Genomic DNA, 49,533 nt, shown 5'->3' with positions numbered 1-49,533 from the left:
TGTGCCGTCAGCGGCATCTCCGCCCCCGAGACCTGCTTCGTCGGCGATGAAGACGACATCACCATCACCGGCAACTGCCTGGATGGTCTCTCCATCAACATCCCCGGCTGCACAACAGTTTCCTCGACCGAGGAAAAGAACGCCGCAGGCCACATCGTGGCCATCAGGCTTCGCGTCAAATGGACCACCCCCGGCGAACACACCCTCTCCGCCACCTGCGGCGAATCCTCCGCCAGCACCACGGTCAAAGTCTACAAAGTCCAGATCTTCGCTAACAACCAAGATGTCACGGGTGGTTCGGTCGCGACAGTCGTCGGCAGACCCATCGCACTGGAATGCCGCGTGACCCCCAAAATGGAATTCACGAACGAGTGGGTAATTCCAGGTATTTACGTCAAAAAATATAGTATATTATACAAGCCAACTGGTGAACAAGATCGGTTTGGCAGGCTCTACACATCCGTGAATACAAGCGGTGTTGTCGAGACGTTTCAGGAAAAAAATGAGACCTGTTTGCCAGCGATCCGACTGTATTGGATCAAGCCGCTATTTCGAGGTGAAATCAGCGTAATGGTAACTATTGCTGGTCGGAGTAAATCGGCGAGTGCCAAACCGGAAGTCAGCGCTCCGATTGTTAACATCGTCCCGCAAACGACTACTGACGTACCTCCAGTTTTTGTTGACGAAAATGTTCTGAAGTTTGGTAAAATCTCCAAAGGTATCACCGTTTCGGCATTATGTGCAACGGGTTCTGACGGAGCCGGCGAATTTCGATTTCTGCAAAGAGTTACGTTTGATCGAACTGTGACACGTCGGCAAGAGTTTGCAACTCAAATCAGAGATTCGACAGAGAGGACGCGAACGACCGAGTGGGTGTTGGATCGGAAAGATGAAATCCAGGATGCCTGGCATTTCCAGAATCGATCCTTGCATCTCAACAACATCGATGCAGGAGGGATCACCATGACCGATTCACCCGAGATCACGACATTAAGAACCGCTATTTCAGCATCCGTTGCGGATGAAACATTCGATCTTCGTCTAATGTATCGCCCCGATGGCGAGGATAGCATTTGGGTCTCACTAAAGACCGTCACGTGGGGCTGGTCGGCAATGGCCTCAGGAGTTCCCGCATTTTCACTCGCCATCATCGGAAATCCCGTTATCAAACCGATCAATGTCGAAGATTCAGTGGACTTACCAATTTGGTCACTGCGAGCATTGGACGTACCGTTGGAACGAAGCACTGTCACAACATCGAGATGAAGATGTCCTGCCAAACCAGAACTCGACAAAGAAGATTTCTCCGCAAAACATCACTTTTCGCGACCCTTGCCACCATCTTTTTGCTTGGGAGTATCGTTACTGGCTATTTCATCTGGCAAACTTTGGAGCCTTCATTTGTGGCGGCTAGGGCCGATCAATTCCTGAGCGACTCCCATCAACTCGAATCCCATCTGATTGGTGGTCGATATGGTTCGCAATTGCAGACGACGACAACGCCATTCCATCTGAGGTTGCTCGAACGTATGGGTTTGCGGGCCAGTCGAGAAGATTTTTCAAATCATTGTGTTCAAGAACTTGTGCTCAACTATGATCCCACATTGATCCTACCAGGACCGTGCCCAGCGTTGGTCAGATTGCCAGGTTACGATACCGTTAGCCGAATCGTCGGGGGTTATCCTGCCAGATCAAGGGTCAAGACAGTCCATATGGAATTCATGGCCTGCCACCCCCCTTATCGGGATATGGCAGAGTTGTTGACATGGCCTGGACTTGAGAATTTCGAATTGCATGCGCCTTCAATCCCAAGGATTAAACTATCGGAAGCCGACTTCTTGGAATTGAGGAATCTCTTACTGACTTTGATTGACGAATCGGACTCAACCAAGTCAGAGCAAGCTCGTTCGGAACTTCGCATATTTCTTGCAAAGCATTCGGCTCTCGAAGGAGAAAAATAATCAATGAATAAGTCGGCTGTGTACTCTTAAATAGGAGGAGGCGAAGCCGTGTTGAAATCCACTCATTAAATAATCGAATGCCACATCGTGGCCATCAAGCTCCCCGTCCAATGGACCATCCCTGGCGAACACACCCTCTCCGCCACCTGCGGTGAATCCTCCGTCGAAAAGAAAATCAAAGTCTACAAAGTCCAGATCTTCGCCAACTACGAAGATGTCACAGGTGGTTCCTTCTCGACCGTCGTAGGCAAACGCGTCAAGCTGGAATGCCGTGTGACCCCAGAAGTTGAGTTCACCAATGAATGGGCCTTGCCGGGTAAATTCGTCAAGAACTACATCATCACCTACATCCCTACTGATCGCGATGTGCCAGGAACATCTTACAAGGCTGTCGACACCCGCGGCGAGATGGTTTTCTTTACAGACAGTGAGTTGTCCCAGACAATCGTCCAACCCTACTGGATTTTAGCCAAATCTTCACAGGCTTTGGATGTCACTGTCAGGGTAAACTCACGCAACAAAACCGCGACCACTGATTTTTCAGCGAACGCTCCCGTAGTCCACACCACGGCGACAACCACCGATGCAACTCCAGCCATTCTATTCAGACGCACGCAATTGGGCTTGGGTCGATTTTCACCTTCAGACAACCTGAAGCCCGGATTCAGCATGGATGTTAGTGTAACAACTGGATCAGATCAGGCGGGATGCTTTCGAATCCTGCAGTTGATCGACACCAAGAGGTTTTACACGATCATAAGATCTAGTGTGGGAACGACATTGCGGGTGGAAATAGCCATTGACTCCGATGGATTCGTTTTGGATCGCAAAAACGAAGTCTTGGGTCAATGGAACTACCAGAATGCCGAATTGTGCGTTGGTTCCCACAGGACAGTCTCGTTTCCGGAGCCAATCACAGACTCTCCTACCTACTTATTCGCTGGCAATGCCATCTCGGGCTTCGTCGCAAATGAGCAATTCCGAACTTATGTAATGTATCAACCGGCTGGGGATGCCACCATCTGGGTTCCGGTGAAACTGGTGACTTGGCAATGGGACGCGTCCATCAATCGCGCTTCGGCATCGGCCGAATGGCCCTCCCTGCCAAATGGATCGGTCTCTTCCGCGATGTCCCTGACGCCCGATGTGCCCGAGTGGTCGGGACGAATTCTTGATATTGTGGAAACGGAAGAAATCATTCCGTAATGGATTCTTTACTTTCAAAAAGGCAGGTGTGCGATGTCACGAAATCGGAAACGATGGATAGGGATCACTCTGGCATCGCTTGCCTGTCTACTGCTGATGTCGTTCAGCTATTCCGTCATTGATTCCTACGGCCGCTACCGAATGACCAGAGAGTATCTCAAGCAATGGTCGTTCAGCTCGATCAATGGTGATGTGGACTGGCCATTAATCGACAGCAAGGCCTGGCGGAGTCCCATTCAACAACTGTCAGGGTCTCGCATCGAAAGACTAACTCTATACTATAATCCAACGGGAGATGGTTCGAAGCCGGGTTGCCTTGAGCCCAGCCAACTGATCCAGAATTTCCCCAACAAGGACAGAGTGCTGCGAGTCTATATGCTTTCTGACTCCTGTAGCTACATCCCCTATGCGGATCTTCTCGAAGTAATGACATGGCCCGCCGTCGAATGGGTCAGCTTTGAATCATCGGCATATCATAGACATCGAACGCTTCTTGAGGGCATGCTTCGAGAGAGGTTTCCGGAGGTGAGGGAGCAAATCCTGATTCTCCAGAAGACGGAGGGTGATAAGGCGGAAAGCGCCCAACTCGCCCGAAAAAATGCCTGGAGGGAACTGGAAAAGCTGTTTCGATTCAAGGTTGCCCTGCGCGTGTCACGGTCACCCACCTCGCTTATACCTGGCGAAACGACGTATGAGCTGGTGGGCGATGATCGAAATGAACTGGTGAGCGATGATTCGGGAGGCTTCGAAAGATAAGCCGTAGCGTCCAACACAAAAGCAACACTCTCTCTGCGTGACAGTCTTGAGGTACGCTTTAAACCCAAGGATACAAACCTTGAAATCCGCGATGACTTTGAAGTCTTTCTAATGTACCAACCGACCGGAGGCATCTGGGTCACACTTCGCAAATGCCAGTGGTTCTGGGATGTCGACGCACGTCGCTCCAATTCGGGAGAAGCTTGGAACTACACCTCCCGCCAGTGGCCAACCTCCCAGAACACGCTTATTTCCGATTCCACACAATTGCCGACCTGGGATTCGCGGGTGCAGGATCGTTACGCCGAGTATGTTGGACGTCAAAATCAGGAGTAGTCTCGAATGAGCAGGTTCGCCGGAAGCCGGGGGGATTGGCGGGCTGTGGTGCGTGTGGTCGCCTTCCTGCTGTTCGTCACTGGGTCAGGTTTCGTGCTGCACCATGTTTACCAGCGCTACGTGCTGCTGCGGTACATCGACCAGGCCCGTCTGCATTTTTTGCATGTGCAGCCCCTGGATGATCGCCCGCTGCTCCCCCGCACTCTCCACCAGCAGCTTCCCCCCGCATTCGCCCCCTGGTTTCTGGCCACACCCCGTGAGATTCATTTTTCCGCAGAGTCAATCCACGGACATGCTTTCTGGAAATGCCTGGAGTGGATTGATGAGTACCCACTCAAATCAACAGTGCGGCGCAGCACGTTGGGACCTAACTGGGATCGAAAACAAGTCCCTTCTACACTCCGGTCACTTTCCCGGTGGCCACGCGTCGAGCAAGTAGGATTTGATGGCTCAAGCATCCTAAAAAATTTCCCACGTCACAATTTTGCCGAACTGGACGTGGTTCTCACCGAGCTGGACGAACTCGGATACCCACAGTTACCCATGAATCCGGAAGACAAGTTACGAAGGGAGAAACTGTACGCGCAGCTGGCGGCCTTGCAAGAACCCTATCCCTAACGTCCCCCCTCACACTCGAACAGCACGTGACTCCCCAACACACTCCACTCAACAAAAGCTGCTGGGTAACAAAACCGGGCAGAGCCTTTCCGCCGGTGATCGAACGAGATAAAATTCATCCATGCGAGATCGGGGCGGTAGCTCAGTTGGGAGAGCGCAGCGTTCGCAATGCTGAGGTCGGGGGTTCGACTCCCCTCCGCTCCATTCAAATTGTTCCTGCAAATTGCGGCCGGCTCATGCCCGGCCTGCGGCTTCATCTGGCTTGAATTTCCAAAAGAATTTCTCCATTGATTGTCAGCATCTGCTGCGAACCCAAAGCGCGAGTCGTTTGTCATTCGGTGGCCACCATCTGTGGCCATCTCTCAGAGTCTGAAGTTCTGAGATGTTTCCGAGGCGGTAACACCTAGTTGCCAAATCATGCTTGCCCAGAGCTGCTGTCTATGACACACAACTTTCTATTCATACGGATTTTGGGGTGTGGCTGGAGACCGCGTGGCTGGGGTCAAACGTCCTCGTTTGCCCCCAGGTCATTGGACGTTGATTATCCCTGGCGAACTTTTTCAACTGCCATGAAGCATGTTTTCAGATGTATTCGTGCTGGTGAACTCGATTGACGAAAGGGCGGAGGAAAACATCCCACGACTGCCACCCGGCAGTATGAAAACGTGAGATTGAAAAGCGTAAAGACCACGCAAAAGCGAGCGAAGCGTGTTGGCAGGGGACACGCATGGCGCGGCAACCCGGCCACAAGTTGGCCGGGCCACCCTAAGGTGGCAAAAGATGTGTTAAAGACAGCCCAGAGCTGCGAGCAGGGCACATTGATGTTTTTCAAAGTCTGAAACTCGTCAGGCCAGTTTTCTGTTAACGACCGGTCGGTAAGTTCTGGCCAGCGCGTGGCGCTCGGGAGCAGATCTGTTACGATGCCGGTTGAATCAGATACTACCGGTCGAGAGTGCTGAACCGGACTTGAGATCGAACTAGAATGTTTCGCCAATGTCGCGATGTTCGCCAGAAGTGCGCCGCAGCGGCTCTGGCAAGGAATTGGGGTTATGGGGTTTTTCGATAAGCTAAAAGCCGGGCTGAAAAAGACATCTCAGTTACTGCGGACAGATATTCGCGATCTCTTCAAATCGGGAGAGATTCTGTCAGAGAAACATCTTGAGCAGTTTGAAGCTCGACTGATTCAGACTGATATGGGGGTGGCTGCCACTACGCGGATTGTGAGTGATCTGAGGCAGGAGCATCTGGGCCGCACGATGAAAGTCGATGAACTGTGGGCCACAGTGCGGGCGACCGTCAAATCGATACTCAAGGGGACTTCTACAACAACTTACGATCCGGAACAGCCACTTTCGCCGCTGAATTTTTCAGAAAGCCGACCAACGGTCATTCTTGTAGCCGGTGTGAATGGAACCGGGAAAACAACCACCATTGCCAAACTGGCCCGGCTGCTAACTTCACAAGGGAAAACCGTTCTACTGGCCGCAGGAGACACTTTTCGAGCGGCGGCCGTCGAGCAGTTGACACTCTGGAGCCAGAGGCTGGGCTGTGACATTGTCACCAAACCAGCCGGAACAGATCCAGCGGCTGTGGCCTTTGCCGGTTGTGAAGCCGCCGTCAAAGCGGGTGTCGATGTCCTGATTATCGATACAGCAGGACGACTGCACAATCAGCAGAACCTGATGCAGGAACTGGAGAAGATTCGCCGGGTGATTGCCAAACAGATTCCTGATGCGCCACATGAATCCCTCCTGGTGATCGATGCGACGACAGGTCAAAATGGACTCAATCAGGCCCAGGCCTTCTCGAAAGCTGTCAGCACGACGGGCCTCATTCTCAGCAAACTCGACGGGACAGCCCGTGGTGGTGTGGCTGTCGCCATTCGACAGCAGATGGGTATTCCCGTTAAATATGTGGGAGTCGGTGAAGCAATTGATGATCTGGAAGTTTTTGATCCCGATCAGTTCGCGGAAGCGTTGTTTGCAGAATAGGTGCCAGGTTTTTGCAAAGGTTCAATACGTTTTCACCCCAGAACACTCTGAAGTGAAGACGTTGGTGCTGGCGAGTATTGAAGCCAGGTCAGGTTAAGTCAGATGGCTGCAAAATCAAAACCAGAAGACGATAAGCCGAACAATATCTCGGTCTGCCGGAATCGCCGTGCGCGGCATGAATACGAACTGATGGATCAGTTGGATTGCGGCATCGTGCTGATGGGAAGTGAAGTTAAAAGTATTCGTGCCGGGAAGGTATCGATTGAAGAAGCCTGGGTGCGCGTCCAGGACGGCGAGTTGTATCTGGTCGGCTGCGATATCAACGAATACCCTCAGGCTTCATGGCTGAATCATGAAACGAAGCGAACGCGAAAGCTGCTGGCACACCGGCGGGAACTGAAGAAGTTTTGCGGCAGAACCAGCGAACGATCCATTACGATTGTGCCGCTGGAAATGTATCTGCAAAGAGGGTTCGTCAAAATCAAAATTGCACTCGCCAAAGGGCGCAAGCTGCACGACAAGCGGGAGAAGCTTAAGGCACAGGACGCTCGTCGAGAGATCCGGCAGGTGACTCGGCGGGGCTGAGATTCTGTGATGAGACAGGCGGCGAGATCGCCTTCCCTGCCTCGAAATCCATCGAGCCTGTGATGTCGTCTGCTCCCAGGGCTGCGGGTGCCATCGCTTCGGGATTCACAACGACTTCATAGGTTGTGCGTCCACCAAATGAGACTAGATCACCGACTTCAAGTAAGGCGGCGTGACGCAGCTCTCCATTCACACTCACTGGGGCCAGATGATTGAGGGAGACAATTCCCAATGCCGACGCATCGCGAATGATCAGGGCTTGCCATGGACTCAGAAAATGAGCCATAGGCGTGGTGCGGGCAGAGTCAGCGAGCTGCCAGTCGCACTGTGGGTCACTCCCGACAATCGTCAGGTGTTTGTTGATAACAAACGTGTCGGCACGCGATGCTGATGAGTTGTCGTGTTGAGAACCGGGGCTGGTTGAACTTGCGCGATTCATGCGGGAGTTGCCAGGCACAAAAGCGAGTCTGGGGCCACTTTCGAGAAACGAAGGATCCCCAGAGGATTTTGTGACCTTAATGTCAGGAGAGTGAATGGCGGGAACCGGCGCGGATCTTTTCAGGCAAGGGACGAGTAACTCCAGGCAGCCACACCGGTGGCTGACCCGGGATTGCCACCAGCGGGGTGACACCCAATGCTGTGTCAGCGTGGGAGTGCGTTGATCAAGACCTTTTGCAGCAAGACCTTTTGCAGACTGTGGGCGAAATTCGAAAAGTGCCACACCTGCGGATGTCCAGACAATCAGGTTCTCAAAGGGAGCCTGAGCCTCATCGACGAGTCGAATGTCCGATTGAACGGAAGTACCGATCCAGGCAAAAGGTCTTTCGATCATGACATCAATCGAGGCATCGCAGGCGAAAGCATCTCGACCACGAATGGTGAGATTGACCGAACCTGGCCAGTTGCGATGCCAGTAAGCGCCCGAAGTTCGTTTCCCAGAAGAAATCTGATGAGGTTTTTCAACAGACGACCTGAAGTTCTTGAGCAGGCGGGATGAACGAACCTGAAGCCTGTTTTCAATTTGCAGGCGATGCCAACCCCTCAACAGAAAATGACGGCGGCGATTCCTCCGCTCCGTAACCATCTTCAATTCCCGCCCGTCCCGAAGTTTATCCCTGCTCAACCCATCGTCGGTCAACCAGTCGTCAGCGCAATCTCGCCTTGCCGGTATTCCGGAAAACGATCTTCCACCACGGGACAAGCCGAAGTCAAACAGGAATTCGCTGATCAACAGAGAACTTTTGTCTCTGAACAGGGATTAAGCCGCTTTGCGAGTGGGCTGGCTGATGTGCTCGGAAGATGTGCCCTCATCAATAGCCACGAACTCAGCCGTGATCTCACGCAAAGTCGCAGCGGCAGCTTCCCGGGAAAGTTCCACGGCTGACTGCAGACGAGCGAGAGCTTCTTTCACCAGACGAGGCGAAATTGGTGCCCGGTGGGCCATGAAAATCTTTTCGTGGATCTTCTCGGCGGAGACTTCGGATTCGTAGAAAAGTTCTTCGTAAAGCTTCTCGCCTGGCCTGAGCCCGGTAAAGACAATGTCGATATCGTCCGGGTACTTGAGCCCGGAAAGATAGATCATATCGCGGGCCAGATCGAGAATCTTGACCGGATCGCCCATATCCAGAATCATGACGCCGCCGGTTTGTCCGATGGCACCCGCCTGCAGCACCAGTTGAACGGCTTCAGGAATCGTCATGAAGAACCGCACCATCTCGGGATGCGTCACCGTGATCGGGCCACCTTCGAGAATCTGCCGGCGGAATGTCGGTACCACACTGCCAGCCGAGTTGAGCACATTCCCGAAGCGAACCGTCATGAATTCGGTTTTGGATTTCTGGGCAGTCGCCTGCAGATATTTCTCGGCAAAGAGTTTTGTGGAACCCATGATATTGGTGGGACGCACCGCTTTATCAGTCGAGATCAACACAAAGCGATCCACACCAAATTGATCGGCAGCGTCGACCAGTGCCTTTGTGCCAAAGATGTTGTTACGGATCGCTTCCTGCGGATTGGCTTCCATGAGAGGAACATGCTTGTAAGCCGCTGCATGGAAGACCAGTTGAGGCTTGTAGATAGCGAAAATCTGTTCGAGCGTGGGTCGATCCCGCATATCGGCAATCTCGTAAACCAGTCGAGTACCGCCGGTTGTGCGTGTCTGGAACTCCTGTTCCATGGCAAAAATACCAGGCTCGGATTGATCAAGCAGAATCAGACTTTCCGGATTTAGAGCCAGAATCTGTCGGCACAGCTCTGAACCAATACTTCCGGCAGCCCCCGTGACCAGCACCCGGCGACGAGAGATATAACTCCGCATACTTTCCAGATCCAGCTTTGTCGGTTCGCGGCGTAACAGGTCGGAGATAGTCACTTCCCGCGTGGCCAGTCGAATGCGTCCATTGACGATTTCATCGACACCCGGGATCACATGGGCCAGGAGATGCTGGTCATCACATTGCACGAGTAACTCGCGCACGATTCGGCCGGGCGTCGATGCCGGTATGAGCAGCATTTCGGCCCGGACCTTTTTGGCGATCCTGGCGAGATCAATCTGGCCACTGAAGACTTCGGCTTCGCCAATAATACTCGACTGAGAGAAACCTTCGGGATCGATAAAGCCGCAGATGCGATACTCTTCGTTGCCGCTTTTGAGTGCGCGAAAAATAGCAACAGCGCTGGCATCGGCACCGTAGATCAAAGCCCGGCGTGGCGTCAGTTGCGACATACCACCCAGCCTGCGGTGGAGCCTGGGTTGAATGACTTCACAGTAGCTGCGAATCATTGATCGCAGGCCGGCAATTGCCAGGACGGTGAGCATCAGGTCGATCAGCACAATCGATCGCGGAATCACGATTGCCGAGGGCAGAAAGGCATTAATGGCCAATAGTAACGTCGCTGCAAAAAAGGCATCTCCGGTGACATAGATGACATCAACCAGTGACGTGTAGCGGTGCTTCCTGCGCCATTGGCGAGTCAAAAGATTCACCAGCGACTTGGTGGCAATCACCAGTGGAAAAGTGGCGAGAAATCGCCCCCAGACCTCACTGGGAACTTCGAAATCGAAGCGCAGAGAGTAGGCCAGAAGGTATGTGAATCCGTAGAGGATGATGTAGACCGGCGGAATGATCAGTTGTCGAAATGGCATGCGAACGGTTCCTCACGATGTCCGTCGCCAGATGGCTTCAGACAGCATCCATGCTCTGTTCGTGGGGTGAAATCTGGACATTTCTGCCGCAAGTTCATCATGAACCCGGCTTGACGAGCGGAAGTGTTAGTTGATTGTGAACAGCCTGTCGAGACTGTTTCGTTACACGAGGCAACGATCCTGTGCTCAAGTGAATAGATCGGCTCAGGAATTGGCGTTAAGCCATTAGAAAACTGCGCAATTCACACAAAGCAGAGCATGGTCGTGAAACAATCGCTCGAGTCGATTTTCAGGCAGATTCGGGGAGCGTGGCAATGAGATCATTCCCCAGACGAACAATCTGCTCGATCCCGAGTTCCAGTGGTTGTCGCGAACGGGTTTGGCCCGGAACTGCCTCGTATCGACCGAGAATAAAGCGCCCCTGGCCGAGCGTAGTCAGACGAATCTCGTAATATCGCTTGGCAGACGTGAGCGAACTGGGTGGGATCGATCGAATGAGGACTTCCTGACCATCCTGGTCGAATTCCAGAGGCCCCAGGCTTTCGAGCAGATAGGTCACTTTCTGGCAGAGAGCATTGGCCCATTTCTTCAACACATCCATCGAGGCATTGGTGAGATGGCGAGCCTGAAGTTCGATCTCTTCCAGCGCGCAGCCAAAAGGTTGAGAGGCAATCACCTGGGCTGTGATGGAAACATCACGGGGTGGTGATGCCGGGGTGGGATGATTCAAAACATCCGGAATTGTCCAGGAAATCGAGATCGGTATTGCCGGAGAATAGGGCCCACCCTGCTGCAGCAACAGTTCCTGTTTCAGCAATTCTCCCGGAGATGTGGTGGAGGAACTGCTTGTCGGAGGTGTTGCCGAACTTGGGGGTAAAGCTCCGGAAGACATTTGTGACCGATCCTTCGTCAACAGCCTGTGTTCCCCCCGGCAAAGTCGGGGCGAGCGATCAGAAACGAGGATGGCAGGCTCACTGCCAGAAAAGTCTGCGTTTCTGGTGACAGTGGAATTTTAGTCGTCTTGAGCGGTTTGCGTCATGACGAGTTTTGTCGCCAGGAAGAAGTTCTGCGGAATTGTCGCAGAAAATCTGACGGGTACAAAGCGGTGGAGGATGCGCTTCAGCCCGATAACGCGTGGATCTGGAAGGCAGCCCCGCTGCTACTTGTGCAGAATCAGCTTTCCGTTGCGTGTGATTCGGAGGCGGTAAATTTCGCCCAGATGATTGATGAGGAGCTCTTTTTGGCCCTTCATCAGACTGGATGAGTCGACAGCAGGAGCCGCACCAGCAGTCGAGTTGGTGCGAGTTTCGAAACTCTCACCCGCTGCATTCTGGTGGCTAAGCTGCGAGGATGGGTTTGGCTCAGACATTTCCCAACTCAATGATTCCGTGAAATACGTCTCTGCAGACATATTGCTGACATTGAGACTCAGTGTCAATTGCGAGAAGTGATTTCCTGCCATTCTGTCGAACAATCAATCGCAATAAACTCTATAAAGGACTACTGCGGAAGAAGTTCGGGATTTCTCTGCAATACAGACCGCAACACCTGATCCAGCGACATATCGGTCGAAATCGGGAAGAAATCGATTTTCATTTCATGGCAGGCCGAGTTCAACTGCTGCTGGAATGACCGGTACTCCGCCAGATAGCCTTCACGAATCGACGCCGCATTGGTCGTGTGATCAGGCCACTCTTCCAACCCGATAAACTGCGTCCAACCCGTCATCGGAAAGGTTCTCTCCCAGCGATCCATCACTTGCAACAGGAGGACATCGTGCCGGCCATAGCGCAATTGGCGCAGTCCGGAGATCAATTCCTGAAGATCACTCAGCCCATCGGTCACAATCACCATGACGGCTCGACGTCGATTCTGATTCCCCAGATTCTGATTGACCAGCGAAGTGAGGAATTGACCAGGGTTCCCCTTCCCCTCGGGTTTCATCTGTTCAATTTCGGCCAGCATCTGGCGATACGCGGGCCAACTCCCCGCAAAGCCGCTGGCACGTGCGGCAGACTCAGCCAGCACATGGAGTTTGACCTGATCCTGCTGCTGGAGAACCACCAATCCCAGCGAAGCACCCAACAGGCGTGCATATTCAAACTTGCTGTAAGGAACTGCTGGAGAACGAAAAGCCATCGATTCACTGGAATCGATCAGAATCTGACAGCCAAAGCTGGTTTCATCATCAAATTGTTTGACATACAGCCGGTCGGACTTGCCAAAGACTTTCCAATCGACATACCGCAGATCATCGCCGGGCGTATATTCGCGATACTGGGCGAACTCGATGGAAAATCCGCGCGAGGAACTCGCATGTCTCCCCTGAGCCAGACTGTCAACCACAGCCCGTACCTGCAGTTCGAGTGTACCAAGCCGTTCAACGACCGAGAGATCGAGCACGCACTGAACTCCTTCTGCCAAACCGGGAAATCGCCTTCACTTCAGCCTGACAATACCGCTTTCGTTCGGCAATGCTTAAACTGGGCTTTGACACATCAGCAGGTGATTGTCGCCTGCCGGAACACCTGGTCTCAACCGGGATTTTCTCCCGAGTTGAAGCAGGTGATCTGCCAAGTTCAACGACACCCGTTCACGAGGCTGTTTTCAGCCGAACGGGAAAAGAATCTGTTACGGAGCATCGGCAATGCCCAGTTGTGTGCTGGCTTATTCGGGTGGATTAGATACATCGGTCATCCTCGGCTGGTTGCAGGATGAAGGCTACGACGTACATTGCGTCTATGTCGATGTGGGGCAACCTTGCGAAGACCGCGAAGCCATTCTGAAGAAGGCTCACGACTGCGGCGCCAAGTCGGCTCGGATTGTCGATGCCCAGGAAGAGATGTGCCGCGACTTCGCCTTCCCCGTCCTCCAGTGGCAGGCCAAATACGAAAACATCTATCTGCTGGGAACCTCCATCGCCCGGCCGCTGATCAGCAAGGTCTGCCTCCAGGTTTGCCGCGAAGTCGGTGCCGATGCCTACGCTCACGGCGCGACAGGCAAGGGGAACGATCAGTGCCGGTTCCAATTGGCTGCGGAAGCACTCAACCCGGATATCAAGATCATCGCTCCCTGGCGAATCGAAAAGTTCCGCAAGGCATTCCCTGGACGTACCGAGCTGATTGCTTACTGCGAACAAAAGGGGATTCCCGTCAAAGCTTCTGCTGCCAAGCCTTACAGCTCTGACGAGAACTGTCTGCACATCAGTTACGAAGCGGGCAAGCTGGAAGACCCCAATGTTTGCGGCGTCGATATCGTCGATTTCGGCATGACCGTCTCACCGCAAGCCGCCCCCGATGCTGTGGAATCGGTTTCGATTCAGTTCGAGAAGGGGATTCCCGTCGGTGTGAACGGCAAGAAGCTCTCGCCACTGCAGATTGTGCTGGAACTCAACAAGATCGCCGGCCGCAATGGTGTGGGCCGGATTGATATTGTCGAGAACCGTTTTGTCGGCATGAAGAGCCGGGGCGTATACGAAGCACCGGCCATGACTGTGCTGTACCACGCTCATCAAACGCTGGAACAACTGACCCTCGACCGCGATCTGGTCAACTTGCGCGATCGGCTCTCGCCGGAAGTTGCTCAGATGGTCTATTACGGCTTCTGGTATGTCTCCAAAATGGATGCCTTGCTCGCCTTTATCAAGGAAGCTCAGCAGCCAGTGACAGGTGAAGTGGTGCTGGGCCTCTATAAGGGGAACATCATCAATCAGGGCCGCACCAGCCCGAACAGCCTCTACGATGAAGCGATTGCCAGTATGGAAGGCGGCGGCTCGTACAACCAGACTGATGCGGAAGGCTTCCTGCGAATCATGGGTCTCCCCAGCCGCGTCCAGGCCCGCGCTCGCGCCAGAAAGTATTAAAGTAGGGCAGGCTCCCGCCTGCCAATTATTTATGTAGGGTGCATGCCAATGCACCAAAACTGCGAACGCATCGCCATAGATATTCAATGAAGGACACGCCCCGTAGGGCAGGCTCCTGCCTGCCAACTCAGCGAACCGATCGCGACAATGATCAAAATGAAGGACACGCCAAGTCATGGAAGTGTCCTTCATTTTTACCTTATATAGATCATACTGGTGCATTCCGAGGACTCCATGCACCCTACCTGAATCACGCACCCCATCCAACAACTGTGCGATAAAGCTGGCTCCGTATGCATACTTTGCACTTCATCACCAGGTTGATTGTCGGCGGTGCGCAGGAGAATACCGTTTCGAATGTCGAGGATCAGGTGCAGCTTTTCGGCGACGAGGTCACACTTGTCACTGGGCCGGGCCTGGGGCCGGAAGGTTCCCTCGAAGAGCGGGCAGCGAAATCGGGTGCCCGCTTGATTGTCATGCCCGAACTGCATCGTGCCATTCGCCCCTGGCAGGATTGGCGGGCGTACCAGGAACTCAGGCAGCTCATTCGCACCTTGAAGCCCGATGTCATTCATACCCATGCCTCGAAGGCCGGTATCATGGGGAGGCAGGCGGGATTTGTGGAAAGTGTCCCCGTTGTGCATACCATTCATGGCGCTTCATTTCATTACGGGCAGTCCGCTCTCGCTTACCGTCTCTATCGCTTTCTCGAACAAAGAGCGGGCCGGCAGACGGCTCACTTTATCAGCGTTTCCGATGCGATGACCGAGCAATACGTGGCCGCTCGAGTGGCCCCGCGAGAGAAGTTTACCACCATCCGCAGCGGCTTCGATGTGGAACCCTATTTGTCACCAGTCAAGACTCGATCCGAGATCCGTGCTCAACTCGGGCTCAGCGAGAACGATCTGGTCGTCGGCAAGATCGCCCGGCTGTTCCACCTCAAAGGGCACCAGTACCTCATCGCCGCCGCTCCCGAGATCGTCCGCCAGCAACCCCGGGCCAAGTTTTTGCTGGTGGGCGATGGGATTCTCCGCGAGCAGTATCAGGTGGAGATTGCGAGGCTCGGCCTGACGGATCACTTCGTCTTCACCGGCCTCGTGCCACCCAGCCAGATCCCGGAACTCATCCATGCGATGGATGTCGTGGTCCATTGCAGCGAATGGGAAGGGTTAGCCCGCGTGTTGCCGCAGGGCTTGCTGGCAGGGAAGCCAGTCATCAGCTACGACATTGACGGCGCCAGCGAAATCGTCCGCCCGGGTGAAACCGGCTATCTGTTGCCGCGAGGCGAAATCGCGGGCCTCGCGAAAGCCACCGTGGAACTCCTCGCCAATCCTGCACTCAGAGATCAATACGGCCAGCGCGGTCGAGAGCTCTTTAGTGAAGTCTTTAGCCATGAGTATATGACAGCGGAAATTCGGAAGATCTATGAACGGGTGATCGCCCCCGGTGAATCGCTCTAACGCATAGCACGCGATCATCTATAGAATTCATCGAGAAAGTGATCTGAATCGTATGACGTGTGGCCCCAGCCACTCCGTATTAAGCCACGCAGTCTCCATCCAAACTTGAATGAAAAGCTATGGGGAAAAGAGAGCCCATCGGAATGAGGGGACCATGAATCAAGCCAGGTACGGCGTCAAGCGGGCGACGGCATCGGAAGAACCAAGCTCGTCTTTGCCAAAGCCATAGGCGGCACCAATCGCAACGGCTTCCTGCTGATACTCAGGATAGTTCGTAATCAGCATGACGGGGATCTTCTGAAACCGCTCGTCGGATTTCATCTGGCGAATAATATCCATGCCATCCGTGTAGTCGGCATCGAGCTTGCGGTTGATCAGCACCAGGTCATAGCTCGACTTCCCCAGAAGATCGATAGTCTCCGGTGCTGTGGCTGATGGGATGATTTCCACATCGAAGCTCGACTTCAGAAAATTGGTAATCTTGATCGTATCCGGCACACACTGGCCCACATTCAATACGCGGCGAGTCATAGGTCAACTCTTTGAAAATGAAAGGATGGATCTGGCAATTTCGATAATCGTCGGCGGTTCTCAGCCAACTCAGGATTGATAAGGATCGTAGGGAGCACCGGCGGAACCTTCATCAGAACGCGGGTCGATCGAACCCGGAGGTCGCGGGCCAATGTACTGATAATACTGGCACTGAATCCGGCCATTATAGAGCTTCCGACGACGATCCGCCCGGCGGCGGAAAAAGCGTTCAAAGCCCACATCGGCAGTTAACACATAGATCGACCAGGTCTTGAGCGGTGCAAAGGCATCGGCCATATCATCGTAGATGGCTTCTGCCGATTCTCGATCACCTAACCGCTCGCCATAAGGAGGGTTCGTGACAATCACGCCGTAATCCCGGGAGTCTTTCAGTTCGAGCACATCCATTTGTGTGACATGCAGCATGCCCGCCACACCGGCGGCCCGGGCATGATCTTCGGTCAACTGGACAGCCTGGGGACTGATATCCGAAGCAAACAGGGGGTAGGTCGTCGGTTTGGAAATCTGGAGATCGCGCGCTTCCTCACGGGCTTTGAGCCAGTTTTCGACAGGCAGGCGTTCCCAGCGTTCGGCCTGAAAATTCCGATCCAATCCCGGGGCCCGGTTTTTGGCAATCAGTGCTGCCTCGATAGGAATCGTTCCACTGCCACAAAAAGGATCGAGAAAAGGGCGTTCGCGATTCCAGAAACTGAGCTGTACCAGTGCAGCCGCCAGAGTTTCCTTGAGAGGGGCAGCGCCCCCTTGCTTGCGGTAGCCACGCTTATGCAGACCAGGGCCCGAAGTATCGATGGTCAGCGTGACGACATCGCGCAGGATCGAGACATCGATGGGATATTCAAAACCGGTTTCCTGAAACCAGTGCCGCTGACTGTTTCGCTTGCGGCTTTCCACTATCGCCTTTTTGACGAGACTTTGAACCGCTGGAGGATTATGCAACAGCGATCGAACACAACTCCCTGTGACAGGAAAGGCGGCATCTTCCGGAAGCCACTCATGCCAGGGTAAAGCTTTGGTCTGATCGAAGAGTTCGTCAAAATCCTTGGCGACAAACTTCCCCATTTGCAGCAGCACGCGATCGGCAGAGCGCAGCCAGAGGTTCGTTCGGGCCACAGCGAGCGCATCACCTTTGAAGGTAATTTTTCCATCTTCAATTTGCTGATCCTGGTATCCCAGGGCAGCCAGTTCTCGCGAGACAACAGCTTCGAGACCGAAAGCCGTTGTGGCGATTAAATCCAGCGAATTCATAAAACTCTCAAAGAACATGTGTCAAAAAGCCGGGGGCCATGATCGACCCAAACAGCCAGTGTAGCAGATGAACTCGGAGATGGGAATTTTGGGGAGAGTGGGATTTGGGGGTTGGGGAGTTGGAGAGTTGGGAGTTGGGTTAAAACTGCTGGTGAAAGGCCATTCTTCCTCAAATACCAAACACCAAATGCCCAACACCTACTCCACCTCCTGCTCAATCACCACTTCATACTCCCCTGAATTATTGGCGAGATCGTAGAAATGGTCGTTAATACGCAGAAAGAGGACTGCATCGCGAGGGGCGGTCAGTCGGGCGATTTGACCTGCGGGAATGACTTCGGTGAATTCCGCACCGTGGGCCGTGAGTGGCAGGTCAGGAATCCCCCACCAGGCGAGGAGCCGACCCAGTTTCTGGCCGTTGGCATAATCCACTGAGATGCCTTGTGGTTGAGAAATCCACGGGCGAGTTGTGCGATTCAGCTCGACTTGTCCTTTGGCACGCAGACGAATTGTGGTGCCTTGAGGAACCAGCAGTCCCGTCGATTGCCAACCGGCTTTTGCTGAAATCGAGCGTGTCACAGGTTGATTCGCCCAAGGTTCAATGGGTCGATGTAACGTCGCAGCCAAAGCCGTGTCGTAACCAAAGCAGATATCTGTTGAGAGCCGTAACCAGTCGCTGGAAATCCATGTCGTTGAGGTCCGATCAGCCTGGCTGGCCGTTTGGAGGAAGTCCTCCAATGTTCGAGATCTGAGGAGCTTGGCGAAATCCGGCCCATAGGTGGGATGCTGGCTGCAAAACTGAATCCAGAGCCAGGCCCAGGCATAGTCGTCGTTCGTAGAAAATTCGTGGGCGTCAATTATCAGTAAATCAGCAAACGAGCGTCCTTTTCCTGAAGCAAGATCTTCCTGAATCAGCCCAATCCGCCCCCAGCCAGAGAAATCTTCGGGCCTTCCGGGAAGCACTCCAAAAAAGGGCTTGCCCGCTTCATCGACATAGTTTGTCGCGTACCACTCAGCAATCCCTTCCTTAAACCCCACGGGCAAATCTTCACGCTCGCCAATCAACGTGACCACGTGAGTGAGTTCATGCAGAAACAGATGCCTCAGGTAGTAAGGCGTGGCCTGCATTTTCATCCAGAACTCACTCCCCCGATGTCGACCATGCAGAAAGCCCGGCAAATCTTCCGGCAACAGCCCTGTCTCGCGGAAGCTCGTCATGTCGGACATGACATAACCCGTCAATTGCTGATTCTCGGGCCACTTGATGTGGAAATCGTTCTGCAGTCGCTGGAGCAGCGCTTCCCCCAGTTCGGGAAGATTGGCAACTTCGACCAGTGGGAGATCGGTCACAAGGACGATGTGCGGCGAAGTGATGACCCGAAACCCCAGTGCTTCGAGTTCAGCGGGCGTTTTAGCCGGAGCGGGAAGAGTGGCCAGTTCTGGCCCGGCAGGCCGTGCAGCCATCTGCTCACGGGGGTTCGATTCTCCGCCGGTCTGCGGTGTGGCAAACGCCTGAGGATCCGCATCGGGGATGACCATCTCCGGATCATCCTGCATATTGCTGGCAATCTCGGCCGCTCTTCGCTGGGCGGCTTGATTGGGTCTGGAAGTCGTTGAGTTCTGATTGTTTGAACTGACTCGTGATGATGCAGGGCTGGCCATCTGACGATCCGCCGTTTGATCATTCGCAGGTTGACTGACGGCTGGCTGATTGCCGCAGCCCGCAATGATCAGTGAAAAGCCTGCCAGCAGAAACAACAGGTGCCGGAAGGGCCGACCACACCAAGGCCCTTTGCCGCCTGAAAAAGACTCTGCACGACGAGACCCGGAAAGACTAGACATGATGAATTTCCATCGGCAGCGTGCTGGATGTATCGGCAGAGATCATGTCAGCACGGTTCAAGTCAGTGCAGTTCAAGCCAGCACGGTTCAGGTCGCTGGAGTCGAACCATTCGTCGGCCGGGTCAAACGGTGGTGAAACGATATTGATAATCGTGGCTTCACCCACAATTCGATGCCTCACCAGGGGGGGAATGGAAATCGCCAGCAGTTTCGTCAAAGGATAGCTCTGGCCATTCAGTTCAATCGTGGCGTGAGCCGCATGGTCGAGGACAACATAAATCTCATGATGTTCTCGATGGTAATGCGTACGGGCAGCTTGAGTGATTTGCGTGTAATGCACACTCACGCTGGTCCCTGCATCATGGCCAAAGGCTCTTTGGGCCCAGCCGCAAGGACAGGCCACAGCTTCAATTTCACTCAGCGAAATCATCTGGGGCAAGGCGGCTGATGGTGAATCAGGCGGCAATTCAGTCATGCCCGTACTTTCTTCGTTTGGGAAGTTGTTGAGGCCCTGGCGAAGTTTCCTGACTGGCATTGCGACCATGACTTGCCGGCACCCAGCGGGCAAAAGTCTCTTTCGCTTCTCGCAAAGCTTCGGCAGTGGGGGGCTGCCTCGGCCCGGTGGATTCCGGAGTGATGCGATGCATCTTTTTCAGCTCGTAAGTGACTTTGGCTTTTTGCGAACGATGAATCCAGAGCGATGACAACATCCGCTCACTCACCGGACGATCCGTAGCCACGACAAAGCGATAACACATCCAGCCAATCAGCGAAAAGACAAACAGACAGATGCCCAGCGGAATCAGCACCTGATCGGAAGAGGTGAGCACAATGGTCGAACAGGCGACCAATCCACAGATGATGACAAAGGTGACGGCCAGCAAGGAGACCGCACCTCGTGCCGCCGAAGAATCACGCTGGATCGGTTTCATAGGTAGTCACTTTCTGCAGGGACATGCCACCTGAGAGACCAATGAATTCGACCGAAATTGCAGGATGAATACTAGAGAAAGTTGACCACAGACCAGAATCTGTCATGTGGTCTTCATTGGAGAAAAGTATGAAATGAACGTGTTGTCTCAAATTGTATCGCTCAAACCGTCCATGTTCGAGGCCTGTTAACGACCACGTTTGAGGGTGTAGAGCGGGCCATAGCCAAAAGGTTTTTGACACTTGGGGCACTTGGCAGATTTGATCGACGCCGGTGTTTTGTCCCCAATTTTCTCTTTTTTGCGACCATTCTCCGAGACGACCAGACCACAACTCTGGCAGCGGTAGCCCGAGACTTCGAGAGTAAAGTTTTTGTCGGTCTGATAATACGGCAGGTGCTGAAGTTCAAAGACCGGTGTCTCAAGATAGTGGCATGCCAGTGTGGACTGCTCACTCTGGAGAGGAATGCCAGATCCTTCGGCAAAGTTCGTCCAACGAGTCCCTTCCCGTATCGCCTTCGCCAGCGTGCGGAACTGACTTAATGAAAACGAGAGAAATTTTTGTGGCGCACCTTCTTCTGCCGAAATCAGTTCGAGGGCTATGCGTCCTTCACCAAAGACAGCCAAACTCTGGAGAGATTCATTTCCTCCGGCAATCGTAGGTTGGACAATCGCTATCGATTCCGCAGCAGCGGGTACAACGGTGATGGTCGCTGGGCTGAGATCCGTCTCGTCCTTTTTGGCCATCAGTCGAGATTTGAGAGCGGCTCGAAACTCGGGGATCTTCTTCGCTGTCGGCTTGAGCAAGGTCCCCTTGGGCCATTCCAGGAGCACCAGTGCCTGAGGATCAATTGCCAGATCAATCAGCGAAAAATCTTTGGCGTGTGCGGCGGCTTTGAGCTTCAGTTTCCCTTTGGCAATCGTGTGCAGTGCCACATCCTGAATGATGTGGACAAACTTGCCCACGGCATCCAGATTGATCGGGGGATCCAGCGGAATCTCTTCTTCAGCACCGGCATTCGTCGTTTTACGTAAGGGAACAACGAGCTTCGCACCGCATTTGGGGCACTTGCCGACTTTGCCGCGATGATGATCCAGTACGCGGACTTTACAGCCAGCCTCGCAAGTGGTCACAAAGCCTTTCTTGCGCGGTTTGAGTGCCAGTTCCTGCTCTTCTTTCTCCTCAGAGAGAGCAATGTGCAGCAGGAGATCATCTTCGGACATCTCTTCAGCGGGCTGACTGGCATCACTCACCTCGGGCGTGCCGATCATCTCTTCCTGTGGAGCAGTTTCTCTCCCACTCCCATCCAGTGACATCATGGGAATCGTTTCGGTCGACTCTTCTATCGTCGATCCATCGGCCGATTCCGGCTCTAGGCGAGGAATTTCACTGAGGGCAAAAGTATCGCCTGAAGTCTCATTCACCTGAGGGAAAGCCATTGGTGGCGGCTCAATGGACATCGTGGCTTCAGTGAGGAAGATATCGCCAGAAAGTTCAAAATCGTCTTCGTCATCCTCGGCACTCTGATCCACCCCGCTGGCTTGAATCAGGGGCTCATCCGGAATCACAGGGCTGGCTCCGGGCTCCAATCCATGCCCATTCCTTTGAGCATAGTAGGCTGCCAACTGAGCATTTTTATCAGTCTCGGAAAGCGAAGCCGGCGTGTGAGGTTCGGCTTTCAGCATCGAGCGGGATTGGGGATTACGATCCAGTGGCGTGGCCGGCGAGCGTTGATCGTTCTGTCGTTCATCAAAGGCAGCTTGAATATCCGCTCGCAGAAAGACGCCACAATTCCAGCACCGCACGAGACCACTGCGAACCGCTTCACCACAATTGTGGCAACTCCCCAGATCTTCAATGACTGCCTTGTCGGTCGGCAAAGGCTGTATCGCCAGCTCTTCAGCCCGCTCTCGATCAAACACATGATGGCAGCGATGGCACTCGACGGTGTCATCGAGCAGCAATGTGCCACAGCCGGGACAGGGAGAAATTCCAATCGACATAAGCGACTCGCAGATCTTGCGTGCCAAATGTTATGACAGGCAATCGACCCAGAGAGGGAACTGAAAGGTGAACACATCAATATGCGTACAATAAGAGATGCACAAATCCCCAAAATACCCGCAATATGCGTCGCTTCCCACTCCAGATTATCGAGTGCAGCGGCTTTTTCGGGTTTTTCAGGCAGGTTAGGCAGTCCATTCCGGAGATGACGAACTCGATTCGCATTTACCGAAAATGTCGCTTTCGCCACCAGATTCCGATTGATGGCAGAAAAAATCTGGCAGGACGCCCATCAGTCAAAAAGATAGCTGACGGATTCATTTCTATGAATTCGGCGAATGGCTTCACCCAGCAGTGGTGCGACGGAAACCTGCCTGAGATTCGGCAGCTTCTGCTCAGGTGTCAGTGGCAGGCTGTTCGTCACGACAATTTCTTTGATCGGAGCTTCGGCCAGTCTCTGAGCGGCCTGACCGCACATGATCGCATGTGTGGCTCCCACATAGATTTCGGCAGCTTCATGCTGGGCCACAACTTTCACAGCACCCACCATCGAGCCGGCCGTCGTGATCATATCATCGAAAATAATGCAGGTTTTCCCGGCAATCGGCCCACCAATCAGGTTCTCCTGACGTGTTTCAAAGGCATTCGAGCGACGTTTATCAACAATCGCAAACGAACCCCCCAGGTGCTCGACATGCTGCAAAGACCGCTTGATACTCCCCTCATCCGGGCTCACGATCACCAGATTCGACTTCGGTAGGTTCAGTGAACGGAAGTATTCGTCAAGAATTGGTGCCGCATACAGATGGTCGACGGGGCAGTCGAAGAATCCCTGGATCTGAGCCGCATGGAGATCCATCGTCAGAACACGGTCAGCCCCGGCTTTCGTGATAAGATTGGCGACGAGTTTGGCCGTAATGGGCACACGCCCCATATCTTTGCGGTCTTGCCGGGCATAGCCAAAATAAGGGATCACCGCCGTCACACGGGCAGCACTTGCCCGTTTGCAGGTGTCAATGAGAACGAGCAGTTCCATGAGATTGTCATTGACTGCCGGCCCCGTCGGCTGGACAAGAAAAACATCCGCCCCGCGGACGTTCTGGTACAGCCGGCAAGAGATTTCACCATCGGGAAAATTACTGAGTTCGACAGCTCCCAGGTTGATTCCCAGGTAGCTGGCGATTTCGTGGCCGAGTTTCGGGTGAGCTCTGCCACTGAGCAGGCAGAGTTGGTCGTACATCGCCACAGATCAGTCCTCGGTGAAGCCTCGGGATGGAACAACTCAGATTTCAACGTTCGTCAGCACTGGTTGCAAGTGGACGGCCACCAGCCTGCCAGCCAAAGAGACTTCAAAATTGGCCGCATCTCTTTACAAGAGACGTTACTCAGCATTTTCTGCAGATGAATCGACAGCAGATGGCGCGCTGGGAGCCTGCGCTTCAGACGATGTTTTCCTCGCCAGATAAGCCGCTTCCGCCTCAGCGTCTTCTTCCGCCTGTTTCAGACGATCAAGAATCTCGATGATCTGCTTGGTCAGTACGGGAAGTCCTTTACCCGTCATTGCCGAAATCTGGAGGACGGGTTTGCCAATTCGCTCTTCCAGTAACTCTTTAGCAGCATCGGCATCCAGGAGTTCTGACTTGCTGATAACGACAATTTCAGGTCGCTGCGCCAGGTCGTCATCGTAAAGCCGCAACTCTTCGCGGATCTGCAGATAGTTTTCGATCGGGTCCGTCTGGTCATCAGGATTGGGTTCCACGAGATGTACGAGCACTCGTGTCCGCTCGACATGCCTTAAAAATTCATGACCTAGCCCCACTCCCGCATGGGCTCCTTCAATCAACCCGGGGATATCGGCCATCACGAATTGCCGCTCGTAACCGACGCGCACAATCCCTAGATTCGGGTGTTTCGTTGTGAACGGGTAGTTCGCGATTTCAGGAGTCGCCCGTGTCATCCGCGAGAGAAGCGTCGATTTACCGGCATTGGGCTTTCCAATCAGTCCCACATCGGCAACGACTTTCAATTCCAGCAGCAGTTCACGTTTTTCACCTGGTTCGCCCGGCCCGAATTCGCGCGGGGCGCGGTTCGTTGATGACATGAAACGCGTGTTGCCATAGCCCCCTTCGCCCCCTTTGGCGACGATCACGGTGTCACCATGATCTGTCAGATCACGCAGGACGAAGCCACGCTGAGAATCACGCAGAATGGTTCCCATCGGCACACGGATCACGAGATCTTCGCCATCTTTACCAGTCTTGAGTGAACTGGTCCCGGGATTCCCATTGCTGGCAAACCAGTGACGAATCCCGACCAGGTGCACGAGGCTGTCGACATTTTCGTCGGCGATAATGACGACGTGCCCGCCGCGACCACCATCACCACCATCGGGGCCGCCTCGAGGGACGTGCGCTTCCCGCCGGAAGCTGGAACATCCGGGGCCACCATCGCCCCCTTTGCAGGTAATTTCAATTTGATCGACAAACATGAGAGAAAACTGCCATTCTGGACGCGGAAGCGAATTCGATTAGAGGTCACCAGCGGGATATTGGGTAACGAGTTGAAATTTAAGGATGATTTTCAAAGATCAGTTCGCGAGCTTCAAAGACGGGCCCTTCGACACAGGTGCGTCGGTAATCCCAGCTTTCCTCACCCGCAGGAGTCGTTTCCCGGATTTTGGCGACACAACTGAAGCAGGCCCCAAAGCCGCACGCCATGGGAGTCTCTAAAGACAACCAGCAGGTGGCGTTGTACGACAGTGCCAGTTTCTGCACCGCTTTGAGCATTGGCTCAGGCCCGCAGGCATAGATTGTCACGGGTTCACCGGGAGCCTTGAGATGTTCTTCCAGTAATTGAGTGACATAGCCACGGTGCCCTTCTGATCCATCATCGGTGGCCAGTTCAACCTTCAGGCCGGGAACACTTTTGAAGTCTTCGACACCAGCCAGAAATTCCGCATTCCTCGCTCCGTAACAAAGTGTGACCGAACTGGGCTGCACCACTTTTCGCGGGTTCTGCTGGGGATAACTCTGGACTCCAAGGGCCTCGCGCGCGAGTGCCAGAAAGGGCGTTTGCCCAATCCCTCCCGCGACGAAAACCAGCCGCCCGCCCGGTGATGCAGGAAAACCGTTGCCGAGTGGCCCCCAGATTTCCACTTCATCTCCCGCCTGAAGCTGAGCCAGTCGACCCGTCATTTTACCGACGACGACATAGCCGAACTCCAGCCCGGCAACACGTCCTTCTGCATCTTTGCAAATATCAAACAGGGCAAAGGGTCGGCCCAGCAGAGGATCGTTCTCTCCCGGGATTTTCACCATGAAGAACTGCCCAGGAGTGATCGTGGTCGCCAGTTCAACACCATCGAGCCGCAGGCGAAATGTATTTTTCGCCATGGCCTCGTGCAGCAGCACGCGTGCCTTCTGCTGGACGGCAGACATCACTTGTCCAGGCAGCCCAAGGGAAGGGATGTGACAAGCCGAAGCAGAGGTTTCAGTAGGGCTGGAGAGCATGCTCGGGACGTCTGATTTCTAGGACTTTTAAGTGATTGAAACAACTCAAGATGCAGTGGGTGAGTATTGACCAGGTCTCGCGTTGACTCCACGCACACGCCCCGCTTAATCACCCCGCTTGCGATTCGATGAACTCGACGACTTCTGACCTCGAGCGCTGGTTGATGAGCGGCCCGCTGTCGTCGCTTTTCGAGATCCTGGAAACTTGGCAGAGGCCTTCTTGCGAACTACTTTTTCGGGAGTCGCTTCGGCAGTCTCTTTATTGGCCGATCGATGTGCGATGAGGTGGTCCTTCGTCCGCGGGACTCGTCGGCCACTCTTCAACAAACTCAGCGGGGGGGGATTGACCGCTTCGTCTCCATCAGCCGCGTCGTTTCCACGCACATTCTGGGGGAAGTTCAATCGTGGTGCTGCCCCTCGGAGCTTTTTGCTGGAAATCACCGAACCTTCACCATCCAGCACACGCCGTTTCAATCGCGTGCTGCCATCGTCCATCACGGGCGGGTGATCGTTGGCGGCCAACTGGCGAGCGGTCGTCTTGCCACTGCCCGGACGTCCCTGGGAAAAACCTCCCGACGTACGCGAGGCGGGCTTCTGCCGGGCTTCGGGAGTCATTGAGCCTTTCCCGGTGCGACGCACTGGTGATCCTTCTGAAGAACGCGATCCCGCTGAAGAACGGGATCCACCGGACGAGCGGGAATCTTCGCGACGCTTGGAGCTGGTCTCTCGTGAATTTGACGATGGTGCAGTCAACGCTGCCGCATTCGACTCTTTTGAGCTTCCCAGGCGTTTGAGTCTTGAGCCCGGAATTGTGAGTGGTTCCAGCCCGGTCGGAGCAGAGGGTAATGCGGTGCGATCCAGCCCGGCTCGAGACCTGCCACCTGCAATTCCTGGATCGGACGAAGAGGCTCTGGATGACGCTCCCGCTGAAGTCGCTTTACCGGCATCGCGGGTACGCTGTGGCTTGCGGGGAGCCGGCTCCTTCCACTTGCCGGTGATGACATCCTGCAGTTTACTGAGTTCTTCTTCCGAGAGTTTGCGATGAGCCCCGCGTTCGAGATCACCCAGTTTGATCGGGCCAAAGTGAGTCCGCTTGAGCTTCATCACTTTATGCCCCACACGGGCCAGCAACCGGCGGATTTCCCGGTTCTGTCCTTCACGCATGGTAATTTCGAGCACAGTCGCAGAGCCCTGCGACTTCACCCGGTTCACACTCGACATGCGGAAGCGGCCTTCCGCGAAGTATAACCCTTCGAGAAGCTGATTGATCGCCTCCGTCGAAGGATTACCCGCCACGACAGCACGATAAATCCGCGGAATGCCAAACTTGGGATGTGTGAGTCTCTCAGCGAGATCTCCATCGTTCGTGACGATCAGCAGACCTTCGGTCGCATCGTCCAGTCGGCCCACGGTAAAGAGCCGACCGACATTCGGCGGAAAGCAATCAATCACGCGGGTTCGGCCCGCAGGATCAGAATTTGTGCACAGCACACCGGCTGGCTTATGAAAGAGAAAGTAACGCTTTTCCTCCACGCGCAGCTTTTCGCCATCAACAGCGACTTTCTGGCGGGAAAGATCAACACGCACCCCCAGTTCCTTCGCCACCACACCATCAATCGTCACGCGGCCCATTTCGATGTATTCTTCGCAGGCTCGGCGTGAACCATACCCGGCACTCGCCAGAACTTTCTGCAGACGTTCGCCTGCTGAGGCCTCGCCCGGTTGATCCGGATGGGCTGATTTGGAACCCTGATTACGTGAAGAATTGACCAGAGATGTTGTGCGGCGGGGCGGTCGAGAACGTTTCATTTGGTATCTGCCAGTATTGAGAAGTCCAGCAGTTTAGCAGACGACATCGCGAAAGAGTAATCAGTTTCGCAATTGTTCCCGCCAATAATCGCTCTAACTGATGACGATTGCACAACCCGCAAGACAATCGCTGTAGCCATCGGGAGTCTCGCAAGCTCACCAAAAGTCTGATTGAGTGGTGCAAAACTTTGTGGTGGCTAGACTTTTGGGAAGTTCACGCCGGGGCATGCTATGCTCTCGTGCCTGATTCGTCTCGTAATCATCCGCCCAGGGATGTCAGTCTGAGCATCTCCCGGGCTGGGTCTTTTCCAACATCCATGCGATTGCCTGGGGTTCGCTGGTAAATCTGTCACAACCTGTTATTTGAATAAGGTTTAAGTAAATGGAAGTCATTGACATCCTCTCCCGCTGGACACATATCGGAACTGCCGTCGTGATTATCGGAGGGAGTGTCTTTTTGCGATTTGTCATCTACCCCATCGTGAGCAAGTTGCCCGAAGATCAGCATCTCGCCTTAAGGTCGGCCATTATTTCCCGGTGGAAGATGTTTGTACACGTGGGGATTCTGCTGTTCCTGGTAAGCGGTTTTTATAACTACATCAAAGCCATGCCTGACCGCGAGGGACAGAAGATTTATCATATGCTGATTGGCACCAAGATGCTGCTGGCCTTTGGCCTGTTCTTCCTCTCTTCGCTCTTGGTGGGACGCTCTGGACTGGCGGAAAAAGTACGCACGCGCATGGCTTACTGGCAGACAGTGGGCATTGTCCTTGGCGCTATCATCATTGGCATTTCGGGCTATGTGAAAGTCGCCGTCCCTGCCAAACCACCAGCCCAAACGACTAGCGCAACCGAAGTTCAAGCCACCACGTCGAGTGCAGTGGATTCCCAGCCCGCAAATAATCAGGCCACTCCTGTTGAGCCAACCAGGTCGGAATAACTCCGATTCAAGGATTTCGCACAGCCACAGCACGCCTCATCCCATGCGTATTCCCTGCCACCACTTTTCAATCGCTCTTGTGTGGCACGATTTTGGGTGGCACGACCCTGGAGGCTCTGCGCAAGGGCGTGGTCTTTACCGGGGTGGCAAGGGTCGGATGTCTGCATCCGCCCCCTGGTCAATCGGGTTCACCAGCATGAATGCATCCGAAAAATTTCTCACAACTCACCAGCACAATTGCCACGAACAAGTAACATCAATCGACCTGGGGGCAAACGAGGACGTTTGACCCCAGCCACCCAGCCGTAAGCCACACTTCAGATCAATATGCATGCAAAGTTGTGTGTAATTGACAGCGGCTCTTAGCAAACATGTCTTCGCGACCCACACCGCAATGTGGTTCCCTGACAAACGCATCAGTCAGCAATATCGCCAGCCTCGACCAGCGCTGGCTTTCCCTTCACTAAGCTCCCCAACTTCCAACTCTCAAAATTCATTAAAAGATTCGAAAATTCGAAATGATCTGACGAAGTGAGCTTCGCGTTCCTGAGGGCAGGTTCCACAGAACGGCCCCAATCTCTGGAGATGGCGATGTCCCACAGTCAGTCGTCGAGTCGATATTCCGAACCTTCTGCCGAAACTGCCGGCATGATGGAACTGGGGCTGATCATTGCAGCCTCGATCATCTTTCCGCCCATTCTGCTCTTCGGGTTCATCATTGTGGGCCCGCGCGAAGAAGTCGTGGTCTTGAGGTTTGGCAAATATCTGACAACGCTGCGCAGTGAAGGGATCCGCTGGATTCATCCTGTCGGCAGGTCACTTCAAAGAATCTCCACCCGCGACACCACTTACAATCTGACGACTGAAACCGTAGTGGAAAAAAATGGCAACCCGGTGCTGATCAGTGCGGTGGTCGTTTATCGTGTCGAAGACACCATCAAGGCCGCTCTGCATGTGACCGATTACCACCGCTTTCTGGGAGATCAGGCCGGGGCTGTGGTCAAGCGGGTCAGTTCGCTCTTCCCTTACGAATCAAGCGATCCCAGCATCCCGTGCCTCAAAAAAGAGAGCGAAATTGTCAGTCAGGCGTTTGTGGCCGAATTGCAGGATGCCGTGAACCCAGCGGGAATCCGCGTGCTGATGGTGCGACTCAACGATCTCACTTACGCTCCAGAAATTGCTCAATCGATGCTGATGCGTCAGCAGGCGATGGCTTTGATCGACGCCCGCAAAACGATTGTCGAAGGGGCGGTCGAAATTGTTAAAGATGCCGTAACAAGACTGCGAGACAGCGGCTTTGAACTCTCGGAATCCGACCGGGACCAGCTCATCTCGAACTTGCTGGTCGTGCTCTGCAGTGGCGAGCGAACGCAACCCGTACTGGCTGTGCAGGCCGGGGGCAGAAAACATGCCCCAGGCACAGGCTCCTCCACCACCGAGTCGTGAGAACATCAAATTTCCCGTATTGAGGCGTGGCCGGTCTTGGTTGGCACGACCCTGGGTGGCACGACCCTGGAGGCTCTGCGGAAGGGCGTGGTCTATACCGGGGTGGTTGGACTCAAACGTCCGAGTCAGCAACTTAGAACCAGCACGCTTTTCTGAACTTTCAACGTGCTGTTGATTTCTGATTAGCGTAGAATTGTGCTTGCCGGCAGATTTCAAATCATTGCCGGCCTGCACGATCTCATGGCGAAACTATGTGCCACGCCGGCTATCGACTTGTTGTGAAATGATCCCTGACGATGAATCAACCACTCCCGAAATCTCTTGGATCGAACCCTGCCGGAACAAATCAAGGTGCGATGGCTCGCCGCCAGTGGCTGGCTCAGGCCGGGAATGGTTGCGGAAGTCTGGCCCTCGCTCATCTCCTGGCGGGTTCAACATCTGGTTTATCATTTGGGGCCGAACCCACTGCGACACGTCAGCCACATTTCGCTCCCAAAGCCAAACGCGTCATCTACCTGTTTCAAAGTGGCGGGCCTTCGCAACTGGAAACCTTCGACTACAAGCCTCTGCTCAACGATCGCTTTGGAGAAGCCTTGCCAGATTCTGTCCGGCAAGGCCAGCGATTGACCGGGATGTCGGCCAATCAATCCTCTTTGATCATGGTGGGATCGAAGTTTGGTTTTCAGCAGCATGGGGCTGCACAGGCGTGGGTCAGCGATTTACTGCCACACACGGCCAAAATCGTCGATGACCTCTGCATTGTTCGCTCCATCTACACGGAAGCGATCAACCATGATCCCGCCATTACGTTCCTGCAGACCGGCTCTCAGATTGCCGGTCGCCCCAGTATTGGTGCCTGGCTCAATTATGGCCTGGGAAGTGATAACGAGAATCTCCCCGCGTTTGTGGTCTTGATCACCCGGGGTAAGACTGACCAGCCACTCTATTCGCGCCTGTGGGGCTCCGGCTTTCTTCCATCGCAGCATCAGGGAGTTCAGTTCCGCTCGGGGAAAGATGCCGTCCTCTATCTGAACAATCCTCCGGGAGTCAGTCGCGAGCAAAGACGTGCCGCTCTCGAAACATTGGCACAACTGCAGAAAGAGCGTGAAATCGAGACGCACGATCCTGAGTTATCTCAGCGGATTGCGCAGTATGAAATGGCGTTTCGCATGCAGGCCAGCGTGCCGGAAGCCACCGATCTTTCGGGTGAGACCGAGGCCACCTTTGAGCTGTATGGGCCCGACAGCCGCAAGCCGGGCACATTTGCCGCCAATTGTCTTCTGGCAAGGCGGCTGGCAGAGCGTGGTGTCAAATTCATTCAGTTGTATCACCAGGGCTGGGATCAACATGGCGGCTTGCCGGGAGGAATTTCGACACAGTGCCGGGAAACCGATCAGCCTTCCGCTGCGTTGGTAGCTGACTTGAAACAGCGGGGTTTGCTGGAGGACACCCTGGTGGTGTGGGGTGGAGAGTTTGGCCGGACGAGTTATTCGCAGGGCCGCCCGTCACCACAGAATTATGGCCGGGATCACCATCCCCGGTGCTTCTCGATGTGGTTTGCCGGTGGTGGGATCAAGCCGGCGACGGTGGTCGGCCGGACTTGCGATTTTGGTTACAACATTGAAGACCGTCCAGTCCATGTCCACGATCTGCATGCGACCATGCTGCATCTCCTGGGTATGGATCACGAACGCCTGACCTACCGCTTCCAGGGCCGCGACTTCCGCCTGACCGACGTCCACGGGCATGTGATTCACGAAATGCTGGCTTAAAGCAAAGCGATTCGCTCCACTTTTGGTAGCAATCACCAGTTATAAGAGCTTCACCTTTTATGAGCGGCAATATGCTCCGAGGAGAGGTATCCAATAAGCTGGAAGTGATGTTTCTTTATTCCACGGAAACGTCATCGACGCCGCTTCTGTCTTATACGGAAGGCCAACAGCAGCTCTCCATTGCAGTTACTAATCAGCCAGAGAAGTATCCAGGAATGCCCCCAGCAGTTGTGCAAACATGATTCCCATAAACATTAAACAAGGGGCTGCAAATAGAAACGCAATCCATGTGTAGCGAACATATCTGGGGCGAAGCTGGCCCTCCAATGTATACACATCGTGAATCAGATATGCTGTATAAAACTGCAACGGAACAAACAGCAAACCTATGGTTGCAGACCTCAAGGCGTACCCCGCTTTTTGTTCTCGCAATGAAAGAGTTTCTTCATATCGACGGGCAGCATCGTCGGAGAGTTGATACTCATCCGATAGCTCATCTTCTTCCCAGTCAGATTCATGGTCGTCAGCCACGTCTGCATTGTCAGGGATTGTCTCATTTGTGCGTGCCTGCAAGTTTTCGGCATCTTCGCTGACAGCAGCTTCGAGAAGTTCTTCCGATCGTTCCGCATCCTGTTCAGCAACTTGAAGTCGAATTCCTCCAATAGCATTTGCGAGAGTCCAATTCATCGATGCAATTTCGCCACCACTCAGATAGACCTTGATGTTCTCACTTCGTAAGATTGATGCCGCAATGTTGGCCTCAACTTCGTTCCAGAAGACGCGAAGTGTCACGAGATCGTGGCTCATTCCTGCAAATCCATAGAGTGATGAGTTTCTGTGAATGCCTTAACGACTCAAGGGTCTCAATTTGTGGGCCTTCTTTGATCTATCGTCTCTCAGGTGACATGCTCAACAGGTCGTCTTGATCGAGCTGAGTTGATCAGTACGTCAGTTTGTACTATATATCTGAGTTGGCACAGAGAAAAAACTCGATAAATAACGCTTATTGCGGCGGTTCATCCTCGACAATGTCACCAATCAGCAGAATTGAGCCCACGATCCACTTGTGATCGGCATACTTTTCGGGGTGGTCATCGTAATCTTTGCGGTTGTGTTCAAAGAGAATCTCTCGTTTATCGAGCTTCTCCGGCATGAGTTCAATCCGCACGCGATGTCGCCCTGCAGGCCGCTCGCTGGCAATTGTCGTCTTTCCCATCCGGTGATAGGTGCAATACGGGTCAATCCGGTTCTGATAAGTCGGCGGCAGATCATCCCACGTGATCTTTAACCGCCCACCATCCGGCCCCAGCAGGTCAAAGATCGCCAGTGTGGTACCTTCGATCGTGAATTCGAGGGCAGCGCCGGGAGCTTCCGCTTCATAGAGCTCGGGCATGTTCCGGGCAAATCGCCGCGCCAGCGTGTGATCAGCAGGGAGCTTTTTCCACGCTCCCTTGAGCATGTTGGCCGTGATGGGAATCTGCTGGGCCCGCTCGAAGTGATCTGTCCGTAATGGCGGATCGAGTGCATGGTCAATTGGTTTCCCACTCGCCTCCATGATGGCTGGCCAGCAGCGGGCAATCGTGGCGGCATAGACTTCGTGGCCTGTTTCCACATGGGGATGGACACCATCCGTCGAAAAGACAAGCGGCCTGGCCTCGCGAATGTCGGCTGGTCTGGGAGCTTTGAAAACCAGCTCTCCATCTTTCTCCAGTTGAACGACTTTCACTCCCAAATGAATCGAAGGAATTTTGTAGTGTTCAGCAACATCTTCCATCGCACTGGCCGACCGCTGCATCTTGCCATTGCGGAGCTGTTCCAGAAATGGCTCGCTGACTGTGTAGACGAAGACGATGTCGGTCCTGGGGTTCGACCTCCATGTCTGACGGACAATCCCTTCCATCGCTTTATGGATCTGTTCAAGGGGAGCACCTCCATCGTTGACAGCAAACTCAACAAAAAGGAGATCGGGCTCATGACGGAGAACATCATTCTTGAGCCGGAACACGCCGAGATCGGAACCCGTGCCACCAATGGCGGCATCAATCTGCTCGAATGGAACGCCCGGGTATTGCTTCATCAGCCATTCACGGGAAAGCACACGCCAGCCGGGTGCAGCCGTAATGCTGCCCCCCAGATAGGCAATCTTCACCGGCTGGCCAGCTTCGATCTTTGCTCGAACATGGGGCAAACCTCCTCGGGGATGGCATTCCACCGCCTCTTTGAAGGCCGGAGAATCGGCTGCGATAATCGCCACACTGGCAAGTTGCCAGGCCAGCCAAGTCATCACGAGCAGCAAAAAAGCAGAGACTTGGCGAATGGGCCGGGGTGGTGGCATCGTGCGACAACTCATGGAAAGCCTCTCTCAGGGAGGGATCGGGGCAAGTGGCCAATCATGGCATGAGTCTATCGATGGGAAAGTCGCAATCACACTTTAAAGACGATTCCGAACGAACTGTCGCTGGAAATCATGGACGGGTCGGCGAACTGGTCGCCAGCGATTCGTAACCTGGGTGGTCGTATGCTGACGACAGTAGGAAGCCGCATGTAGCGCGTGTGCTGCCGATGCTTTTTTCATGCGTTGAGTGGCACGAACCTGATGGCCCGGAGAACTGAACAGTGCGGAAGGGTGTGGTTATCAGCCACACAGGCGATCAGCCGTTGGCAGAGGCTTTGGCGGCGGCAGCAGCAGCGACAGCCAGCACATCGCAGCGCTCATTCTCCGCATGCCCTGCATGCCCTTTGATCAGCTTAAACTGCACCTGATGCCTGGCCAGCAGTTGATCAAGAGCTTGCCAATACTCGACGTTCTTAACGGGCTTGAACGACTTGCCCTCTTTGCGCTGCCAGCCGTTACGCTTCCAACCGGGTAACCATTCGCTGGATCCCTTGGCGACATAGCTGCTATCGGTCACCACTTCTACCCGGGAACGGCTTTTGAGGGCTTGAAGACCTTCAATAACAGCCTGCAGTTCCATCTGGTTGTTGGTGGTCTCAGCCAGGCCACCACTGGCCTCTTTCTCTTTGCCAGAGGCGGGATGCCGGAGAATGTAACCCCAGCCACCAGGGCCAGGATTACCACTGCATGCCCCGTCTGTAAAAAGCTGCACAAAAGGAAGTGCTGATTGTTCCTGGTCCAGTGCACTGGCAGAGGGAGCAGTTGACCCGGTCTGATGAGCTGACATGGTCTGGCGAGCCTCTGGATGAACCAGTCGTAGAATTTGGAACGAGACGTTCATTCACACTCAGGCGAACATCTCCCGCCTTGGGGATGAAAACCGCTCAGGCTGAGAGCGAACGCCACATCGCTGAAGGTGAGCGGATCTCCGCTCAGCAGTATGATCTGCACAGGTAACCTGCGCATGCGATACCTTACGCATTGACAGCGATCTGGCCAGCCGAGAGCCGACCGCAATCTGTTAACGCTCGCGGAAGATAATTCGCCCACGATTGAGATCGTAAGGACTCACTTCCACCTTCACTTTGTCACCCGGCACAATACGGATGAAGTGTTTACGCATTTTTCCCGCGACGTGAGCTAGAACTTCATGTCCATTCGAGAGCAAGACTCGAAATTGCGTGTTGGCCAGAGCCTCCACGACGTCGCCATCCACTTCGATGGCTTCTTCTTTCGCCATAACTCGTTGCCTGTTCTTTCGTTAAAAAGGATAAATCTGCTACGTTGTCGATACAGCCTTCCTTGGATTCTAACGAGTTGTCCAGAACTCTGCCACCACCTGATTCGGAACGAGTTCCCGGGAATTTCGCCAAGCAGACGGAAATCTCATCGTAGTAGAATCCAGCGGACAATCATCAGTAGGCAGCACCACTGGATGTTCATAAATTATTGATAAATAACGAGTTGTGCTGCTTTTTTGTGATTCGCTTCGTCTGCTCTGCCTTTGTCCCGACCTGGAGAATCCTCAGGATGTCGCGATTGATCGACCGCTATGGCCCAGGGTTACTCTTCGTACTCCCCCTGATCGGTGCGATGATCGCTGGCATTCTCGACTGGATCTGGCGGCCACTCCTCAGCGCTTTCACAGGCTATACCTCAGTCCTGGCACTCCTGTGCTGGTCATTCGCTTTGCTTCTTCTGCGGCAATGGATCCTGAGCAAAAAACTCTTTCCTCACCCGCCCATTGTCATTCCCACAGGGGTCTCCCGGCAGGATCAGGCTGCCTATGAAATTGTTCAGAAAGCCGAACTCGAGCTCGCACACCAGTTGCCACAGGCACCTGCCCCTCAGGCTCGATTTCAACTTCTCATCGATGCACTGGGGAACATGGCCCGTGCCATAGCCCAGATTTACCGGCCCGGCGTCGCTCAACCCTACAGCGATCGCACTGTGATTGAACTGGTGGCCATGGCAGGCCTGGCTGCCAGATCGCTCCGTCATTGGCTGACAAGTGCCATTCCCGGGATCGAAATCATCTCCGCACGTGAAGGCCTGCTCCTCATGGGAGCTTCCGATATCTATCGGAGGCGACAGATTCAGATTGATCGCATTGCGGCGGGCGTCGGTGGTCTCCTGCTACTGATCTCTGGCCTCGCCGCAACCATTTTTGAATCGGAAACCGGCTTGGTACTCGCCCGTGGGATGATCAGTTTTCTGCTGCTGGTGATCATTCCCCGATTGATCTGGAGACGTTGCCAGGACTGGCTTTCGCGAGAGTTTCTCCAGGCGGCTTTACTACAGATTGCGGGTGAAGCCGGAACATTGATGATCTCGCTATCGAATGGCGCTTTGCGAAAGGGAAGCCAGGCCTACACTGAACTCGAACGAAAACTGGCCCAGACCACCCCGGCTGTACGCCGCCCGATACTTCCCATCACCTGGCGTGTCTGGCTGATTTATACCTTGCTGCTGATACCGTATCTCTGGCTGGCGCTGATTGGCATTTACGCACTGATTGTGGATGAATGGTGGCTGCCACTGGGAATCTTCACCGCCCTTTGCTGGAGCCTCTCGTTCTACTGGTGGTCTTCCCAGAAAAAAGCCCCCATCAGCCAGTCCACACGCATAGCGATCGATGAAACCATCGGCTCGTTTGCGAAAGAGCGACCCTGGCCTCCCGCTCAAACATGCGATCCTTACCGCAAGGATCTTCAACTGTTGATGAGCAAAATCGGGAACTCACTTGGTGCTCGCGGTCGATTGCATCTGGAGGATCTCACTGTCCCCGAGGGCTTAATGGTTGTGGAATCTCTGGCGATCGATCTGGAGCCCATGATCGCTGCCTGGCCCCTTTCCACAGTACTCACCATCGGACAGGTCGAAACCTGGTTACAGCGAGCCACTCAGGCCAGAGAGACATATGAGCAAACGAGGCCCATGCTCGACACCCTCGGCAAAACATGGAATCTGACACGCTGGATTCGTGCCTTAACACCGGCAGAGATTGTCAAGAATATTGGCTGGACCCTCGCTGCCGAACTGGCGGGTAATCTCGTCTCCATCTCCAAAGATCAGTTCAACGACTGGTTACGCAACGAGTACTCCCGCTGCTGGCGGCTGGCGGGAATTCGTCTGGCCGATGCGCAGATGAAAAGCTGGCATCCCGCTCCACTGATCATCGACGAAAACTTCTCTCTGGCAGCCGCCACCCCTGAAGCGTTTTCACACACAGCCGATTCTCAACCTGAGGTTCCCGTTGAACGTGAGGCCGAAGACTCATTAAGCCCGCTGGTCAAACTGGCCGTTGTCGGACAGGTAAAAGCGGGAAAGTCGAGTCTTATCAATGCCATCCTCAGACAGCAGGCCGCTTTTGTCGATGTTCTCCCCGCCACTTCAGGTGTGGCAGAATATCACTGCCTCCTGCCCATGTCGGCAGGCGAGGTGGTGCTCCTCGATACTCCCGGCTACACCGATGCCACACTCTCTCCCAGGCAGTTTGCAGCAATTCTTGAAGCAGCCCGGCAAGCCGAAGTTGTCCTGCTCGTGATGGCCGCCAACAATCCCGCCAAAGATCCTGATGTGCAATTGATGCATCGTTTGCAGGAGTACTTCGAGCAGCATCCCCAGGAGCGACCGCCACTTCTCGTGGGCGTCATCTCCAAAGTCGATCTGCTGAGACCGACTCTCGAATGGTCACCCCCTTATCAATTCCTCAATCCGGCTGCGACGCGGACTAAAGAAGTCTCGGTTCGCGAAGTCGTTCAATATCACCAGGAGGTCTTTCAATCGACGATCAGGCACTGGGTGCCAGTCGCCACTCGACTGGAGGCACGTACTGCAAGTCTGGACCCCGGCACACCAGAATCACCCAACCGGCTCTATGGCATCGATGAATACTTGATCCCCCTGCTCATCGCCCAGCTTCCTCAGGCCCAGGGGTTGTTACTGCTCAAGGCTCATCATGCCCGTCAGGATCACTGGGAAGCGTGGTGGCAAACCGCAAGAGACGAAGGCCGCAAACTTCTCAGGATGATTGAAGGGACGCTGAAGTGATCACAAAACATGACTTACAATGTTTCTGCCTTGAACCTCTCGGTTGTCAATTGTCAATAATTTCTACATAGAAGAAGTTGGTATGCAGCAATGGCGAGTTGAACAATCATCTTTCTCTCGCTCATCGCAATTCGAGATCTCGTTCTCTATTGTTCCATCTGTGTGTAGTATCCATCCAGAACTTGTACAGATCATATTTATGATGTGTCACTGACCGCCATCATCAGTCGAGTTCACTGCGTTATGTCTAATGCAATCCGCAAGAATGCCATCTCACTGATATGCCAATATCCCTGCAACCTGGCTGTGATTCTGTTGCTGCTGGGACTTTCGGCTCTTGCGGGATTCCGTTTGCGAGATGAAGTGCTCGCAGATCGGATTTCATTGCAAATGGTCGTCAAAATCCCAAACGGCTTGCCAGAAACATTCTTTTGGCGAACCATGGGTAACGAAACGGTCGAATGGAATCTAAAGCGTGACTATCCGGGTTGTTATCAACAAGGTTGGTCCGAGTGCCTTGTAGAGTTTCTTCGGTCACATCGATTGTTCGCAGAATCGCCGATGAATCCTTTTGACCAGAACCTGGGGCCTTCCCTGAAGCAGCTTCCCCCAGTATATACTGATTCTGAAAACGATGGCTGGAACGATTGCCAGAAGCAGTTAGCAGGCTTTTCGGAAATGTATGGCACCTCGACGGTTCGTCGCATACTTCGTCGCAAGTACGGTGTCAGAAGCTGGGAAGTGCGAGACAGCATCGACAGGCTTCACGGAACCAAATTAGCCGTTCGTTGTGAAGACGATTCTTAGTAGGGTGCATGAAGTCTTCGGAATGCACCATTTTTGATCGATATAACATTCATGCCGGCTGAGGAATTAGCAGATATCCCTGCATTCGCGATGGATCTAAAAAATCTCGTAAACAGTCTGTCATCTCCGAGCCATTACCGCGTATTCACTTTGGTCGCCAGAGATCTGCATCATTAAATTGGCACCACCAGATTCGCATCTCGCGCCAGTTGCCATTCTCCAAACATCGACCGTCGAAAGATCGACATCGCATGGCCGGCCAGTTCTCGAACTGCGCCACCGCCGCTCGGTGTCACCTTGATGTGCAGATGCGTCCGCGTGTAGGCCATTGGCTCGACAATCACGATTTCCTCAAAGGTCGCGGTCGCCTCCATGATCATCCGGTGGTCGTTCTGCTCACAGGCAGCCAGAAACTCTTCCTTTCCGAAAGGCAGGCGCCCCGGCGTGAGAAACACCACATCATCTGTCATGAGCGAACTGAGAACCTGCCGATCGAACTTCTTCGTCGCTTCCAGCCAGCGATACTGAACCGTCCGAATGGCCAGCTCATCGGCATGACGACCAGCGCCCACATTTCCTGACATGGCGTTGGCTTTCTGCTGAGACTTCCGTTCGCATGGATGGATGAATGAGTAAAGTGCGACCTGCCGAACCTATTCTGGAAATCACAAAGCAGGTCCGGCAGCCTCCTGAGGCCAGAGAGCCGGGGCTAAACCCCGACTGCCGAAGAGAGCGTGCTGATCATCCAGTGATCGACATCGCGGAGCATTCGCTGGGTCAGTTTTCGAGCGGTGGGTTGATAATAGCACGAACGGACATCGAGTCCGAGATGTTCCAGTTGACGATCAAACTCGACGAGGTCAATCAGATGAGTCGGGCTGCCACTCAATTGAGAAGCGACCAGCACTTTGCGCCCGCGGGACAGGCGTGTCATTTCTGCGGGAAGTGACAGTGACTTCATCCGTGGGCAAAGGACAGCCGCTCCACAGTAAGTGGCCGGGCTGGCCAGGAGGAGTTGCAGTGCCAGATTCGCTCCCGATTCGTACCCACCGATAAAGATGCGATCTGTATGAATGCGATGCTGGACAGAAAGACTCAAGATCAGCGCTTCGATAAAGCTCGCCAGAGCCAGCGGATCAGCATTCCAGGCATAGCCCCCGCGAACGGTGGTATCGCCACGCAGTGCAATGCCAATCATGTTCTGGTCACTGGCGCGATGAATGGCCGCAATCCCGTCGGCTTCATTCTGGCCATCACCATGCAACCAGATGAGCACAGGGTACGCATAGGCGGGCTCGTGCTTCTCAGGCAGCACAACTTCTGCTTGCCAGACGTGATTTGTGCCCGAACCTTTCGAGAACTCACCCTGATCGGGTTTGGCATCGATCTCGGGATAAACCGGATAGTGCACCGGTTGATGCCGATCATGAGTAAAAAACTGATCGTCGGAGGAATGCGACTGTGAATTGCCGTTCATTGCGAATTGCTTCCCTTCGTGCGACGGGGAGTCGCTGCCGCAGTTTTCCCGGGCGGTGTGGCATGCGGTGGCTCGGCATCAGGCTGGCCTTCATGACCAATCCCGAGACCCTTCTTGACAACATCCATAGGAAAGTAGCGACCAGGGCATTCCGTAGCCCTGACCGTCCCATGGCCAATAATGCAGGAACTCTCGATCACGAACTCATTAGCTAAATCAGAAACGAGGCGTTTGGTAGCGCTGACTTGAGCTTCTGTGGGTGGTTTTTTCGCAAAGTTTCCCACCAGCACGATGCCAATCCCGCAGTCGTTAAACTCTTTGTTTCCGGCATGGGCTCCCGGCAGTTGCTGGTGCCACCGAAAAGTCGGGGCAATCTCACCATCGGGCATGCCATCACCATTGCCAATCACAAAGTGATAACCAATTCCCAGCCAACGATTGCCAGATCGATCTTTGTTCTTCAAGTGGCTCTGATGAATGCTCTCGACATCTCCCGATGTCGTTGCTGTGTGATGCAGCACAAGGTATTTCCACGGCTTGAGAGGGCTTTTTGCCGGCTGATGAATGAATGGCAAAGACTTGACCACCGATCCGTTGGCAGCCTGTTCTCGTGGTGAGTTGATCTCGGGTTGAATGGCAAAGAGTGCCTGCGCCAGCCGCCTCGATTCGTCGGCGGTCGATTCGTGTCTCACCGGATTGACGAGACCTGTGGAGTCAGGCCCTAATTCGAGATGGCGCGCATCATCGATCACAGGTTTGGCAGCCTGATGGGCAATTCGTTGTGGCTCGTGGGCGCCTAAAGGAGCAGCACTGTTTGGGGCGTTGGCTGGCTCGATTTGGCAAACGTCGATCATCTCGCTGGAACTCTCGCCAATCACGACCACGACAGGCTCGGGCCAGGGGCCAAGTTGATGATCACTCACACCAGACCACAGGGGGTCAGCACAGCCGCTCAGCACGAGAGAACAGCACGCCGCAAGCCACAGCACCGGGCAATGAAGGCTCTTCAGGATGTGGCTGATCGTCGACACGCGACGCCTCCTTGCCCAAACACTGCAAATCACCCAAAGGCCGGAATCCTGCCCGGCAAGGTCGTCGGGAGTGTAAAAATGGCCTCCGAAAGTGTCAACGCAAAGTCTGTCGTGACCAGCAGTTGACGCCGATCCTGAAGGACGGTGAATGGTGGCTTCGGTATTCTGCACGAAGTTTGCGGGCATAAACGTGCTCCTGAAAGATCACGCAGATTATGCAGAATACCCACAACTCGCCTTGCATCCCTTTTCATGAGTTTTACGAGGGAATCTGAATTCTCATTGAAGTGGGATGAATCACACGACGCTCACCGAGATTGCCGATCACGACACCTGGTGCGATCATGCGGGAAAAGCATCTTGTGAAGTGGCTCAGGCGGTGCGACATGTTGCTTTGAAGAAACGTCGTGCCCTGTCAAAGGAGGCCACGGCAACAGAAGCCTCAGCCAGACAGCCCGTTTCCCACAATTCCGAAATCTCACCCCGAGGAGATCTCTGCTCAATTGTGGCAGTCGGTATCGATCGCTGTTGAGCACGCGTGACTTCGCGAATTCACCCCGGCAAACCGCAGTCGGCATGAACCAGACATGCGCTGAATTAAACAACCATCAACTATCAACCAACAAAATCATTTTAATGATTTCGCGGCGTGAGTGGATGTGCGGCGATCACCCGGTACATGGGCTTCCCCGTCTTATCACGTTGATTGGGGTCCACCACACCCTCGACCTGCACCAAAGAACGGTCTGAGAGTTTCGTCGTGTTCGGATCCACCACAAGAGCCACACTTCCACCCAGGTCATCATCTTTGCCCGGGGTCAGGTTGTAAATGATGTGCCACGTCTGATCCGAGGGATCAAAATCGACAACACCTCTCAACCAGGCATAATTGCTGCGGTCGTAGTCATAAGGATTGGGCCGGGTCGGATCAACCACCGGTTGCGGGATCGATCGCGTATTGCTGGTGGCCCGCATGGCCGAATCTGTCGTGCTGGCCAGTGCAGGAGTTTCTCGACGGGTTTCAATCAACGGATCCAGCGTGACGGGAGAATTCGCTGGCGGGAATGGATCCGATGGTCGATTCAAACCTGTCTTTGGGAATGGATCCTTGTTCGCACCAGGCGAAACATCAAAGGGAGTGTCGAGTGGATTCGGGACAGTCCGATCATTCGGGGGTGCACCGAATGTCGAGGGCGGATTGTTGTTAAAGGGTTGTGCACTGCCACCGGAATTCGGGTCTGGTCGCCAGTTGGGAGATGTCGGGTTGTTGGGCGTCGGTGTGGGAGTCAACAGCGTCGGGCCATTGCTGGGAACGGTCCCTTCCGGCACATAAGTTCCCCCTTGAGGTACGTAAGTACCACCCGGGGGAGCATAGGTTCCACCCGGCGCGCCATACGTTGTGCCGGGTTGCACAAAGCCTGAAGCAGGAGCCGACATCCCGGGGCTGCCAAAGTATTGCGGCTGACCGTAATAGGGAGAGGAGTGACAGCCCACCAGCAGTGTGAGGCACCCCCCGGCGATCATGCAGAGTGTTTTTTGCATAGGTGGTCTGGTCCAGGAAAGCGAAGTCAGCTTCCGGACAGGACCGGCCGCGACTCAAGGAGACATCGCCACCAACAGGGCGACTCGCGGCGGATTCTTAATGAAGTCGCAAAATGTGTCCAGCCCGATTTCTCCACATCTCCTATTTCCGATAAGAGACTGATTTTCGACTCATTTCTGGCAGAATTTGCGAGTCAAACCAGGCTCCCGCCACCTGTCAAACTTTCCGTTCGCGATAAACCGCGTAGTTTTTAGCCGTTTCCCACAGCCCCACTTGAATGACAGGTAATCCCACTTCCACTGTCTTCTCATAGATCAGCTTGGCAATATTTTCGGCAGTCGGATTTTCAGAAATCAGATACAGCGGTTCGCCAGCATCGCGGAGAATTTTGACCATCGGGTCACGTTCGCAGAGTACCATTCGATGATCCAGGTGATCATCAATCCACTGGGAAACAGTCCGCTTCAGATCACCAAAGTCAACCAGCATGCCTCGTTCATCCAGGCTTTCGCCCGCCAGTGTGATAATGGCCTTCCCATTATGCCCATGAAGATGCCGACATTTCCCACTGTAATTCAGCAGCCGATGTCCATAACAGAACTGGATTTCTGAAGAAACTTCAAACATCAGTATTCATTCCCAAAGATTGATCTCACCGCAACAACCTGCCAATTTTAGACAGGATGACGGTCAAATTCATCCCGCTGTTCGAACGACAGCCCACCCACGCCAAGCCCTGGCCTAAGCCCAGACCAGCAGGCCACATCGCGGCTTAAGGAATGGCCTTTCTCAAAACCTCCGAACACAGCATGGTGTATCTCTCATTTCGCTCCAGATCCTCATAAACCCCAGAATCTGTGGGTATTGTCTTCGCCGAGCACCAATACTCAGAGTTTTCGAGAAGCCGGGCATGTGATGTGCAGTCAGCATGTGTCATGATCTGATGCCACCAAAGTGACTCATCAGCCGCAATGACGTACAAAATTACAACAACAGCCTCCTGGTAAATTTTACCCAGTCATCTCAGCCAACTTGTTTTCCGCCGAGTGCGTAACTGAATGATTGGGGATGAACGATCTATTAAGGATTAACGACCCATGACTTTGAGAAAGAGCTTCTCCTTTCAAACTGCCGATTCTCTTTTCATGAACAAAAGGGTAGTCTTTCATAGGAGACGATTCTGAGTGTTTTCTACGGGCGTTGAAAATCCGGCTTAGGGAAATGAGAAACCCCGGTCATTATTTCAATGGACAGACGGACGTTCATGCACTGGCCGCCGGAAAACACCCGGATGACTTTCCAATCACCTCTCTGAGATTTGCTCCAAAGTGATTTGCTCCAAAATGCTTCGCTTCGAAGCGTTTTGATTTCGGGGAGCTTTGCTTCGGGCCAGCTTCACATCGGGTTCAATGCGAGTTTCTAAACCGCTGGAAGAGATTCCCACTATGGAACTGCCATCGAATTTCAGACCATCGAATTCATCAGCATCCCGACTGGCAAAACTCTGCTCGAGTTCACTTCTTCGTCGTGTGACCACACAGCTTCGTCATGTGACCACACAGGGCTTAGTGGGCGCATTGCTTTTGGGGGCAGCGGCCACTTCTTCCGAAGCTGCCGGGCCCAGAGCAGAAGCTCGCCGGCAGGCAAGATTAGCCAACCAGCAGGCGTGGAATACACCCGCTCCGTGGGGCACACCAGTTCCTCAATACATTGATCCCTACACCGGCTTGCCAATTCCATACATCACACAGCCCTTGCCGTACCCAGCCAGCGGTACGCCGGTCTTCAGCCCCGGCATATCAAATGCCGGTGGATATCCAGGCACACCATCGATTGGCAGCCCGCCAACAGGGTCTGGCCCATCACCAGGAATTTCTTCCTATCAACCGCAGCCTGCAAATCAACCCCAGCCACTCAATCAACCTCTGGCGGTGCCAGGCTATCCGTTTCCTCCGCAGTACGGCCTACCGAACTATCAGGCACCCGTGGTGATTGATCCCTATACCGGGCTCCCCATTTCCAGTCAGGTCATTCCTGTCCAGAATCAGGGACCAGCACCCCGGACACCAGCCACCCAGTCACCTGCCACCGCCGGCTCGAATAACACTCCTGCGACGAACAGACCCAGTGGTCTCGGAGGCACCATCCCCGCTATTCCTCCGGGGAGCGGTTCCCCTGTGACGGTCTATTCAGGCCCCGGCTCAACTCCATCTGCGAATCCTTCATCAGGGAATCCACCCAATACAGGAGCGGCCAACACTCCTAACAATCGACCTCTCACCCCTGCTCAAAGACGCCGGTTGGAACGGTCTGGTGGTAACGGCAGTACTGCCGACATCGCGTCCCGCTCACGTAGCGATCAACCCCCGTCCCTGGGTAACGATCCAAGTCTCAACGCGAATCTCTCTGGTGGTAACAGCGCATTTGATGGGCCAGAACTCCCGGGAATGAAGGCCGATTTCGCCCCTTCATCAACAGGTGACGCTTTACCTCCGCTCACACCCATTCCCGCCACAGGCTCAATTCCATCGCCTGGTTCGAATCAGGGCCAGGGGGCCATGTTCGCACCCTTGCCAGATGGTGTGCAGAATGTCAACGTCCCTTTAGGCCCTTCAGTGGCCGCTCCCTTTCAGATTTACGTGACCTCTCAAGAAAAATTCATCAATCGTTTCGTGGCCACAACTCGCCGTGAACCGGGTGAAGTGCGGGATTTTGTTCTCGGTGCCAACGTAGTTGGCGAACGCGATACCACCTCTCATGCCTGGCTGAATCTGCTCCCTTCGACCGATACGGCCCGCGGGCAGTTTGTCCTCGAAGGGCGAGGCCAGACCCGCACGACGGGATACACCTCTCAGGCGGCCATCAATACTCAAGGGATTCAAGAATTCCGTGGCACCAAGGATGTCCTGTTTGATGGCTTCAAACTCGCGACCCGGGCAGCCGTCATTCAGGCCCGCGCACAGAACACACCCGTCAGTGCTCAAACAGTTTACTCCGGGCGTCCCTTTATCGGGCCGATTGCCGAACGCATTGCCATGAGTGTCGCCCAGAGGCAACAACCTCAGGCCGAGATCATTGCCCGTGACCGTGTGGCGGAGACTGTCTTTGCGAGCTTCAATCGGGAAGTCGATCGCGAACTGGGCAATGCCAACGTCGATCTCAAGCGTCTGCAGGAACAGTTGGAAGATCTGACACTGATGCCATCTGTTCAAAGATGGTCATCCACCCATGCCCATCTGCAGTTTGCCGGTCAGTTTGGAGCCGACGCTCCCATTCTGCAGCCTATGCCTGCTGAAGCCCTGCAAGATCATGCTGTCACGTTGTTTCTGCATGAGACGGTTTTGAATCGAGCCGCAGATCGTGCCAATCTGCGTGGCAAAGTCACCAGCGATCGAGAACTCAAAGAGCTCTCGAATTGGCTCAAAGGACTTGTCCCCGGGGCTGGCGAAGTCCCTGCACCAGCCGGAGCCGCATTCAAAGTCCCGAATATCGAAACGAAGATCGTCTTTGACGATGTTGAACCATTGCGGTTCCGCATTGATGGAGACGAACTGCTGATCATTCTCAAGGCTCAGTTCCAACCTGGAGGTCAAGCCGTCCTCCCACAAATGGAAGTCACGATTCCTGCGAAGCTGGTGATCGATCAGCAGACTGTCCATCTCACCTTCGATAACATTCGAGTGAAATCATTGACTGACGACCGCACAGCCACTCTGGGGATGGCCGAAGGGATTGTCCGGCAATCTATTCAAGCGAACTTCCCCCGGCTGTCACTTCCACGCCAGCTCCCGCAAGAGCTCTGGAACCGCGAAGGACAACCCCCCGTCTTCAATTACGCCCGTGCTGCCGAAGGCTGGCTGGGCGTCGGCATCGACTGATCGCCCATCTGGAACCCTCGCCCGCGTCTTCGTGGGAGAGGGCAGGGTGAGGGTCTTCCTTTGGCATTTCTCCCGACGTCTTGACGACGGGGGCAAGAAGTTCTTTCGGATGGCACCACATCCCTTTGCCTGCAAAATCCCTGCAATCACTTCAACCGGCCACGTTGCTCGTTGCGTCTTCGGCGATGAAACAATCTCTGCTCTTCATTCACTCCCACTTCCACTTTCTGACGTAGCGTTTTCAGACGGAGTGTTCTCAAATTGTGTCTGGCCATCAATTCCCCATGATTGCCTCTCATCCATCACTTTCTCGAACGTCGAGTGAAAACCTCACTTGTGTGCTTCGATCAGGTCAGTACATCGACATGATCGAGCTGAGCGTCTGTAATAATTGGGGAACAGAACGTGAAGACGAGATCGCGCCATTCATCGGGGTGCCGCTCCAGCCGACTCGGTGCTGCCACGGTCGAATTGGCCATCTGCCTCCCGATCATCATTCTGGTGGTCTTCGGCTCGATTGAGTCAGCCAACGCGATCTTTCTCAAGACCACACTCACACAAGCCAGTTATGAAGCGGCCCGTACCGTCACATCGACAGGGGGCACCATGGCTGCGGCCCGCGCTCGCGGAGAAGAAGTTCTGGCGAGCCGCAACGTTTCTGGCGCCACAATCACCTTTACTCCCAACGTGACTGCCAACACACCCACAGGGACACTCATCACTGTGGAAGTCAGTTCGCCAGCCACGAGCCTTTCGGGAATCTTCGACTGGTTTACCCGTCTGTCGAACATCAAAGCCAGTACCTCGATGGTACGCACTTGAGCAACGCTCCTCATAAGTCATTCACTATGCAGCACGTTCATTCTCTTCCCAAACGCTTATCACTGCGGAAGCGCCTGTTGCCTTCCTTACTGCCAGGTCATCGAGCACATCGCCAGGGGGCGATGCTGGTTCTGGTGGCCGTTGTGATTGTGGCACTTCTGGCCATGACGATGTTCACCGTCGATGTGGCCTACATGCAATTGGTGCGGACTGAACTCCGCGCTGCGACCGATGCCTCTGCCAAAGCCGGGATGGAAGCTCTGCGTCGAACTCAGGATACGGAGGCCGCCATCGAAGCGGCCATTGCCACGGCTGCTGCCAATAAAGTCGGTGGCCGTTCTTTGACTCTGACTGCCGATCAGATCGAGTTTGGACTGGCATTTCGAAATGTGGATAACTCCGTTTCATTCAATGCCGGACAGTTGCCCTATACTGCCGTCCGCGTGAACTCAGCAATGACGGAATCCTCTGCTGCCGGGGCTGTCCCCCTGTTTTTTGGCAGTATTTTCGGGACGGGCCAGTTCGAGCCGACTCGATCAGCCGTCTCAGCGAGTACGGAAGTTGAAATCTGCTTTGCGATCGACCGGTCCCACTCGATGTGTTTCGACCTGACGGGTGTCGATTGGTCTTATCCTCCCGGGACTCCACGTAATCCGGATCCGGTCGCGTTTCCTCCGCATCCTACACTCAGTCGCTGGGCCTCACTCTCTCGAGCCATGCAGACATTTGTGAGCATTACTGCTTCTCAGGAACCAAAACCGCGTGTGGCCATGGTGACGTGGGCCTCCAAAATCACCCAGTCGAACTACGAAGGCAAACTCACCAAAACCAACAGTCCGGAAGTTTTTATCGATGTCCCTCTCACAACCAATCTGGCCGATCTCAATCAGGCCATTAGAGGGCGTTCCGAAAAGGTCATGCTCGGTGCCACCAATATGGCTGCCGGAATTGATGAAGCGCGAAAGATCCTAAACGCCACAAAAAGTACTCGCCCTTACGCCCATCGGATCATCATTCTCATGACCGATGGTCTCTGGAATCAGGGGCGTAATCCGTTACTGGCTGCACAGGATGCCGCTAACGAAGGAATTGTGATTCATTCCGTCAGTCTGTTGCCGCGAAGTGGAGATATCACACCACAGGTTTCCAGCACGACCGGTGGTGTTAATTATCCTGCCACCAACAGTGCCGCTCTCGAAGCTGCCTTCGCTGATATTGCTCGAACGTTGCCCATTGTTCTCACGGAATAACACCGTCCTCCCCTTGGGCTGCTTGATATGTCCAAACAAATCCAGGCACTTTGAACTGTCTGTCTACAGAGAGAACTTTCGAGACCATGCAGGCCAGATCCAACCAGCACAATCCCTTACGATGGCATCATCGATCCACTTCCCGCCGGGGTGCGCTATCGGTCGAGCTTTCACTGACGATCCCGGTGTTGTTCGCAATCTTCTTTGGCGCTGTCGAAGTGACTCGCCTGAAACCGCGAACTTAAACTTCTGCTCGTCTCGCTCATACCAAGTTTGTTTCTTCCCATGCGGCCATGCATAAAGCCATT

Annotated in this window: 43 protein-coding genes, 1 tRNA gene and 1 pseudogene; 20 read left to right on the top strand and 25 right to left on the bottom strand. The window is 54.1% G+C overall.

Features of this window, described 5'->3' with window-relative positions; translation table 11 throughout:
* A pseudogene (locus tag A6X21_RS24225) lies at positions 1-282 on the bottom strand (hypothetical protein); the annotation flags it as partial.
* A gap of 60 nt (positions 283-342) precedes the next feature.
* Here A6X21_RS24225 and A6X21_RS02340 point away from each other — a divergent pair.
* The 8 genes from A6X21_RS02340 (at position 343) to smpB (ending at position 7,453) form a co-directional block, all read left to right on the top strand.
* Positions 343-1,266 (top strand): hypothetical protein, encoded by a 924-nt coding sequence (locus A6X21_RS02340; protein ID WP_131818149.1) that lies wholly within the window; start codon positions 343-345, stop codon positions 1,264-1,266.
* Between the two features lie 968 nt (positions 1,267-2,234).
* Entirely contained in the window at positions 2,235-3,167 is a 933-nt protein-coding gene (locus A6X21_RS02330) for a hypothetical protein (RefSeq protein WP_131818148.1), read from the top strand.
* A 96-nt stretch (positions 3,168-3,263) separates the two neighbouring features.
* Complete coding sequence (locus tag A6X21_RS02325; RefSeq protein ID WP_131818147.1) at positions 3,264-3,923, top strand: hypothetical protein; 660 nt, start codon at positions 3,264-3,266, stop codon at positions 3,921-3,923.
* Between the two features lie 111 nt (positions 3,924-4,034).
* On the top strand, positions 4,035-4,259 hold the full coding sequence (locus A6X21_RS02320) for a hypothetical protein (protein ID WP_068845846.1): 225 nt from the start codon (positions 4,035-4,037) through the stop codon (positions 4,257-4,259).
* A gap of 6 nt (positions 4,260-4,265) precedes the next feature.
* Entirely contained in the window at positions 4,266-4,877 is a 612-nt protein-coding gene (locus A6X21_RS02315; RefSeq protein ID WP_068845844.1) for a hypothetical protein, read from the top strand.
* A gap of 131 nt (positions 4,878-5,008) precedes the next feature.
* A tRNA-Ala gene (locus A6X21_RS02310) sits at positions 5,009-5,081 on the top strand.
* Between the two features lie 845 nt (positions 5,082-5,926).
* Positions 5,927-6,868, top strand: coding sequence for a signal recognition particle-docking protein FtsY (gene ftsY / locus A6X21_RS02305; RefSeq protein WP_013112411.1), 942 nt, complete (start codon positions 5,927-5,929; stop codon positions 6,866-6,868).
* Positions 6,869-6,970: 102 nt separating this feature from the next.
* Entirely contained in the window at positions 6,971-7,453 is a 483-nt protein-coding gene (smpB, locus tag A6X21_RS02300; RefSeq protein WP_013112410.1) for an SsrA-binding protein SmpB, read from the top strand.
* Here the strand turns inward: smpB and A6X21_RS02295 are convergent.
* From A6X21_RS02295 to A6X21_RS02270, 5 genes are all read right to left on the bottom strand, one after another.
* A complete protein-coding gene (locus A6X21_RS02295) occupies positions 7,401-8,537 on the bottom strand; it encodes an FHA domain-containing protein (RefSeq protein WP_068845842.1) in 1,137 nt (378 codons plus the stop codon). The two genes, smpB and A6X21_RS02295, sit on opposite strands and share 53 nt — an antisense overlap.
* 174 nt (positions 8,538-8,711) lie before the next feature.
* A complete protein-coding gene (locus A6X21_RS02290; protein ID WP_068845840.1) occupies positions 8,712-10,598 on the bottom strand; it encodes a polysaccharide biosynthesis protein in 1,887 nt (628 codons plus the stop codon).
* A 289-nt stretch (positions 10,599-10,887) separates the two neighbouring features.
* Positions 10,888-11,490, bottom strand: coding sequence for a hypothetical protein (locus tag A6X21_RS02285; RefSeq protein WP_131818146.1), 603 nt, complete (start codon positions 11,488-11,490; stop codon positions 10,888-10,890).
* A 267-nt stretch (positions 11,491-11,757) separates the two neighbouring features.
* Positions 11,758-11,967, bottom strand: coding sequence for a hemin uptake protein HemP (hemP, locus tag A6X21_RS02275; RefSeq protein WP_068845862.1), 210 nt, complete (start codon positions 11,965-11,967; stop codon positions 11,758-11,760).
* A gap of 131 nt (positions 11,968-12,098) precedes the next feature.
* Complete coding sequence (locus A6X21_RS02270) at positions 12,099-13,001, bottom strand: DUF58 domain-containing protein (protein WP_165603661.1); 903 nt, start codon at positions 12,999-13,001, stop codon at positions 12,099-12,101.
* A 244-nt stretch (positions 13,002-13,245) separates the two neighbouring features.
* On the opposite strand from A6X21_RS02270, the gene A6X21_RS02265 reads away from it, so the two are divergent.
* Both A6X21_RS02265 and A6X21_RS02260 read left to right on the top strand, forming a co-directional pair.
* Positions 13,246-14,460 (top strand): argininosuccinate synthase, encoded by a 1,215-nt coding sequence (locus A6X21_RS02265; protein ID WP_013112404.1) that lies wholly within the window; start codon positions 13,246-13,248, stop codon positions 14,458-14,460.
* Between the two features lie 293 nt (positions 14,461-14,753).
* Positions 14,754-15,920, top strand: a complete 1,167-nt coding sequence (locus tag A6X21_RS02260; protein WP_068845834.1) for a glycosyltransferase family 4 protein — start codon at positions 14,754-14,756, stop codon at positions 15,918-15,920.
* A gap of 159 nt (positions 15,921-16,079) precedes the next feature.
* Here A6X21_RS02260 and A6X21_RS02255 read toward each other — a convergent pair whose 3' ends face one another.
* From A6X21_RS02255 to A6X21_RS02210, 10 genes are all read right to left on the bottom strand, one after another.
* A complete protein-coding gene (locus A6X21_RS02255) occupies positions 16,080-16,451 on the bottom strand; it encodes a PleD family two-component system response regulator (RefSeq protein WP_068845832.1) in 372 nt (123 codons plus the stop codon).
* A gap of 69 nt (positions 16,452-16,520) precedes the next feature.
* Positions 16,521-17,717 carry a THUMP domain-containing class I SAM-dependent RNA methyltransferase gene (locus tag A6X21_RS02250; RefSeq protein ID WP_068845830.1) on the bottom strand — a complete coding sequence of 399 codons (1,197 nt, stop codon included), beginning with the start codon at positions 17,715-17,717 and terminating at the stop codon, positions 16,521-16,523.
* A 198-nt stretch (positions 17,718-17,915) separates the two neighbouring features.
* Positions 17,916-19,559: a hypothetical protein gene (locus A6X21_RS02245; RefSeq protein ID WP_131818145.1), complete on the bottom strand. Its 1,644-nt coding sequence runs from the start codon at positions 19,557-19,559 to the stop codon at positions 17,916-17,918.
* Entirely contained in the window at positions 19,552-20,034 is a 483-nt protein-coding gene (locus tag A6X21_RS02240; RefSeq protein WP_068845826.1) for a cupin domain-containing protein, read from the bottom strand. Before A6X21_RS02240 ends, A6X21_RS02245 begins: the two co-directional genes overlap by 8 nt.
* Positions 20,027-20,491 carry a hypothetical protein gene (locus A6X21_RS02235; RefSeq protein ID WP_068845824.1) on the bottom strand — a complete coding sequence of 155 codons (465 nt, stop codon included), beginning with the start codon at positions 20,489-20,491 and terminating at the stop codon, positions 20,027-20,029. The genes A6X21_RS02240 and A6X21_RS02235 overlap by 8 nt, the downstream gene beginning before the upstream one ends.
* A gap of 186 nt (positions 20,492-20,677) precedes the next feature.
* Positions 20,678-22,492 carry a hypothetical protein gene (locus tag A6X21_RS02230; RefSeq protein WP_068845822.1) on the bottom strand — a complete coding sequence of 605 codons (1,815 nt, stop codon included), beginning with the start codon at positions 22,490-22,492 and terminating at the stop codon, positions 20,678-20,680.
* A gap of 293 nt (positions 22,493-22,785) precedes the next feature.
* Positions 22,786-23,733, bottom strand: coding sequence for a ribose-phosphate diphosphokinase (locus A6X21_RS02225; RefSeq protein ID WP_068845820.1), 948 nt, complete (start codon positions 23,731-23,733; stop codon positions 22,786-22,788).
* A 141-nt stretch (positions 23,734-23,874) separates the two neighbouring features.
* Entirely contained in the window at positions 23,875-24,981 is a 1,107-nt protein-coding gene (obgE, locus tag A6X21_RS02220) for a GTPase ObgE (RefSeq protein ID WP_068845818.1), read from the bottom strand.
* A gap of 79 nt (positions 24,982-25,060) precedes the next feature.
* A complete protein-coding gene (locus A6X21_RS02215; RefSeq protein WP_068845860.1) occupies positions 25,061-25,930 on the bottom strand; it encodes a dihydroorotate dehydrogenase electron transfer subunit in 870 nt (289 codons plus the stop codon).
* 177 nt (positions 25,931-26,107) lie between these two features.
* Complete coding sequence (locus A6X21_RS02210; protein ID WP_068845816.1) at positions 26,108-27,811, bottom strand: pseudouridine synthase; 1,704 nt, start codon at positions 27,809-27,811, stop codon at positions 26,108-26,110.
* A gap of 382 nt (positions 27,812-28,193) precedes the next feature.
* Between A6X21_RS02210 and A6X21_RS02205 the strand changes: the two genes are divergently transcribed.
* The 3 genes from A6X21_RS02205 (at position 28,194) to A6X21_RS02195 (ending at position 31,969) form a co-directional block, all read left to right on the top strand.
* Positions 28,194-28,751 (top strand): hypothetical protein, encoded by a 558-nt coding sequence (locus A6X21_RS02205; RefSeq protein ID WP_068845814.1) that lies wholly within the window; start codon positions 28,194-28,196, stop codon positions 28,749-28,751.
* Positions 28,752-29,342: 591 nt separating this feature from the next.
* Positions 29,343-30,197, top strand: a complete 855-nt coding sequence (locus A6X21_RS02200; RefSeq protein WP_068845812.1) for an SPFH domain-containing protein — start codon at positions 29,343-29,345, stop codon at positions 30,195-30,197.
* A 296-nt stretch (positions 30,198-30,493) separates the two neighbouring features.
* Entirely contained in the window at positions 30,494-31,969 is a 1,476-nt protein-coding gene (locus A6X21_RS02195; protein WP_083233341.1) for a DUF1501 domain-containing protein, read from the top strand.
* Between the two features lie 189 nt (positions 31,970-32,158).
* On the opposite strand, the gene A6X21_RS02190 is transcribed toward A6X21_RS02195, so the two are convergent.
* On the bottom strand, positions 32,159-32,776 hold the full coding sequence (locus tag A6X21_RS02190) for a putative signal transducing protein (protein ID WP_068845810.1): 618 nt from the start codon (positions 32,774-32,776) through the stop codon (positions 32,159-32,161).
* Positions 32,777-32,972: 196 nt separating this feature from the next.
* Positions 32,973-34,319 carry an SGNH/GDSL hydrolase family protein gene (locus A6X21_RS02185; RefSeq protein ID WP_083233340.1) on the bottom strand — a complete coding sequence of 449 codons (1,347 nt, stop codon included), beginning with the start codon at positions 34,317-34,319 and terminating at the stop codon, positions 32,973-32,975.
* A gap of 32 nt (positions 34,320-34,351) precedes the next feature.
* On the opposite strand from A6X21_RS02185, the gene A6X21_RS25305 reads away from it, so the two are divergent.
* Positions 34,352-34,474: a hypothetical protein gene (locus tag A6X21_RS25305; protein ID WP_261340636.1), complete on the top strand. Its 123-nt coding sequence runs from the start codon at positions 34,352-34,354 to the stop codon at positions 34,472-34,474.
* A 146-nt stretch (positions 34,475-34,620) separates the two neighbouring features.
* On the opposite strand, the gene rnhA is transcribed toward A6X21_RS25305, so the two are convergent.
* Positions 34,621-35,151, bottom strand: a complete 531-nt coding sequence (gene rnhA / locus A6X21_RS02180) for a ribonuclease HI (protein ID WP_068845854.1) — start codon at positions 35,149-35,151, stop codon at positions 34,621-34,623.
* A 234-nt stretch (positions 35,152-35,385) separates the two neighbouring features.
* Positions 35,386-35,604 (bottom strand): translation initiation factor IF-1, encoded by a 219-nt coding sequence (gene infA / locus A6X21_RS02175; RefSeq protein ID WP_013112376.1) that lies wholly within the window; start codon positions 35,602-35,604, stop codon positions 35,386-35,388.
* 290 nt (positions 35,605-35,894) lie between these two features.
* On the opposite strand from infA, the gene A6X21_RS02170 reads away from it, so the two are divergent.
* On the top strand, positions 35,895-38,417 hold the full coding sequence (locus tag A6X21_RS02170; protein ID WP_068845808.1) for a GTPase family protein: 2,523 nt from the start codon (positions 35,895-35,897) through the stop codon (positions 38,415-38,417).
* A 351-nt stretch (positions 38,418-38,768) separates the two neighbouring features.
* On the top strand, positions 38,769-39,224 hold the full coding sequence (locus A6X21_RS02165) for a hypothetical protein (protein WP_131818143.1): 456 nt from the start codon (positions 38,769-38,771) through the stop codon (positions 39,222-39,224).
* 173 nt (positions 39,225-39,397) lie between these two features.
* Here A6X21_RS02165 and A6X21_RS02160 read toward each other — a convergent pair whose 3' ends face one another.
* The 5 genes from A6X21_RS02160 to A6X21_RS02130 form a co-directional block, all read right to left on the bottom strand.
* Positions 39,398-39,808, bottom strand: a complete 411-nt coding sequence (locus tag A6X21_RS02160; RefSeq protein ID WP_068845803.1) for a nuclear transport factor 2 family protein — start codon at positions 39,806-39,808, stop codon at positions 39,398-39,400.
* Positions 39,809-39,933: 125 nt separating this feature from the next.
* Positions 39,934-40,701: an alpha/beta hydrolase gene (locus tag A6X21_RS02155; RefSeq protein WP_068845802.1), complete on the bottom strand. Its 768-nt coding sequence runs from the start codon at positions 40,699-40,701 to the stop codon at positions 39,934-39,936.
* Entirely contained in the window at positions 40,698-41,732 is a 1,035-nt protein-coding gene (locus A6X21_RS02150; protein ID WP_240490140.1) for a peptidoglycan recognition protein family protein, read from the bottom strand. The genes A6X21_RS02155 and A6X21_RS02150 overlap by 4 nt, the downstream gene beginning before the upstream one ends.
* 633 nt (positions 41,733-42,365) lie before the next feature.
* Complete coding sequence (locus tag A6X21_RS02135) at positions 42,366-43,274, bottom strand: DUF4106 domain-containing protein (protein ID WP_068845793.1); 909 nt, start codon at positions 43,272-43,274, stop codon at positions 42,366-42,368.
* A 217-nt stretch (positions 43,275-43,491) separates the two neighbouring features.
* Entirely contained in the window at positions 43,492-43,902 is a 411-nt protein-coding gene (locus A6X21_RS02130; protein WP_068845791.1) for a 6-pyruvoyl trahydropterin synthase family protein, read from the bottom strand.
* Between the two features lie 818 nt (positions 43,903-44,720).
* Between A6X21_RS02130 and A6X21_RS02125 the strand changes: the two genes are divergently transcribed.
* From A6X21_RS02125 to A6X21_RS25455, 4 genes are all read left to right on the top strand, one after another.
* Positions 44,721-47,153, top strand: coding sequence for a hypothetical protein (locus tag A6X21_RS02125; protein ID WP_068845789.1), 2,433 nt, complete (start codon positions 44,721-44,723; stop codon positions 47,151-47,153).
* A gap of 405 nt (positions 47,154-47,558) precedes the next feature.
* The gene (locus A6X21_RS02120) at positions 47,559-47,975 is read left to right on the top strand and encodes a TadE/TadG family type IV pilus assembly protein (RefSeq protein WP_068845787.1); all 417 of its coding nucleotides are present in this window, start codon (positions 47,559-47,561) and stop codon (positions 47,973-47,975) included.
* Between the two features lie 77 nt (positions 47,976-48,052).
* Positions 48,053-49,225, top strand: a complete 1,173-nt coding sequence (locus A6X21_RS02115) for a vWA domain-containing protein (protein ID WP_165603660.1) — start codon at positions 48,053-48,055, stop codon at positions 49,223-49,225.
* Positions 49,226-49,311: 86 nt separating this feature from the next.
* Positions 49,312-49,470: a TadE/TadG family type IV pilus assembly protein gene (locus A6X21_RS25455; protein WP_165603659.1), complete on the top strand. Its 159-nt coding sequence runs from the start codon at positions 49,312-49,314 to the stop codon at positions 49,468-49,470.
* Positions 49,471-49,533: the final 63 nt, after the last annotated feature.

This window comes from Planctopirus hydrillae (assembly GCF_001707835.1).
Lineage (GTDB): Bacteria > Planctomycetota > Planctomycetia > Planctomycetales > Planctomycetaceae > Planctopirus > Planctopirus hydrillae.
This window is presented reverse-complemented; position numbering and strand designations above follow the sequence as displayed.

Excerpts from the sequence above, each read along its gene's own strand:
- A6X21_RS02325 (WP_131818147.1), top strand. The coding sequence starts at position 3,264 with ATGTCGTTCAGCTATTCCGTCATTGATTCCTACGGCCGCTACCGAATG.
- A6X21_RS02320 (WP_068845846.1), top strand. The coding sequence starts at position 4,035 with ATGTACCAACCGACCGGAGGCATCTGGGTCACACTTCGCAAATGCCAG.
- A6X21_RS02315 (WP_068845844.1), top strand. The coding sequence starts at position 4,266 with ATGAGCAGGTTCGCCGGAAGCCGGGGGGATTGGCGGGCTGTGGTGCGT.
- ftsY (WP_013112411.1), top strand. The coding sequence starts at position 5,927 with ATGGGGTTTTTCGATAAGCTAAAAGCCGGGCTGAAAAAGACATCTCAG.
- smpB (WP_013112410.1), top strand. The coding sequence starts at position 6,971 with ATGGCTGCAAAATCAAAACCAGAAGACGATAAGCCGAACAATATCTCG.
- A6X21_RS02295 (WP_068845842.1), bottom strand. The coding sequence starts at position 8,537 with ATGGTTACGGAGCGGAGGAATCGCCGCCGTCATTTTCTGTTGAGGGGT.
- A6X21_RS02290 (WP_068845840.1), bottom strand. The coding sequence starts at position 10,598 with ATGCCATTTCGACAACTGATCATTCCGCCGGTCTACATCATCCTCTAC.
- A6X21_RS02285 (WP_131818146.1), bottom strand. The coding sequence starts at position 11,490 with ATGTCTTCCGGAGCTTTACCCCCAAGTTCGGCAACACCTCCGACAAGC.
- hemP (WP_068845862.1), bottom strand. The coding sequence starts at position 11,967 with ATGTCTGAGCCAAACCCATCCTCGCAGCTTAGCCACCAGAATGCAGCG.
- A6X21_RS02265 (WP_013112404.1), top strand. The coding sequence starts at position 13,246 with ATGCCCAGTTGTGTGCTGGCTTATTCGGGTGGATTAGATACATCGGTC.
- A6X21_RS02260 (WP_068845834.1), top strand. The coding sequence starts at position 14,754 with ATGCATACTTTGCACTTCATCACCAGGTTGATTGTCGGCGGTGCGCAG.
- A6X21_RS02255 (WP_068845832.1), bottom strand. The coding sequence starts at position 16,451 with ATGACTCGCCGCGTATTGAATGTGGGCCAGTGTGTGCCGGATACGATC.
- A6X21_RS02250 (WP_068845830.1), bottom strand. The coding sequence starts at position 17,717 with ATGAATTCGCTGGATTTAATCGCCACAACGGCTTTCGGTCTCGAAGCT.
- A6X21_RS02245 (WP_131818145.1), bottom strand. The coding sequence starts at position 19,559 with ATGTCTAGTCTTTCCGGGTCTCGTCGTGCAGAGTCTTTTTCAGGCGGC.
- A6X21_RS02240 (WP_068845826.1), bottom strand. The coding sequence starts at position 20,034 with ATGACTGAATTGCCGCCTGATTCACCATCAGCCGCCTTGCCCCAGATG.
- A6X21_RS02235 (WP_068845824.1), bottom strand. The coding sequence starts at position 20,491 with ATGAAACCGATCCAGCGTGATTCTTCGGCGGCACGAGGTGCGGTCTCC.
- A6X21_RS02230 (WP_068845822.1), bottom strand. The coding sequence starts at position 22,492 with ATGTCGATTGGAATTTCTCCCTGTCCCGGCTGTGGCACATTGCTGCTC.
- A6X21_RS02225 (WP_068845820.1), bottom strand. The coding sequence starts at position 23,733 with ATGTACGACCAACTCTGCCTGCTCAGTGGCAGAGCTCACCCGAAACTC.
- obgE (WP_068845818.1), bottom strand. The coding sequence starts at position 24,981 with ATGTTTGTCGATCAAATTGAAATTACCTGCAAAGGGGGCGATGGTGGC.
- A6X21_RS02215 (WP_068845860.1), bottom strand. The coding sequence starts at position 25,930 with ATGTCTGCCGTCCAGCAGAAGGCACGCGTGCTGCTGCACGAGGCCATG.
- A6X21_RS02210 (WP_068845816.1), bottom strand. The coding sequence starts at position 27,811 with ATGAAACGTTCTCGACCGCCCCGCCGCACAACATCTCTGGTCAATTCT.
- A6X21_RS02205 (WP_068845814.1), top strand. The coding sequence starts at position 28,194 with ATGGAAGTCATTGACATCCTCTCCCGCTGGACACATATCGGAACTGCC.
- A6X21_RS02200 (WP_068845812.1), top strand. The coding sequence starts at position 29,343 with ATGTCCCACAGTCAGTCGTCGAGTCGATATTCCGAACCTTCTGCCGAA.
- A6X21_RS02195 (WP_083233341.1), top strand. The coding sequence starts at position 30,494 with ATGAATCAACCACTCCCGAAATCTCTTGGATCGAACCCTGCCGGAACA.
- A6X21_RS02190 (WP_068845810.1), bottom strand. The coding sequence starts at position 32,776 with ATGAGCCACGATCTCGTGACACTTCGCGTCTTCTGGAACGAAGTTGAG.
- A6X21_RS02185 (WP_083233340.1), bottom strand. The coding sequence starts at position 34,319 with ATGAGTTGTCGCACGATGCCACCACCCCGGCCCATTCGCCAAGTCTCT.
- rnhA (WP_068845854.1), bottom strand. The coding sequence starts at position 35,151 with ATGTCAGCTCATCAGACCGGGTCAACTGCTCCCTCTGCCAGTGCACTG.
- infA (WP_013112376.1), bottom strand. The coding sequence starts at position 35,604 with ATGGCGAAAGAAGAAGCCATCGAAGTGGATGGCGACGTCGTGGAGGCT.
- A6X21_RS02170 (WP_068845808.1), top strand. The coding sequence starts at position 35,895 with ATGTCGCGATTGATCGACCGCTATGGCCCAGGGTTACTCTTCGTACTC.
- A6X21_RS02160 (WP_068845803.1), bottom strand. The coding sequence starts at position 39,808 with ATGTCAGGAAATGTGGGCGCTGGTCGTCATGCCGATGAGCTGGCCATT.
- A6X21_RS02155 (WP_068845802.1), bottom strand. The coding sequence starts at position 40,701 with ATGAACGGCAATTCACAGTCGCATTCCTCCGACGATCAGTTTTTTACT.
- A6X21_RS02135 (WP_068845793.1), bottom strand. The coding sequence starts at position 43,274 with ATGCAAAAAACACTCTGCATGATCGCCGGGGGGTGCCTCACACTGCTG.
- A6X21_RS02130 (WP_068845791.1), bottom strand. The coding sequence starts at position 43,902 with ATGTTTGAAGTTTCTTCAGAAATCCAGTTCTGTTATGGACATCGGCTG.
- A6X21_RS02125 (WP_068845789.1), top strand. The coding sequence starts at position 44,721 with ATGGAACTGCCATCGAATTTCAGACCATCGAATTCATCAGCATCCCGA.
- A6X21_RS25455 (WP_165603659.1), top strand. The coding sequence starts at position 49,312 with ATGCAGGCCAGATCCAACCAGCACAATCCCTTACGATGGCATCATCGA.